This window comes from Acidovorax sp. 22279 (assembly GCF_052045435.1).
GTDB lineage: Bacteria > Pseudomonadota > Gammaproteobacteria > Burkholderiales > Burkholderiaceae_C > Acidovorax > Acidovorax delafieldii.
Map to the genome: position 1 here is coordinate 227,376 of NZ_JBQEOV010000003.1, position 54,703 is coordinate 282,078.

Below are 54,703 nucleotides of genomic sequence, written 5' to 3' on the forward strand. Positions count from 1 at the left end.
TGGATCTTGCAGTGGTCGCCAATCACCACCCGGTTGCCCACAAAAACGTTCTGGCCCAGCGAAACGCCTTTACCGATGCGCGCACCGCCGCAGATGTGCACCCAGTGCCAGATGCGGGAGCCCTCTCCAATGACTGCGCCTTCATCCACGATGGCGCTGGGGTGGATGGTGGTTGCGTTCATTGCGGTGCTCTCATCGGGACAACTTGATCACGAACGGATGCACTTCGCCGGGGCCGCCGACCCGTGGCGTGGAAGTGCGGATGCTGTGCACCGTTTCTATGCAGTGGCGTGCGTCTTTCAGGCCATAGCCATTGCCTGCCAAAATTTCCTGGTAGCTGATCGTGTGCAGATCTGTAAAACCTTCCGAGAATTCCAACGGCTCGCCGCTGACATCAATGTTGCGGTAGGTGGCTTTTTTTCCTTGAACGCTGGCGGGTAGATCGCTTGCGTCGATGGAGAGAAACCAACGCACCCGAGCGCCTTGGTATTCAAGATATCCACCAGCTTTTGTCTCACTGAGGTAGTGCACGCGGTTGTACTGGAGTGGACCGAAAATGAAGTGCAGCATGTCGAAGAAATGCACCCCGATGTTGGTGGCAACCCCGAACGATTTGCGCGGATCACCCTTCCAACTCGTGGCGTACCATTTGCCACGTGAGGTGATGTAGGTTAGGTCCACATCGAACTTGGTGTTTAGTGGGGCTGCAGACACCTTGTTGCGCAGCTGAACAATCGCCTCATGGTGGCGCAGTTGCAGGATGTTGAAAACGCGCTGGCCGGTCTCGCGTTCCACACACGCTAGTTCGTCCACCAGTGCGGGCGTGGGGACCAGTGGCTTTTCGCAAATAACGTCGCAGCCTAGGCGCAAGCCTGCGGCAATGTGAGCGTGGTGTAGATGATTGGGGGAGCACACCACCACATAGTCCAGCGCTTGATGGGGTCGGCGGCGCAACGTCTGTGCGTGCTCGTAAAAGCACTCGAAGTCAGTGAAAAAATCAGCCTCAGGGGCCAGACTGTCGATAATGCCGACCGAGTCGTTGACATCAAAGGCTGCAGTTAAACAGTTGCCTGTGTCTTTGATGGCACGCATGTGGCGCGGGGCGATGTAGCCAGCGGCACCAATTAGTGCAAAGTTTTTCATGGGCTCAAAGTCGGTAGACGGTAAATCCTGCTTGTTTCAGCTCCTCGCGGTCATATAGTGACTTGATGTCAGCAATAACCGGCTTAGGATGGCGGCAGTAAGAGCGAAGCTGCTTGGCGCTCAAGGAGCGGTAGCTATTGTGTCCGACCGCAACGACAAGAGCGTCCACGGGATGGTCTTCGTCCACTATGCCCAGAGTCAGCTGGTATTCATGCTGAACCTCGGCCGCGTCGGCAATAGGGTCCGAAATGACCACCTCCACGCCCCAGGCTTTCAATTCGTTGACTAGGTCTACAACCTTGCTATTGCGAATATCTGGGCAGTTTTCCTTGAATGTGATGCCCATTACGCCAATCTTGCAGCGTGGAGCGTCCATGCTTGCCCGCAGCATTATTTTGATGATGTTGTGCGCCGCATAGCCAGCCATGTTGTCGTTGATGCGGCGGCCCGCCAGAATTATTTGTGGGTGATAACCCACTTGTTCAGCTTTATAGGTCAGATAGTAGGGATCTACACCGATGCAATGCCCGCCAACCAAGCCAGGCCGAAAAGGGACAAAGTTCCATTTGCTGCCCGCAGCTTCGAGCACTTCGAGCGTGTCAACCTCTAGGCGGTCGAACAATATCGAAAGCTCGTTCATCAAAGCGATGTTCAAGTCACGCTGCGTGTTCTCGATGACTTTGGCGGCTTCTGCCACCTTGATGCTGCGCGCTTTGTACGTGCCTGCCGTGATTATGCGACTGTAGAGTTGATCAACAGCCGCTGCGGCTTCGGGCGTGCTGCCACTGGTGATCTTGCGGATGCGCGTGAGTGTGTTGACCTTGTCACCCGGGTTGACGCGCTCCGGGCTGTAGCCACAGAAAAAATCGTGATTGAAGCGCAGTCCAGAAGATTCCTCCAGCACTGGCACACAGATTTCTTCGGTGACACCCGGGTAGACCGTTGACTCAAAAATCACCAAGGCGCCCGGGCGCATGGCGTGCCCTACGGTCTGACTCGCTTTGATCAACATCGACAAGTCGGGGCGCTTGGCATCGTCCACAGGCGTTGGGACTGTCACGATGTAGATATTGCAGCCTTCTAGATCTTTTGGACTTGAGCTGTATTGCAATTGCGTGGCAGCCTGCATTTGCTGCGCGCTTGTTTCTTGCGTTCGGTCGTAATCTGATTGCAGCTCAAGGATGCGTGGTTGGTGGACATCGAAACCTACGACCGGAAAATGCTTGCCAAACTCGACGGCTAGTGGCAAGCCCACGTAACCAAGACCGATGATGGCAATTCGGGGCTTTGTCGCGATAGAGGTCAGCATTGTGTTTTCACTAGATCTGGTTTGTAGCCTCTCACCAGCAAAGAGAGCGAGCGCTTCAGTGCTGCCTCGTCATTCGCATTGGCGGCTTCTTGTAGCGGCTGCAAGGCGGCTTGCAACTCTGACCACGGGCAGAATTCCTCGCGCGCACGCCTGATGCGCGGATGTGTGGTGGCGAGTGGGTTGTCACCGATAAGCAGTTCTTCATACAGTTTTTCACCAGGGCGTAGTCCAGTGAACTCTATGGCTATATCGCCCTGTGGGTGCTCTGCATCGCGCACTGTCAAGCCGGACAGAGCTACCATTCGCTTTGCCACATCAAGGATACGGATGGGTTCTCCCATGTCCAGGAGGAATAGATCACCGCCTTCCGCCATGGCGCCAGCCTGCAGCACAAGCTGCGCTGCCTCGGAAATGGTCATGAAATAGCGTGTCACCTCGGGATGGGTGACAGTCAGTGGGCCACCTGTGGTGATCTGGCGCCTGAAAAGGGGAATCACGCTACCGCTGGACCCCAGCACATTCCCAAAACGCACCATGGAGAGGCGCGTTGGACAGGACCAAGTGACGACTCCTTCCGGCAATACCTTGTCAAACGGCGGCAACTTACTGGCGGTGATGGCTTGCAGCACTTGCTCAGCCACGCGCTTGCTTGCTCCCATTACGTTTGTGGGGCGCACTGCCTTGTCAGTGGAAACAAGCACAAAGTTGCGCGCGCCATATTCAAGGGCTATTCGTACCATGTTGAGCGTTCCAAAGACGTTGTTCAGCACGCCTTCCCCTGCGTTAGCCTCCACCATAGGAACGTGCTTGTAGGCAGCTGCATGGTAAATTGAATCGGGTCGGTGTTTGCGGCAGATGTCAGCAATACGATGCGGGTTGACCACGCTGGCCAGCAGCGGCACCAGTTCGCACGTGTGGGTACCTTGATCGCGCAGCGCCTGCAGCTCGTGATGGACGGCATAAAGCGCGTATTCGCTGTGGTCCACAAGTAACAGCTTCGCAGGACCTTCGTTAACAATTTGGCGGCACAGTTCGCTCCCGATACTGCCTCCGGCCCCCGTGACAAGCACCACCTGACCAGCAAGACCGTTTCCAAGCAGATCGAGTAGGGGGGCTACAGACTCGCGCCCCAGCAGGTCTTCGATGTCCAACTCCTGGAAATCTGTCACGCTCACCCGACCACTGGCTAGATCGGACAGGCCTGGTAGTGTGCGCACGCGCACAGCCGCACTGCCAAGGCTCTGAATGATTTCATGTCTTCGCTGACGTGTGGTGCTGGGAAGCGCCAGTAGCACGTCAGTGACCTTAAGCTGTTGGATCAGCTCAGGCAAATTGTTGGGACTGCTCACGCGCACGCCGTTGATGGTGCTGCCGGCCTTATTGGGGTCATCGTCCAAGAATCCCATCAGCTGATATTGCCGCATGTTCTGCATGGCGGCAGCAGTTTGCGCGCCTGCGCTGCCGGCCCCATAAATCAGCAACCGATGAGACGTATTGCGCGGCTTGCCGGCCAGCCAGAACCAGCCCAGTGCGCGGCTGGAGCCCACCATCAAGAGCAAAATTATCGGTTGTAGTACGCCAACACTACGCGGCACCCCTTCCCATTGAGCTACCATCAAAATACTGAATAGTAAGGCTCCGTAGAGCGCTACGGCTCGTCCTGTGGTGATGAGCGCCGCAATTCCGGTATAGCGAAAGATAGCTCTATACAAGCCAGCGCGAATGAAGACGGGTAGCGCCAATGTCGGCCCCAAGCCATAAACCAACCATTGGAGCCCGGTGGGCCAATGTGGTGAATCTAGTCGCAGACTAAAAGCCAGCCACATGGCAATGAGGCTCGCGCAAAGGTCCAAGCTCACCACAAAAAACCGCTTGGCGGACCGTGGCCAAGAGAGGATGGCGCTTCGCATGGGGGTACTTAATGGCATGGATGATGGCGTTGCTTACGCGTTAGCAAGTGGCGCATGTTCATCGAGACTGCGCGATCCCCGTCCGCTCCAGCACATCCCCCACCAGTTCCAGGCGGACCAGGGGGTTGTCCAGCTCCATCAACCGCTGTTTCAGCTCCAGTGGCACTGGCAGCAGTTCGCACCATCGGTTCGCCACCCAGCCGCAATCGTTCAGTTGTGCTGCAGTGGGGGTGACCAAGTGGGGCATGTCTGGGTCGCGTACCTGCAGCGTGTGCAAGACCTGCGCCAATGCTGTTGACGCCTTTTTGAGATCGTCTGGAACCGGTACTGTCAGATCCTGTTCGACGTGATCGACGTCAGCAATCCAAAGGCCGTGCTGCAGGTGATGGCGTTGAGTGATACGAAAACGCTGGCTACCACGGCATAACAGGGTGACCAGTCCGGGCTGGGGTGTCTCCAATTGCTCGATGATGGCCAGGGTACCGATGTCGTTGAAGCGTTCTTCTAGCGCTCCGGCTTGGCGCACTTCCTGGCCTTGGGTGAGTGCAACCACGCCGAAGGGGGCGCCTGTCCGGTGGCACTTGCGCACCATGTCCAGGTAGCGCACCTCAAACACCCTCAGAGCTAGCACTCCGTCCGGGAACAAGACAGAGCCCAGGGGGAAAAGCGGCAGGGACGACAAGGTGAGGGGTGGGGTCATGGGCGCGTGGATGCCTTCGCCCGCTATCATCCCATGACACCGTCGGCTTTTGCTGCACACCACTGTTTTTGTCTCATCCATGCTCTATCAGATCGCCTCTTTCCTGCTCGATGTTGTTGGCGGCTTGCTGACCGGAGCCTGCCTTTTGCGGCTGTACATGCAGTGGCAGCGGGTGCCGTTCTCCAACCCGGTCGGTGGGTTGGTGTTTGCGTTGACGGACTGGCTGATCATGCCGCTGCGACGGGTGATACCCCCTGCGGGGCGTTGGGATGTGTCCAGTCTGGTGGCTGCGATGCTGGTGCAGCTGGTGCAGTACGCGTTGTTGACCTTGCTGCTCAGTGCGGGATCGGCATGGGCGTGGTTGCCCTGGTTGGCCTTGTTCGGGCTGCTGCGCGTGGCGGTTTCGGGGCTGATCGGCCTGCTGATTGTCTATGCCGTCCTGTCCTGGGTACAGGGTGGTCGTTCACCGCTGGCGGATGTGATCGCGCGCCTGTGTGAACCCGTGTTGCGTCCTTTTCGGCGCGTCATTCCGCTGATGGGCGGCTTCGACCTGTCGCCATTGGTGGCGCTGGTGGTGCTGCAGGTTGTGATGATTGTTCTGGGCCATTTGCAGGCCAGTGTGATGCGTTAAGCATCCCAAAGGCCCGATGCGCTAGCCAAATATGCTCTGTTTGCTATTGAAAATATAGCAATTGCGTGGTGAGGCCTCACTCAGTCCCCTTTTCGGGAACCGGGTATTTACATCACCGCGTCAGCAGGCAGTCGTTGCAGCATAGCCAAACTGCTGGCCACGGTGTTGCGCAGTTCGCGGCGGTCGCAGATGAAGTCCACCGCGCCCTTGGTTTGCAGGAACTCTGCACGCTGGAAGCCCTCGGGCAGGGTCACACGCACGGTGGATTCGATCACGCGCGGGCCAGCGAAGCCGATCAGCGCCTTGGGCTCGGCAATCACGATGTCGCCCACAAAGGCAAAACCTGCGCTCACGCCACCCATGGTGGGGTCGGTCAGCACACTGATGTAGGGCAGGCCCTTCTTGGCCAGGCGGGTCAGCGCTGCGTTGGTCTTGGCCATCTGCATGAGCGACAGCAGGCCTTCCTGCATGCGGGCGCCGCCGGTGGCGGTAAAGCAGATGAAGGGCACCTTTTGCTCGATGGCGGTTTCCACGCCACGCACAAATCGCTCGCCCACCACGGAGCCCATGGAGCCGCCCATGAAGTCGAACTCGAAGCAGGCGGCGACCACGTTGATGCTCTTGACCGCGCCGCCCATCACGATGAGGGCGTCGGTCTCGCCGGTGTTCTCCAGGGCTTCCTTCAGGCGCTCGGGGTACTTGCGGCTGTCCTTGAACTTGAGCGCGTCTACGGGCAGCACTTCCTGGCCGATTTCGTAGCGGCCTTCAGCATCCAGAAATGCGTCCAGTCGGGCGCGCGCGCCGATGCGGTGGTGGTGGCTGCAGTGGGGGCACACATTCTGGTTGTGCTCCAGGTCGGCCTTGTAGAGCACCGTCTCGCAGCTCGGGCACTTGATCCACAGGCCTTCGGGCACCTGACGGCGCTCGGTGGGGTCGGTTTGCTGGATTTTGGCGGGTAGAAGTTTTTCGAGCCAGGACATGGTGTTCTCCTCTTCAGTGGCGCGACCTGCTACAAAGCCCGTAGGCGTTTGCGGGGCAGGCCGGGTGTGAATCTGTCGGCGCACCCCGCAGGATGCGCCGGGCTGCATTATGCGACTAGGCGTCCAGGGCCTTGCGGATGCCGCGCAGGAAGTCGATGGTCAGGGGCACCACCTTGGCGTGCTCCTGGTCTTCAATCAACTGGATGATGCGGCTGCCGATGACCACGGCATCGGCCACCTTGCCGATGGCCTGGGCGGTGGCGGCGTCGCGGATGCCGAAGCCCACACCCACCGGGATGGTCACGTGCTGGCGAATACGGGGCAGCATCTGCTCCACGGCCGCCGTGTCCAGCGCGCCTGAGCCGGTCACGCCCTTGAGCGATACGTAGTACACATAGCCGCTGGCCACACGCGCCACCTGGGCCATGCGTTCATCCGTGCTGGTGGGGGCCAGCAGGAAGATCAGGTCCATGCTGTGCGCGCGCAGGCTGGCGGCAAAGGCTTCGCATTCTTCGGGTGGGTAGTCCACGATGAGCACGCCGTCCACGCCCGCAGCGGCAGAGTCGCGCACAAACGCACCTTCGCCGTGCTTCTGGTCGTAGCGTTCCACAGGGTTGGCATAGCCCATCAACACCACTGGCGTGGTGCTGTTGCGCTTGCGGAACTCACGCACATGGTCGAGCACCTGCACCATGCCAATGCCCAGGCTGAGGGCTTTTTCACCCGCCTTCTGGATCACCGGGCCATCGGCCATGGGGTCGGAAAAGGGCACGCCCAGCTCGATCACGTCGGCACCGGCCTCGACCATGCCGTGCATGAGCGCGGGGGTGATGTCGGCGAACGGGAAACCGGCGGTCACATAAGGAATCAGCGCCTTGCGGCCCTGGGCTTGCAGGGCAGAAAAGGTGGATGCGATACGGCTCATTTATTTCACCAACTTGATGGGTTGCTCGCCGCCCTTGACGGACTGCCCCTGGCAGCTGGGTCGGCAGTAAAAGTCGGCGCCACTGAGATCGGCCACAGTACCAATGTCCTTGTCGCCCCGGCCCGAGAGGTTGACTAGGATCGACTGGTCTGGGCGCATGGTTTTGGCCAGCTTCATGGCGTAGGCCACGGCGTGACTGGATTCGAGTGCGGGGATGATGCCCTCGGTGCGGCACAGGTAGTGGAAGGCGTCCAGCGCTTCCTGGTCGGTGATGCCGACGTATTCGGCGCGGCCGATTTCCTGCAACCAGGCGTGCTCCGGGCCCACGCCGGGGTAGTCCAGGCCTGCGCTGATGCTATGGGTTTCGGTGATCTGGCCGTTGTCATCCTGCAGGATGAAGGTGCGGTTGCCGTGCAGTACACCCGCGCTGCCCTTTTGCAACGATGCCGAGTGTTTGCCCGACTCCAGGCCTTCGCCCGCAGCCTCCACGCCGATGAGGCGCGTTTTCTCGAAAGGGATGTAAGGGTGAAAGATGCCCATGGCATTGCTGCCACCACCCACGCACGCGATAACCGCATCGGGTTGGTCGCCCAGCACCTTTTGCTCGGCCAGCATGCTGGGCATTTGCTCAATGCATTCCTTGCCGATCACGCTCTGGAAGTCGCGCACCATCATGGGGTAGGGGTGCGGGCCCGCCACCGTGCCGATGATGTAGAAGGTGTTGTCCACGTTCGCCACCCAGTCGCGCATGGCGTCGTTCAGGGCGTCCTTCAAGGTCTTGCTGCCAGACTCCACGGGCACCACCGTAGCGCCCAGCAGTTTCATGCGGTACACGTTGGGGCTTTGGCGCTTCACGTCTTCGGCACCCATGTAAACAACGCATTCGAGCCCGTAGCGCGCGCAGATGGTGGCAGTGGCCACGCCGTGCTGGCCTGCACCCGTCTCGGCAATCACGCGGGGCTTGCCCATGCGCTTGGCCAGCATGGCTTGGCCGATCACGTTGTTGATCTTGTGCGCGCCTGTGTGGTTCAGGTCTTCGCGCTTGAGGTAGATCTGTGCGCCACCCATCTCGCGGCTGGTGCGCGCTGCATGGTAGATGGGGGAGGGGCGACCGACGAAGTGCTTGAGTTCGTAATGGAATTCAGCCAGAAATTCAGGGTCGTTCTGGTAGCGCGCGTAAGCCTCGCGCAGTTCCTGGATGGCGTGGGTCAGGGTTTCGCTGACGAAGCTGCCACCATACGGGCCGAAATGGCCGGAAGCATCAGGTTGCTGATAGGAATTCATGGGGGTTCTTTGCAAGTTGTGCATCGGCCGCACGCACGGCGGCAACGAAGCGTTGGATCTTCACGGCGTCCTTGATGCCCTTGACGGGTTTGCCATCAGGACCATCGGCTTCGACGCCGGAACTGACATCAACCGCCAGCGAGAGACCCCGCGGGCGGACTTGCAAAATGCCATCGGTCACGTTTGCAGGCGTGAGTCCACCAGACAAAACGAGGTGAGAGCTGACGCTTGGTGGAAGGAGTGACCAATTGAATGCCTTGCCGCTGCCGCCAAACCCCTCGACATGGGCGTCGAGCAGGATGGCTTGGGCGTGAGAGTAATCGTGGGCGTATTTTACGAGGTCAAACTGCGCCGCTCCATCACCGAGGGGAATTCGGGCTGCGCGCAGGTAGGGGCGTGCCCCCTGGTGGGTGGCCGCCATGCAGTCCTGTGGCGTCTCATCACCATGGAATTGCACTGTAGCGCCAGCAATCATTGCACTGGCTGCTATCACATTAGGAGTGGATTCGTTCACGAACAGCAGCACGGGCGTGACAAACGGCGGCAGGCGCCGTGCCAACTGCGCGGCCCGTGGGGGGGTGACCGACCGTGGGCTGGGGGCGTAGAGCACAAAACCCACCGCATCGGCGCCCGCAGCCACAGCTGCATCCACGTCTTCCTCGCGGGTCAGCCCGCAGATCTTGATGCGGGTGCGTACGTTGGCAGACGCCTGGAAAGGGGCGTGGAGGCGTTGACTGACGGCGGGAGCCGTTGTGGTCGGTGTGGTGGCCTGGTTCATGGAAGCCAATCATACGCAGCCGTGCGCTGGGGTAGCCCCCAGGCGGCGTCGTAGACGGGCCCTTGAAAGTACAACCCGTCTGGTGAGAATGTCGGCGCAGCCACCTTGCGGGACTGGGCTGCCAGCACCTCGGCCATCCATTCGGGAGGCTGCGTGCCCTGGCCGATGGTGATCAGGCAGCCCATGATGTTGCGGATCATGTGGTGCAAGAAGGCGTTGGCTTCGAATTCAAAACGCCAGTAACAGGGGCTCCAGCCCAGTTCGGGGTGCGGTGTGTCCGCCCCCCGTCGCACGATGTCGATGCGTTGCAAGGTCTTGACCGGGGTCTTGGCCTGGCAGGCGGACGCGCGAAACGAGGTGAAATCATGCTCGCCGATCAGGTAGTCGGCCGCCTGCCGCATGGCGTCATGGTCTAACGGGTGAAACACCCAGCCCACCCGCCCGGCATCCACGCTGGGCCGCACTGGCGACTGCAGAAGCACGTAGGCATAGCGCCGGGCCACAGCGCTTGCACGCGCGTGAAAGTGGTCTGGGACGGCCTGAGCCCATTGCACCGCGATGTCGGAGGGCAGGAAGGTGTTGGTACCCCGGACCCAGGACGCGGCGGGCCGGTCCAGCGGGGTGTCAAAGTGCACCACCTGCATCAGGCCGTGCACACCCGCATCGGTACGGCCTGCGCAAAGGGTGCTGACCGGATGCGTAGCAAAGCGGCCCAGGGCCGCTTCGAGTTTGTCCTGCACGGTATTGCCAGAAAGCTGGCTCTGCCAGCCACTGTAGGCCTGGCCGTTATAGCTGACCCCCAGCGCCACCCGGGTCACGGGGCGGCCTGGGGACGTGCAGGGGGTTAAATCAGCGGAGGGGCCGAGCGGCATCAGCCCAGTTCGGCCAGCATGCGCTGGGCGCGGGTCTTGAGGGCGCCGCTGGACTCTGCCACCACCTCTTCAATCAGCGTACGAGCGCCGTCAGTGTCCCCGATGGCGTTGAACTCTTCGGCCAGCGCAAGCTTGGTGGCCAGCGGGTCGTCCTGCGCTGCGGCCGATCCATCGTCTGTGAATTCCGGTGCGGGAGCCGCCGGGGCCTTGGCGACGGGAGCTGCCATGGGCTTGGAGGGGGCGTTCAAGTCCAGCGACAGGTCGCCCAGATCAAACTCCATAGGGCCGGAGTCTTGGGGCTCGCCATGGAGAGGCATGGGGCCGGACGGCGCCATGGTCAGGTCGTCGCTGCTGGGGAAGTCCAGATTGGCCACTGGAGGCGGCGCCATCATGGGACTCGGAGCGGTTTCCTGACTGCTCCACGCGGCGGTGGGCTCGTCGGGGATGCTGGGCAGATCCAACTCGGGGCGCAGCGTCTGCGGTTCGCCGGCTTCACTGCGGTTGTTGGCCGCAGCGGCCGCAGCGGCCGCAGCAAAACCACCGGCTGCAGCAGGGGGGGCGTCCGTCAGCGCGTCATCGGGCAGGTCCAGATCCAGGTCGAGGTCCAAGTCTGGTGGCAGGGCTGCGGCAGGGCTGCCTGCACCAGTGAAGGTGCTGGGGAACCCGCCCGGTGGCACGGAAGGCGACTCATCCTCGGCCATTCCGGGGCGGCCGCCAGGTTGGTACAGGCGGTTTTCGGGCTCCAGGTCACGCCCGAGTTCGGCAATGCGGTTCCAGTCAGGCCCTTCGCCCTGGGTCAGCTTGAACACTTCGCCAGCGACGGCCTCGAGGGCTCTGCGGTCCTGGCGCTTGGCGTAGATTTCACCCAGCTTGACGTGCACTGAGACGCGGCCCGGGTTGTGGCGCACGGCTTCTTTCAGGATTTCTTCGGCCTGGAGATCGCGGCCGTAGGCCAGATAAACGTCGGCTTCGGCCACGGGGTCCACGTCACCGCCGGCGTCCAGTTGGCTGGGTGAATAGGCCATGGACGAGCCGGTGGTCATGTCGCTGTTGGCCGTGTCTACACGCTGGCCGCCGCTGGCACCAAAAAACGAGTCGGGTTGAATGCGACTTTCCAGGAAGGAGCTGTCCACCCCACCGTTCTGTCGACGGCGCTGGACCAGGCGGTAAGCGCCAAATCCGAGCAGACCCGCCACCAGGATGCCGCCGCCAATAGGCAACAGTGGGTCGTCCATAAGGGTGGACAGGAAACCGGGCTCCTCGACCGGGGCCGGAGCAGGTTTGGGTGTGGGCGCTGGTTTGGGGGCCGGTGCGGGTGCAGAGGCCTCCGTGGCGGGTGCCGAGGCAGCCGCTTCTGCTGCCACTGCGGTGTCTGGCGGGGTGCTGGCGGCCGCAGCGGGGGCGGATGCCGGGGCTTCGGGCGCCGGCGGCGCGGTCGGTGTTGCCGGGACGGCTGGGGCCTGCACGGCCACCCCCGCAGGTGCGCTGGCTGCACCCGCTGCGGCGGGCGCAGGGCTGCTTCCGGCGGCTGCAGAGGCTGCGCTCAGCTTGTTGAGGTCGGTGATGTTCTTGGACAACTCTGCCATCCGCGTGGCGGCTTCGCTGGCCTGTTTGTCCTTGGCGACTTGCTCTTCGGCTGCCTTCTGGCCTTTGACGGCCCCCTTGGACAGGGTGAGCTTGTCGGGCGCTGCAGTCGCGGGTTTTTTGTCTTCTACGCGCGTCTGTACGGTGCCAGAGGCGGAGCGCTGGGCAGCTGCCACTTCGGTCGAAGGGGCCGCACCCGCGAGTTTGCGGCGGAAGTCGTTGAAGTCACGGGCCTGTGCGGCCAGAATCTGACGTGCTTCGGGGGCTGAAGTGGATTGCGCTGCGGCCTGGTCGGGCATTTGCAGCACAGCACCTGCCCTCAGGCGGTTGACGTTGCCCTGGATGAATGCGTCCGGGTTGGTACGCATCATGGCGACCAGCATCTGGTCGAGCGAAACGCCTGCAGGCTTGTACGCGTTCGCGATGCGGCCGGCGGTATCGCCGGCCTGTACCGTCACTCCATCTGCGGGGGCGGGGCGTGGGGCTGCCGCACGGGGTGCGGGTGCAGCGGCAGTTGCCTCGCTGGCACGGGCTGTGGCTGCGGGGCGCGTCGCAGGGACCTGGGGCGCCACCGGTGCAGAAATTTGGGGCGCTGCTGTGACGGCAGGCGCTGCGCGGCGCATGCTTGGCGGGTCAAACAGCATGGTGTAGCTGCGAACGATGCGGCCTGAGCCCCAGTTGGCATCCAGCACCAAGTCCAGGAAGGGTTCGTTCACAGGCCGGTCGCTTGACAGGCGCAACACGGCGGTGCCGTCGGCGCGGCGCTGCAGTTGAATCTGCAGGTTGTTCATGGTCTGCGTGTATTCCATGCCCTGGGCACGGAAGACCTCAGGCGTGGCCGTCGTGGCACGCAGCGAGTCCGCTTCGGCAGGAGTGATCTGTGGCAGGTCGATTTCAGCGCGCAGCGGCTCGCCCAGGGCAGACTGCACGGTGATGCGGCCCAGTGCCAGCGCAGACGCGTCGCTGGTGTAGAAACCAGCGCAAGCCACGGCCGCGGCCGCCAGGACAGAAAATTTCCAACGATGCATGTTTGCCAACAACTGATTAGGATTTTTTGCGGCTCGGACGAGCGGTGCTTTTGTTCTCATGGTCTGATCCCCGCCCCGGCGCGTGAAAATATGTAAAAAGCACCATAGCATCAATGTTTTGCACTGACAAGCTGAGGTGGCTCCGAAGCTTTGAGTGGGGTCCCGGCGCCCCAAATTGGGGCGTGCAGATGTTGCCAATTGCCAACGCCGCGTAACCGAGTGTGTCGATGTCTCAGGCGTAAAAAAGCGCGCGCAAGGGGGCTTGCGCGCGCTTTATGAGGTGAGACGATCAGGCGTTGAGCAAGATGCGCAGCATGCGACGCAGTGGCTCGGCGGCGCCCCAGAGGAGCTGGTCGCCGATGGTGAAGGCGCCGACATACTCGGGGCCCATGGCCAGCTTGCGGATGCGGCCCACGGGGATGGTCATGGTGCCCGTCACGGCGACGGGTGTCAGGTCCTTGATGGTGGCTTCGCGGGTGTTGGGTACCACCTTCACCCACTCGTTGTCGGCGGCGATCATGGCTTCGAGGTCGGCCACGGGCACGTCCTTCTTGAGCTTGAAGGTCAGGGCCTGGCTGTGGCAGCGCATGGCGCCCACACGCACGCAGAAGCCGTCTACGGGAATGGCCGCAGAGCTGAAGCCCTCGCCCAACCCGAGGATCTTGTTGGTCTCGGCCATGCCCTTCCACTCTTCTTTGGATTGGCCATTGCCCAGGTCCTTGTCGATCCAGGGGATCAGCGAGCCGCCCAGGGGCACGCCAAAGTTGGCGGTTTCGGCGCCGGTCAGTGCGCGCTGCTTGGCGATGACCTTGCGGTCGATTTCCAGGATGGCGCTCTTGGGGTCGTCAAGCAGGGCCTTCACTTCGGCATTCAGCGTGCCGTATTGGGTGAGCAATTCGCGCATGTGCTGCGCGCCGCCGCCCGAGGCTGCCTGGTAAGTCTGGGTGCTCATCCACTCGACCAGCCCCGCCTTGTACAGTGCGCCCACGCCCATCAGCATGCAGCTCACGGTGCAGTTGCCGCCCACCCAGTTCTTGCCGCCGTTGGCCAGCGCGTCCTTGATGACGGGCATGTTGACGGGGTCCAGGATGATGACCGCGTCTTTTTCCATGCGCAGGGTCGAAGCAGCATCGATCCAATGGCCGTTCCAGCCTGCGGCGCGCAGCTTGGGGAAGACTTCGGTGGTGTAGTCGCCGCCTTGGGCTGTGATGATGATGTCGCAGCGCTTGAGGGCGTCGATGTTGAAGGCGTCTTGCAGTGTGGTTTCGTTCTTGGCCTGCGCAGGGGCCTTGCCGCCGGCATTGGATGTGGAGAAGAACAATGGCTCAATTAGGTCGAAGTCTTTTTCCTCGACCATGCGGTCCATCAACACCGAGCCGACCATGCCGCGCCAGCCGACCAAACCTACCAACTTGCTCATTTCAACGCCCCTTTCAGATTAAGAAACAGTGCCAGACCAGACTGTTTGCCCCGGCTCGTCTGGCCGGGAGAGGGCGCACGACGGTACCGGAGCTGGATCAGCCCTTAATAATGGTCGTGGTTTTGGTGGTGATTGCGCGCACAGCCACGCCTGCCAGGGCGGCAGTTGCGGTGTTCAGGTCGAACGGGCGGGCGGCAAACATGGGCATGATTGTAATGGATCGCGGCTTGCACGGGGCTTGCAGCGTTGCGGGAACGCCATGGTCCGCTCGGCGACGGCGCCCCTGGCGGGCTGGATGGGTGTGCGAGTCGGTCCGCGCCCATAAAAAAGGCGATCACAGAGGATCGCCTTTTGCGGATGCCGCGCGCCGCCGCTGTGGGCAGCTCGGACGGCTGGGGTGATTTACGCCTGCAGCGCCTTCACCACCGCGTCGCCCATCTGCGCCGTGCCGACCTTGGTGGTGCCTTCGCTGTAGATGTCGGGCGTGCGCAGGCCCTGGGCCAGCACCTTCTGCACGGCGGCTTCGATGCGCTGGGCGGCGGCTTCCTGGTTCAGGCTGAAGCGCAGCATCATCGCTGCCGAGAGGATGGTGGCCAGCGGGTTGGCCACGCCCTTGCCGGCGATGTCGGGGGCGCTGCCGTGGCTGGGCTCGTACAAGCCCTGGTTGCTGCTGTTCAGGCTGGCCGAGGGCAGCATGCCGATGGAGCCAGTCAGCATGGAGGCTTCGTCCGACAGGATGTCGCCGAACATGTTGCCGGTCACCACCACGTCAAACGCCTTGGGGGCCTTGACCAGTTGCATGGCCGCGTTGTCCACGTACATGTGCTGGAGTTCCACGTCGGGGTACTGCTGGCCCACCTCGGTCATGACGTCCTTCCAGAACTGGAAGGTTTCCAGCACGTTGGCCTTGTCCACGCTGGTGACCTTCTTGTTGCGCTTGCGGGCGGCCTGGAAGGCGACGTGGGCGATGCGCTCGATCTCGGGGCGGCTATAACGCATGGTGTCGAAGGCTTCTTCGGCACCGGGAAAGTGGCCGTCCACTGCCGTGCGACGGCCGCGGGGCTGGCCGAAGTAGATGTCGCCCGTCAGCTCGCGGATGATGAGGATATCGAGGCCGGCAATCAGCTCGGGCTTGAGGCTCGATGCACCCACCAGTTGCTCGTAGCAGATGGCGGGGCGGAAATTGGCGAACAGGCCCAGGTTCTTGCGCAGGCCCAGGATGGCCTGCTCGGGGCGCAGGGGCCGGTCGAGCTTGTCGTATTTCCAGTCGCCCACGGCGCCGAACAGGATGGCGTCGGCTTCCTTGGCGAGCTTGAGGGTGGATTCGGGCAGCGGGTGGCCGTGGGCCTCGTAGGCGGCGCCGCCGACCAGGGCCGATTCCATCTCGAACTTCAGATCGAGTGCGTTGAGGACCTTGACGGCCTCGGCGACGATTTCGGTACCGATGCCGTCACCCGGCAGAACTGCGATTTTCATTGATTTTGCTTTGTTTTTGATAGCTGCTAGCGCATATGGATGTAGCACTTGCGGCCGATTGGGCTGAATTTTTGAGTTACGACACCATGGTGTGTGCCAGCCAGGGCTTGGTGGCAAGACGCTGGGCTTCAAAGGCCTTGATCTTGTCCGACTGGCGCAGGGTCAGGCCGATGTCGTCAAAACCGTTGAGCAGGCAGTACTTGCGGAAGGCCAGCACGTCGAACGGGATCTCTTCGCCCTGGGGGCGCACGATGACCTGGCGCGCCAGGTCGATGGTGAGCTGGTAGCCGGGGAAGGCCAGCACTTCATCGAACAGCTGGGCCACCGTGGCCTCGGGCAGCACGATGGGCAGCAGGCCGTTCTTGAAGCAGTTGTTGAAGAAGATGTCCGCAAAGCTGGGCGCGATGATGGCGCGGAAGCCGAACTGATCCAAGGCCCACGGCGCGTGCTCGCGGCTGGAACCACACCCGAAATTCTTGCGTGCGATCAGGATGCTGGCGCCTTGGTAACGCGGCTGGTTCAGCACGAAGTCGGGATTGGGCTTGCGACTGGCGGGGTCCTGGCCGGGCTCGCCGTGGTCCAGGTAACGCCATTCGTCAAACAGGTTCACGCCAAAGCCGGTCTTCTTGATCGACTTGAGGAACTGCTTGGGGATGATGGCGTCGGTATCGACGTTCTCGCGATCCATGGGGGCCACAAGGCCCTTGAGCAAGGTGAATTTTTGCATGGCGGTATCAGTTACTTGGCGGCCCGCTCGATGGCGCTGCCGGCTTTGCCAATGTCCTGGCCCACACCCTTGACGGTGTTGCAGCCAGCCAGCACAAAGGCCAGGGACAGGGCGATGAGGGTGGCGGTCTTTTTCATGACAAGGCTCCTTCAGGCGGTTGGGGCAGTAGAGAGGACAACGGGCGGATGATGGGATGAATGATCAGCTCAGGTGAACTGGCGGATGTCCACAAAGTGGCCATGCACGGCAGCGGCTGCGGCCATGGCCGGGCTCACCAGGTGCGTGCGGCCACCAGCGCCCTGGCGGCCTTCAAAGTTGCGGTTGCTGGTGGAGGCGCAGCGCTCGCCAGGCTCCAGCCGGTCGGCGTTCATGGCCAGGCACATGCTGCAACCGGGCTCGCGCCACTCAAAGCCTGCGGCCACAAAAATCTTGTCCAGGCCCTCGCGCTCGGCCTGCTCCTTGACCAGCCCCGAGCCGGGCACCACCATGGCCAGCTTCACATTGCTGGCCACCTTGCGACCCAGGTTCTTCACCACAGCGGCGGCTTCGCGCATGTCTTCGATGCGGCTGTTGGTGCAGCTGCCGATGAACACCTTGTCGATCGTGATGTCATTGATCGGCTTGCCGGGCTGCAGGCCCATGTACGTCAGCGCGCGCTCGATGGCACCACGCTTGTTGACGTCCTTTTCTTTGTCCGGGTCGGGCACGCGAGCGTCCACGCCCAGCACCATCTCGGGGCTGGTGCCCCAGGTGACCTGCGGCACGATGTCGGCCGCATCAAGCTTGACCACGGTGTCGAACTTTGCGTCGGCGTCGGAGTGCAGCGTCCTCCAGTACGCAACGGCCTGGTCCCATTCCACGCCCGTGGGCGACAGGGGGCGGCCCTTGACGTATTCAATGGTTTTGTCGTCCACCGCCACCAGACCCGCGCGAGCACCACCTTCGATGGCCATATTGCACACGGTCATGCGGCCTTCCATGCTCATCGCGCGGAAGACAGAACCTGCAAATTCAATGGTGTAGCCCGTGCCGCCAGCCGTGCCGATCTTGCCGATGATGGCCAGCACCACGTCCTTGGGGGTCACGCCTTTGGCCAGCGTGCCATCGACCTGCACCAGCATGTTCTTGGCCTTTTTGGCCAGCAGGGTCTGCGTGGCCATCACGTGCTCGACCTCAGAGGTGCCGATGCCGTGGGCCAGTGCGCCAAACGCGCCATGGGTGCTGGTGTGGCTGTCGCCGCAGACCACGGTCATGCCGGGCAGGGTGGCACCGTTTTCGGGGCCAATGACGTGCACGATGCCCTGGCGCTTGTGCATGAACGGGAAGAACGCGGCGGGGGTGATCTGCGCGATGTTGTCGTTCAGCGTGGTGATCTGTTCTTTGCTGATCGGATCGGTGATGCCGTCGTAGCCGTTTTCCCAGCCCGTGGTGGGCGTGTTGTGGTCGGCCGTGGCCACGATGGAGCTCATGCGCCAGACCTTGCGGCCCGCTTCGCGCAGACCTTCGAATGCCTGAGGGCTGGTAACTTCATGCACCAGATGGCGGTCGATGTAGAGGATGGAGGTGCCGTCCTCTTCGGTGTGGACGACATGCTCGTCCCAGATCTTGTCGTACAGGGTGCGTCCCATGGCGTGGCTTTCTTTCTGCTTTCAGGTGGGTGATTGGATTTTAGTGTCGGGGGCCGGGTGCGCCGGGGTGGGTTCTGCCCGGGGTGAGAGGTGTTCCACCAGCAAACGCGCCGTGACGGGCAGGGCGTCAAAGTCGCGGGCTACCACCCGCAGTTCGCGGTGGGCCCAGGCATCGGTCAGCGGGATGGCTTGCAGGTTGCCCACGCCGCGCATCAGCGCAAATGCCCGGTCGGGCAGCAGGCCCACGCCCAGGCCGTTGTCGATCATGCGGCACATGGCGTCCAGCCCCGTCACCTGGATGCGCTGGCGCAGGGGGCGCCCGGCGGCGGCAGCGGCTGCGCGCATGGCCAGGCTGATGCTGCTGTTGGCGTGCAGGCCCACAATGTCCCAGTCCAGGACTTCTTCAAAATTGATAGCATCCAGCGCAGATAAATCATGCGCTCGGGGCACAACCAGCACCAAATTGTCGGCGCGGTAGGGGCGGCTCTGCAGCTCTAGGGCTCCGCCGCCGTTCGCCATGCCGATGTTGCAGATGCCCAGGTCGGCGGCTCCCTCTTGCACGGCGTGCAGCACATCGCTGGAGAGGTGCTCCTGCAGGTCGATCTTGATCTGGCTGTGCTCGCGCGCAAAGGCGCCCAGGTCTTCGGGCAGAAACTGGAAGATGGCCGATATGTTGGCGTGCATGCGGACATGGCCGCGAACGCCGTCGGCGTATTCACTCAGTTCGCCCTGCATGCGCTCCAGGCCAAACAGCACGGTGCGCGCATGATGCAGCAGGCTCTCCCCAGCGGGCGTGAGCGTCACACCCCGGCTGTGGCGGTAGAGCAGGGCGGTGTCTACAGCCGTTTCCAGGTCCGACAGGCGCTTGCTGACCGCCGATGCTGCAATGAATTCGCGCTCGGCGGCGCGGCCGATGCTGCCCAGCTCGCACACCGCCACAAACAATTGCAGCGAGGTGAGGTCAATACGGCGCGCAAAACTGCGCTCGGAGCTTTTCATGGGGTTTTGACTTCTCAAAAAGAGAAGGTTTCATATTTTCTCCCCATTGTTGGTGATTTGTCATCGCGATACGCGATGGCTGCGATGCCCTTCTGCGCGAGAGCGGCTCTCCTGGAGTGCAGAAAGAGACCGGGCTCAGGCCGCGCAGGTGCTGCCGTGCTCTGGCACTGAGGCCCGCCAGCGCAATTCGTGTTCTATGCGCTGGCGCAGCAGGTCTGCGGCGCCCATTTCGCCATGCACCACATACACCTGGTCGGGCGCGTGCCCCATGCTGCGCAGCCAGGCGATGAGCTGGTTGCCGTCGGCGTGGGCCGATGCGGAAGACAACTTGACCACTTCGGCGCGCACGGCAACGTCCTGGCCGTGAATGCGGATGGTCCGTTCGCCCTCAGCCAGCCGCGCGCCGCGTGTGCCCGGCGCCTGGTGCCCGGTCAGAATGATCATGTTGCGGTGATCGCCAGCGTGCAGCGCCAGGTGGTGCAGCACGCGTCCTCCGGTAGCCATGCCACTGGCCGACAGGATGACCATGGGACCATGCAGTTTGGCCAGTCCTTTGGATTGCTCGGGGGTCTGGACCATGGTGGCGCCATGCTCTAGCGCCTGCACCTCGCGGCCGCTCAGGCGGTGTTCCTGCATATGGTGCTGGAACAGCCCGGTGGTGCTCACGGCCATGGGGCTGTCGAGGAATACCTTGAGCGATGCAGGCACCACGCCCTGCGCCTTCAGCAGCCCGATGGCGTGCAGCACGGCCTGTGCGCGGCCCACGGCGAAGACGGGCACCACGGCGATGCCCCCGCGTGCGGCCAGGCGCTGCAGTGCGGGGCCCAGTTCGTCGAGCAGACCTTCGGGCGGGTGCTCGCGGTCGCCATAGGTGGATTCGATGAGCACGGTGTCCGCCTGGGCCGGGGCGTCCGGTGGATTCATCAGCAAGTCGTCTGGCCGGCCCAGGTCGCCAGAGAACAGGATTCGCCTGCCTCCGACCTCCAGCAGCACGCAGGCCGCACCCAATATGTGGCCTGCGGGCGAAAACGTCACGCGCCAGCCGGGCAGGGGCTCGAACGCCTTGTGGAAGGCATGGATCTGGAATTGCTTGAGGCAGTGCAGCGCGTCGAGCCGGGTATACAGGGGCAGGGCGGGGCTGTGGCTGCTGAGTTGGTGGCGGTTGAGGAAGGCCGCGTCCTCTTCTTGCAGGTGCCCGCTGTCGGGCAGCAGGATGGTGCACAGGTCACGTGTGCCCGGGGTGCAGTGGATGGCGTGGGCGTAGCCGTCGCGCGCCAGCAGCGGCAGGTAACCGCTGTGGTCCAGGTGGGCATGGGTCAGCACCACGGCGTCGATCTGGTGCGGCGTGATGGGCAGGGGCTGCCAATTGCGCAGGCGCAACTGCTTGTAGCCCTGGAACAGGCCGCAATCGACCAGCAGGCTCTTGCCGTTGTAACGCACCAGGTACTTGGAGCCGGTGACGGTGCCGGAGCCCCCCAGGAAGGTGATGTTGACGTTCATGTGCCCAGACTCCCGGGTGATCATCGATGATGACCATCCTACTGGTCGGATTGCGCCTGCGGACGTTGCCAGGGGGTTTCTTGCCTTGCATCAAGAAAAAACCGCCTGCGGCCTTGGGGCTGCAGGCGGTTTTTGGCGGGAAACCCGCGCGTGGTCAGCTGAAGAAGTTCTTCAGCCGGTCCGTCCAGCTCTCGCCGCTGGGCGAATGGCGTGCGCCGCCCTTCTTGAGGGAGTCTTCCAGCTCGCGCAGCAGCTTGCGCTGGTGTTCGGTGAGCTTGACGGGTGTCTCGACCGCAATGTGGCAGTACAGGTCACCTGGGTAGCTGGCGCGCACACCCTTGATGCCCTTGCCGCGCAGGCGGAACTGCTTGCCGGCCTGGGTGCCTTCGGGGATGTCGATGGCCGCCTTGCCCTGCAGGGTGGGCACCTCGATCTCTCCACCCAGCGCCGCTGTGATGAAGCTCACCGGTACCTGGCAGTGCAGGTCGTCGCCGTCGCGCTCGAAGATGTCGTGTTTCTTCAGGCGGATCTCGATGTACAGGTCGCCTGGTGGGCCGCCGTTGGTACCCGGCTCGCCGTTGCCGGTGGAACGGATGCGCATGCCATCGTCGATGCCGGCAGGAATCTTCACTTCCAGCGTCTTCTGCTTCTTGAGCTTGCCCTGGCCATGGCAGGTGGTGCAAGGCTCAGGAATGATCTTGCCCGTGCCACGGCAGTGGGGGCAGGTCTGTTGCACGCTGAAGAAGCCCTGGCGCATTTGCACGGTGCCCGCGCCTTGGCAGGTGCCGCAGGTCTTGGCGCTGGTGCCGGGTTTGGCGCCGCTGCCATGGCAGGTGTCGCAGGTGTCCCAGGATGGGATACGAATCTGCGCGTCTTTGCCGCGAGCTGCTTCTTCGAGCGTGATCTCCATGGCATAGCTGAGGTCACTGCCACGGTAGACCTGGCGTCCACCGGCGCCGCGCCCGCGCCCGCCTTGTTGGCCGAACATGTCGCCAAAGATGTCGCCGAAGGCTTCCGCAAAACCGCCAAATCCTTCCGCTCCCGCGCCACCAGGGCCGCGCATGTTGGGGTCTACCCCCGCATGGCCATACTGGTCATAGGCCGCACGCTTTTGGGGGTCCGAGAGCATCTCGTAGGCCTCTTTGGCCTCCTTGAACTTCTCCTCGGCAGGCTTGGCTGCGTCCCCCTGATTGCGGTCAGGATGGTGCTTCATCGCCAGCTTGCGATAGGCCTTTTTGATTTCTTCGTCCGAGGCGTTCTTCGGAACGCCCAGGATTTCGTAAAAGTCTCGTTTGGACATAGTGATTCAGAACCCGGTTGGAACAGGAACGCCGCGCAGCCCCTGACGAGCATTGCGCGGCGGCTCGGGTCAACGGGGGCTCGTTCAGCCCTTCTTGACTTCCTTCACCTCGGCATCAACGACGTTGTCGTCGTCTGCGGGCTTGTTGGCTGCACCGGCCGATGCGCCTGCGGCGTCTGCACCACCGGCCGCCTGGGCGGCTTGCGCTGCCTGCGATTCGGCGTACATCTTCTCGCCCAGCTTCTGGCTGGCGGCCATCAGCGCGGTCGTCTTTTCGTCAATCGCGGCCTTGTCTTCACCCTTGAGGGCTTCTTCGAGGGCCTTCACGGCTGCAGCGATCGCGTCCTTTTCACCTGCGTCGAGCTTGTCGCCGTGTTCGGCCAGGCTCTTGTTGACGCTGTGCACAGCGGCTTCACCCTGGTTGCGGGCCTGCACCAGTTCCAGCTTCTTCTTGTCGTCCGCAGCGTTCAGCTCGGCGTCCTTCACCATCTTCTGGATTTCTTCTTCCGACAGGCCCGAGTTGGCCTTGATGGTGATCTTGTTTTCCTTGCCGGTGCCCTTGTCCTTGGCGCCCACGTGCAAGATGCCGTTGGCGTCAATGTCGAACGACACTTCGATCTGCGGAACACCACGGGCTGCGGGTGGAATGCCTTCGAGGTTGAACTCGCCCAGCAGCTTGTTGCCGGTGGCCATTTCGCGCTCGCCCTGATAGACCTTGATGGTCACGGCAGGCTGGTTGTCATCGGCCGTCGAGAAGGTCTGAGCGAACTTCGTCGGGATGGTCGTGTTCTTGGTGATCATCTTGGTCATCACACCGCCCAGGGTTTCGATACCCAGCGACAGGGGGGTCACGTCCAGCAGCAGCACGTCCTTGCGGTCGCCCGACAGCACTTGGCCCTGGATGGCGGCGCCCACGGCCACGGCTTCGTCAGGGTTCACATCCTTGCGGGGGTCCTTGCCGAAGAATTCCTTGACCTTCTCCTGCACCTTGGGCATGCGGGTCATGCCGCCGACCAGAATCACGTCATGGATGTCGGACACCGACACGCCCGCGTCCTTGATCGCCATGCGGCAAGGAGCGATGGTGCGCTCGATCAGCTCTTCCACCAGTTGTTCCAGCTTGGAGCGGGTCAGCTTGATGTTCAGGTGCTTGGGACCCGAGGCGTCGGCCGTGATGTAGGGCAGGTTGATGTCGGTTGCTGCCGAATTCGACAACTCGATCTTGGCCTTTTCGGCGGCTTCCTTCAGGCGTTGCAGGGCCAGGACGTCCTTGGACAGGTCCACGCCTTGTTCCTTCTTGAACTCGCCGATGATGAAGTCGATGATGCGTTGGTCGAAGTCCTCGCCGCCCAGGAAGGTGTCACCATTGGTCGACAGCACTTCGAACTGCTTTTCGCCATCCACGTCGGCGATTTCGATGATGGACACGTCGAACGTGCCGCCACCCAGGTCATACACGGCAATCTTGCGGTCGCCCTTTTCCTGCTTGTCGAGGCCAAAGGCCAAGGCTGCAGCGGTGGGCTCGTTGATGATGCGCTTGACATCAAGGCCAGCGATGCGGCCAGCGTCCTTGGTGGCTTGGCGCTGGGCGTCGTTGAAGTAAGCGGGCACGGTGATGACGGCTTCCGTCACGGGCTCGCCCAGGTAGTCTTCAGCCGTCTTCTTCATCTTGCGCAGGATGTCTGCGGACACCTGCTGGGCCGACAGCTTGTTGCCGCGCACTTCGATCCAGGCGTCGCCGTTGTCGGCAGCCACGATCTTGTAGGGCATCAGGTCGATGTCCTTTTGCACTTCTTTTTCGGTGAACTTGCGGCCGATCAGGCGCTTGACGGCGTACAGCGTGTTCTTGGGGTTGGTCACGGCCTGGCGCTTGGCCGAGGCGCCGACGAGGATCTCGCCGTCTTCCTGGTAGGCCACGATGGAGGGCGTTGTGCGTGCACCTTCGCTGTTTTCAATCACGCGGGTCGTGTTGCCCTCCATGATGGAAACGCAGCTGTTGGTGGTGCCCAGGTCAATGCCGATGATTCTTCCCATGATTTTTCTCCGAATGCTTGAATGGTTTGGATGGCTAGTAACTTGTGGATAACTTGGTTTGCTTCAAGTCTTCCAGGTCGATTTTTTTGAGGCTTACTTGGGCGCAGTCACGGTGACCAAGGCCGGGCGCAACACGCGCTCCGCGATCACGTAGCCCTTTTGCAGCACAGCCACCACCGTGTTGGCTTCTTGCTCCGCGGGCACCACGCTGATGGCCTGGTGCTGGTGGGGGTCGAACTTGGCGCCTGCGGCGGGGTTGATGGCCACCACCTTGTTGCGCTCCAGCGCAGACGTCAACTGGCGCAAGGTGGCGTCGGCGCCTTCGCGCAGCTGCTGGGGCGTGGCCTCCTTGATGGCCAGGGCCGCGTCCAGGCTGTCAGCCACGGGCAGCAGGCTCTCGGCAAAACTCTCGATGCCGAACTTGCGGGCCTTGGACACTTCCTCTTCAGCGCGGCGGCGGGCGTTCTCCGCCTCGGCCTTGGCGCGCAGGAACTGGTCCGCCAGATCGGCACTTTTGGCCTTCAGCTCGGCCAGCTCGCCCTGCAGGCGTGCCAGCTCATCGGAGGCGTGGGCGGCCATGGCGGCTTCGACTTCTTCGGGGGCGGGGGCGCTTGGGGCGGGGTTGGTTTGGCTGTGGTCTGACATGTCAGGATTTGAAGAGGTAAAAAAGCAGTACGCGCGGCATCTGGGGGCTTGCCGGGGAATATCAAGGTCCGCGCCAGGGATTTGTCGTTGTGACGGCCCCGTGTTGGCGCAAGTGGTTGTAGGGCATGTCGGCCCAACCGCCGTTTTTGCAAGGGCCGCACCTTCCATGGCCGGACAAAATGGGGTGTGGACGATGCGGTAGCGGGTGTGCTGAGTGTACAAGCGCAAGCGGTCGGGTTATAATCGCAGGCTTTCCCTTGCCACACCACTTCTAGACGCGGTGGGTGGTCTCACCCAAAAGGAGTCTGCATGCGTCATTACGAAATCATTTTGTTGATCCATCCGGATCAAAGCGAACAAGTTCCAGCCATGCTGGAGCGCTACAAGGGCATGATCACCGCTGGCGGTGGCAAGGTGCACCGCGTGGAAGACTGGGGCCGTCGTCAACTGGCGTACCTGATCAACAAGCTGGCCAAGGCCCACTACCTGTGCGTGAACATCGAAGCCGACCAGGCTGTGATGGCTGAACTGGAGCACGCCTTCAAGTTCAACGACGCCGTGCTGCGCCACCTGACCGTGCAAAAGAAGAAGGCTGAAACCGGTCCTTCCTCCATGATGAAGACCGTCGAGCGCGAAGAAGCCCGCAAGGCCAGCCAAGCTGAATACGCAGCGGCCGGCGAGCGCTGATCCTCTTCTCTCTTTGGAGTGGAGAACCGCGTCGTCTTGACCGCCTGTATCGCAGAGGCTGAGCCCTTGCGATACACGCCCGCCGGACTGCCTGCCCTCACGCTGCGCCTCGAACACGAGTCCCAGCAAACCGAAGCAGGCCATCCCCGCGAAGTCAAGGCCGCCATAAAAGCCACAGCCTTTGGAGCGATGGCTGAGCGACTGGCAAGGCAGAACATCGGAAGTCTCTGGACTTTCCATGGATTTCTGGCCACACCGCGCAATGGCAAGACTGCAGTGCTGCACATCCAGGATATTCAACAAAATTAATTTTCAAGGGGTCCGCAATGGCCACGTTCAAGAAGTTCAACAAAGACAAGCGCCCAAAGCGCAACACCCAGTCCCTGCTGTTCAAGCGCAAGCGCTTTTGCCGCTTCACGGTGACCGGTGTTGAAGAAATCGACTACAAGGATGTCGATACGCTGCGCGATTTCATCGCCGAAAACGGCAAGATCATCCCCGCACGCCTGACCGGCACGCGCGCCATCTTCCAGCGTCAGCTGAACACTGCCATCAAGCGCGCACGCTTCCTGGCCCTGGTGCCTTACAGCGACCAGCACAAGATCTAAGGAGCACAACCCATGCAAATCATCCTGCTCGACAAGGTTGTGAACCTCGGCAACCTCGGTGAAATCGTCAAGGTCAAAGACGGCTACGCCCGTAACTTTCTGATTCCCGCTGGCCGCGCCCGCCGCGCCACCGAAGCTGCCAAGGCAGAGTTCGAAGCCAAGCGCGCTGAACTCGAAAAGGCCGCTGCTGCCAAGCTGGCAGAAGCCCAAGCCCAAGGCGAAAAGCTGGCTGGCACCACCGTCAAGCTGACACAAAAAGCTGGCGTGGATGGCCGTCTGTTTGGTTCCGTGACCAACCATGACATCGCCGAAGAGCTGAACAAGCAAGGCTACAAGGTTGCCAAGTCGCAAATCCGCCTGCCCAACGGCCCGATCAAGGTCGTGAGCGACAGCGCTGTGAGCGTGGCTCTGCACACCGATGTGGTCGTGGAAGTCAACGTGTCGGTCTACGGCGAAACCGCCTGATCGTCCGTCAGGACCTCTCAAAAAAGCCGCCCTTGGGCGGCTTTTGTCTTTGTGTGACCGTAGTTTGTACACGGTTGCCCACGGGTTACCCCCGCCTTATCCACAGACTTGTGCCATGACGACACGCCGCGTGGGCGATAGCATGCCGGGTTAGCTCCAAGGATTCCATGTCTGCCGTTTTCCCACCCCTTGATGATGGATTCACGCCCGTGCCGGACCGTGAAATTGCCCAGTTGCGTGTGCCACCGCACTCCATCGAGGCGGAGTCCAGTGTGCTGGGCGGTCTGCTGCTGGACAACAACGCCTGGGACCGCGTGGGCGACCTGCTGGTAGAAAGCCATTTCTACCGCCACGAGCACCAGATGATCTATACGGCCATTGGCGCGCTGATCAATGCCAGCAAGCCAGCCGACGTGATCACGGTGTTCGAGCATCTGCAGAACCAGGGTAAGGCGCAGGAGATGGGCGGGCTGGCCTATCTGAACAATCTGGCGCAATACGTACCCAGTGCCAGCAATATTCGGCGCTATGCCGAAATCGTTCGCGAACGCGCCATCCTGCGCAAGCTGGTCACGGCCAGCGACGAAATTTCGACCAACGCGTTCAACCCCCAAGGCAAAACGGTGGAACGCATTCTGGACGAAGCCGAGGCCAAGATCTTTGCCATTGGCGAAGAGGGTTCGCGCACCAAGCAGGGCTTCCAGTCGCTCGATACGCTGGTGATTGACCTGCTCGACCGCGTGCAGGAGATGGCTGACAACCCTGTGGACGTCACGGGCGTCCCCACCGGCTTTGCCGACCTGGACCGCATGACCAGCGGCTTGCAGGCGGGCGACATGGTGGTGCTGGCAGCCCGCCCGTCCATGGGCAAAACCTCGTTCGCGGTGAACATTGCTGAGCACGTGGCGCTCAACGAGGGCTTGCCGGTCGCCATCTTCTCGATGGAAATGGGTGCCGCTCAATTGGCGGTGCGTATCGTGGGCTCGATCGGCCGGGTGAACCAGGGCAACCTGCGCACCGGCAAGCTCACCGACGATGAATGGCCACGCCTGACCGAAGCCATCGAAAAGCTGCGCACGGTGTCGCTGCACATTGACGAAACCCCGGGCCTCACGCCGAGCGAGCTGCGTGCCAACGCGCGCCGTCTGGCGCGCCAGTGCGGCAAGCTGGGTCTGATCGTGGTGGACTACTTGCAGCTCATGAGCGGCTCGGGTTCGTCGGGCTCGGACAACCGGGCGACGGAGCTGGGCGAAATTTCCCGGGGCCTCAAGATGCTGGCCAAGGAGTTGCAATGCCCGGTGATCGCGCTGTCTCAGCTCAACCGCTCGGTGGAGCAGCGTACCGACAAGCGCCCCATGATGTCCGACCTGCGCGAATCGGGCGCCATCGAGCAGGACGCGGACATCATCATGTTCATCTACCGCGACGACTACTACAACAAGGACTCCAAAGAGCCCAACGTGGCCGAGGTCATCATTGGCAAACAGCGGAACGGCCCCACCGGAACCGTGAAGCTGTTCTTCCAGAAGAACCAGACGCGCTTTGAGAACCTGGCGATGGGTTCCGGCGACGATTTCTAATAAAAATAGCTGCTAGCGCCGGTTTTATATGCGCTAGCAGCTATTGAATTTATAGCAAACAAGTTCTGGTGCCATGCCGTACAGTGCCCGTGGTTCCAGGCTCCCGGCATGCGCGGTATCGCTATTGCGCTATTGAGTTAGTACCCACACCAGCAAACCTGCGCATGCCACTGCCAGCATGCTCACCGCCACGGTGAGCCATTGTTGGCGTCGGCGCAGCACTTCCACCGCCTGCACCACCTGGGCATGCTGTTCGGCCAGGGACTGAATCAGCATGGCGGACTCCTGCTGCTCCCGCTCCAATTGCGCCACGCGGTCACGCAGATGCTGAAGCTGCAAGGCCACCGGAATGGCGGGCTCGCCGCCGGCACCATCGAGTGCACCCGTCGCCGCTTCGGCATTCCCTTTTTGGGTGGTGCCCAGCAGCTTCTTGGCCGCCTGCAGGATCTGGGGCGTCGCCTCGATGACGTCGCCCCAGGGCACCAGTTTCAGTGCTGCAACCCAGCCCGCTGCCAACTCAAAGCACCTCGCTGGCGAAGTCCGCCAGGCGTGAGCGTTCGCCCCGCGCCAGGGTGATGTGCCCGCTGTGTGGCCAGCCCTTGAAGCGGTCCACCGCATACGTCAGGCCGGAGGAGCCTTCGGTCAGGTACGGTGTATCGATCTGCGCCAGGTTGCCCATGCAGATGATCTTGGTGCCGGGGCCTGCGCGGGTGATCAGTGTCTTCATCTGCTTGGGCGTCAGGTTCTGCGCCTCGTCGATGATCACGTACTTGTTCAGGAAGGTGCGCCCGCGCATGAAGTTCATGCTCTTGATCTTGATGCGGCTGCGGATCAGCTCGTTGGTGGCCGCGCGGCCCCACTCTCCTGCGTTGCCGCCATCACCCTTGGCCAAAAACTCCAGGTTGTCATCCAGTGCGCCCATCCAGGGGCCCATCTTCTCTTCTTCGGTGCCGGGCAGGAAGCCGATGTCCTCGCCCACGCTCACGGTGGCGCGTGTCATGATGATCTCGGTGTAGCGGCGGTCGTCCAGCACCTGGGTGAGGCCCGCGGCCAGGGCCAGCAGGGTCTTGCCGGTGCCTGCAGTGCCGGTCAGGGTCACGAAGTCGATCTCGGGGTCCATGAGCAGATTCATGGCGTAGTTCTGCTCGCGGTTGCGCGTGGTCACGCCCCACACAGCATTCTTGGTGGAGCCATAGTCCTTGAGCGTCTGCAGCACCGCAGTCTTTTCACGGATCTCGCTCACGCGCGCAAACAGGCTGGGCTCGCCGGGGGCCTCGAAGTACACAAACTGGTTGATCATCAGCTGCGGCACGATGGGCCCGCCGATGCGGTAGTAGGTGTGGGCGCCGCTCTGCCAGCTTTCTACGTTCTTGCCGCTCTTGGCCCAGAAGTCGGGGGGCAGGGCCAGCACACCGGCGTACAGCAGGTCGCCGTCTTCCAGCGTCTTGTCATTCTGGTAGTCCTCGGCGTTCAGGCCCAGGGCGCGCGCCTTGACGCGCATGTTGATGTCCTTGGATACCAGCACCACCTCGCGCGGGGCGTGCAGCTTGCGCAGGGCTTCGACCACGCCCAGGATCTGGTTGTCGGCCTTGCCGGGGGGCAGGCTGGTGGGCAGGCTGTAATCCAGCGGTACGGTCTGGAAGAACAGGTGGCCGCCCGCGGCGCGCTGGCCGGTGGAGTCGAGCTTGAGGCCCTTGGCCATGTCGGCGCCCTGGGCTGCAGCCAGCGCATCCAGGGTGCGGCTGGCTTGGCGGCCGTTGCGCGCGACTTCGGTCATGCCCTTCTTGTGGCCGTCCAATTCTTCCAGCACGATCATCGGCAGGAAGATGTCGTGCTCTTCAAAGCGGAACAGGCTGGTCGGGTCATGCAGGAGCACATTGGTGTCCAGCACGAAGAGCTTGGTCGGGCCGTGCGATGCGGACTTGCGGCTGCGTGTGGTGGTTGCGGTGGCTGGCGCGGGGCTGGCGGTGACGGCAGGAGGAGTGGCGGTACCGCGCGCCTTGCGCGTGCCAGTGCTGCGAGCCACGGGAGCGGCAGAGGGGGCAGCTGCACGGGTTCGTGTCTCGATTTGTAGCAGTGGAGCGGTGTCAGGCGCTGCCAGCGACGAGGCCACACTGTCTGCCTTGCGCCCCGCGCGGGCTGGGGCTGCAGCGGCGCGCTGAGGCATGGCAACGGCTTCGTTGGCCGAGGTGGTGGCTACGCGGGGGCGGGCCGTGACTTCAAAGGCTTCTGGCGCGAGGAGTGCAGCGCGCCGGCTGGGGGCGGGGGGCAGGGGCATGGTGGCAGGGCCTCGGTCGGTAAAGGGATAACGGATAGGGTCAGAAAGCAAAAAGCCGCCTGGAGGCCAAGGCGGCTTTTTGGATGGGTGCTAACGGTGCAAGAACCAGGGGCATTGATCCATTATGCCCACTCCATGTGTCTTGCCAGGGCAAAACGGGTGGTGTGTCGCGTGGATGCTCCAGTGCCCTTTGGTGGATTGCAACGGTCGCAGCAGCGCTGATGCGATCAGGTTGTCCGCTCAGGCGGCCTTTTTCAGGGCCTTGAGGGATTTGACGGTCTTGAGGACTTCGTCCACATGGCCTGGTACCTTGAGGCCGCGCCACTCTTGCACCAACAGGCCATCGGGGCCGATCAGGAAGGTGCTGCGCTCGATGCCCTTGACCTTCTTGCCGTACATGATCTTGTTCTTGACCACACCGAACATGTGGCACATCTTTTCTTCGGTGTCGGCAATCAGCTCGAACGGCAGTTCCAGCTTTTCCTTGAAGTCGTCGTGCGACTTCATGTTGTCGCGCGAGACACCGAACACGGCTGCGCCAGCTTTCACGAAATCCTTGTACTTGTCGCGAAACTGCATGGCCTCCGTGGTGCAGCCCGGCGTGTTGTCCTTGGGATAGAAGTAGAGAACCAGAATTTGGCCAAGGTGGGAGGTGTTGGAGACCTTGATACCACCGGTTGCGTTGGCTTCAAATTCAGGGAGGGGTTTGTTGACAACGATCGCCATATCACTTCAATCTCTCAGGATGTAGTCGTTGGTAAGCCGGGGGAGTGGGTGTGTTATTGCTCTTGGTGGTGCCCCCGACCGCAACCGGTGATTTTACCCTGAAATCGGTTCCCGGCCAAATGTAAGACAGTGTGTCCTGCGTGGGGTGGCGGGCACTTTGGCACGGCAGTACATAAGTGGCATTCCCGGTGCGCCCGACTTTGAGGCAGGCCGTGAGCGCGCGTTCAGACTTCCAGAATCAGGGCTGCGACCACGTTGCGTCCTTCGCTCGCCAGGATGTTGTAGGTGCGGCATGCTGCCTGGGTGTCCATGGTCTCCAGCCCAAGTCGCCGCGCTATCAGGGGAGCCAACCATGCGGGCGGGGGAAAACGATTGCGCAGCCCGCTGCCAAAAATGACCAGTTCGGTTTCCAGTCCGGCCAACTGGGCGAAATGCTCCGGGGTCAGGTCCTCAAAGCGGGAGCAGGGCCAGGGCTGGCGCAGGCCTGCCGACCCGATGATGACGCTGTGGGTGATCTTGTCGGCGTCGATGCCGATCCAGCCGGGGCCGTAGCCGCTGATGGTCTGAGCGTTGGAGCGGTCGGGCTGGAATTTCATGGCAGGAAGTGGTGGGCCTCAGGTGCTGCGGGGTGTGGCAGCGGCGCCCGGCGCCAGGGGATGGCAACGGTTCTGTGGTCAAATTATAGGTTTCGCCTGAGGGCGCCGGCTCCGGCGGCCTCCTGACCCCACCGCACTACTGTCAGCGCATGAAAACCGTCCAAAAATCCGCCAAGCTCGCCAATGTTTGCTACGACATCCGGGGCCCGATCATGGACGCGGCCAAGCAGATGGAGGAGGATGGGCACAAGATCATCAAGCTCAACATCGGCAATCTGGCGGTGTTTGGCTTTGATGCCCCCGAAGAAATCCAGCAGGACATGATCCGCAACCTGCCCAACTCGGCGGGCTACTCGGACAGCAAAGGCATCTTCGCCGCCCGCAAGGCCGTGATGCACGAGACCCAGAAGCAGGGCATCAAGGGCGTGGCGCTGGATGACATCTACCTGGGCAACGGCGCCAGCGAACTGATCGTAATGGCCACCAACGCGTTGCTGGACACGGGCGATGAGTTGTTGCTGCCATCGCCGGATTACCCGCTGTGGACTGCTGCGGCCAGCCTGTCGGGCGGCACGCCGGTGCACTACCTGTGCGATGAGGCCAATGGCTGGATGCCCGACCTGGAGGACATCCGCGCCAAGATCACGCCGCGTACCAAAGGCATCGTGGTCATCAACCCCAACAACCCCACGGGTGCGCTGTACTCAGTCGAGTTGCTCAAGGGCATCGTGGCCATCGCCCGCGAACACGGCCTAGTGATCTTTGCGGACGAGGTGTACGACAAGGTGTTGTACGACGGCGCCAAGCACACGGCCATCGGCTCGCTGAGCGAGGATGTGCTTACGCTCACCTTCAACTCGCTGTCCAAAAGCTACCGGTCTTGCGGTTACCGTGCTGGCTGGCTGGTGGTCTCGGGCGACAAGAAGCCCGCCAAGGACTACATCGAGGGCCTGAACATGCTCTCGAACATGCGACTTTGTGCCAACGTTCCTGGCCAGTGGGCCGTGCAGACGGCGCTGGGTGGTTACCAGAGCATCAACGAACTGGTCTGTGAGGGCGGCCGCCTGCGCAAGCAGCGTGATCTGGCCTATGAACTGATCACGGCCATCCCGGGCGTGACCTGTGTGAAACCTCAGGCCGCGCTGTACATGTTCCCGCGCCTAGACCCGGCGGTGTATCCCATCGAGGACGACCAGCAGTTCTTCCTGGAGTTGCTGCAGGAGACGAAGGTCATGCTGGTGCAGGGCACGGGTTTCAACTGGCCTGCTCCGGACCATTTCCGCATCGTGTTCCTGCCCCATGAAGACGACCTGCGCGATGCCATTGGCCGCGTGGCGCGCTTCCTGGAGCAATACCGAAAGCGCAAGCAGACCGCTGCGGCAGCCGTCGCGGCCTGATCCGTCGCGTTGCCCAGAAGACAAGGCGATACGCTCCATGCACAGACCCCCCGTTCTTGACCTGGCCCGGCATGTCGCCGCCTGTGGGCTGGTGGCGGCGGGCTTGCACGGCGCTGCTGTGCAGGCTGCCGACAAGGGCAAAGAGCCCGTGAGCTTCCAGCACAAGGACTGGGCCTTGCAGTGCGACAACACCCGCACTTGCAGGGCCGTGGGTTACCAGTCGGAGAGTGGCGAGTCGGAGCCGGTCTCCATGCGCCTGACCCGCGAGGCAGGACCTGACACGCCGGTGCTGGTGGACCTGCAGGTGTCCACCGAGAAAGCCACTCCAGCGTCGCTGCACCTCAAGGTGGGCACACTGTCTTTGCCAGGGCTCAAGGGCGACACCCCCAGCGTGCCTGCAGCGCAGGTGCCCCGCCTGCTGCAGGAGCTGCTCAAGAACGAAGAGGCCACGGTGGCCGCTGGCAAGGACCGTTGGGTGCTGTCACTGGCGGGTGTCACCGCGGTTCTGCTCAAAATGGACGAGGCCCAGGGCCGGGTGGGCACACCGGGTGCCTTGGTGCGCAAGGGCACGAAGCCAGAGGCTTCTGTGCTGCCGTCTTTGCCTGCTCCGGTCATCAAGGCTGTGTCCCCGATGCCTGCGCGCAAGGGGGATGCCGCACTGGCCAAGCCGCTGGTGGCTGCGCTGGGCCGCGCCAGTACCGAAGGCCAGTGCAACGGCGACGATGCGTTCAACCCCGCAAATGTGCAGGTCTACCGGCTCACGGAGCGCAAGGTGCTGCTGTCCGTGCCCTGTGGCATGGGCGCTTACAACTTCAGCAGCTTGCTGTGGGTGGCCAACGACCGCCCGCCCTACAAGCCAGAGCCCTTGCAGGACGTGGACGGCGATTTCGATCCGGCCTCGGGCACGGTGCATTCGGCGATGAAGGGCCGGGGCATTGGCGACTGCTGGTGGGTGCGTGAGTGGCAGTTCGACGGCCAGGGTTTTGTGCTGCGCAGCGAGTCTGGCGACGGCATGTGCCGTGGCTTTGCGGGTGGCGCCTGGCAGTTGCCGACCTATGTCACGCGTTGAGGGATCTGCTGCTCGACACCGCGCCCTCTACATCCCTCCCGAATCATTGTTTTTCTTTCCCTTCTCATTGCTATGAAACCCATCCAAGTAGGCCTTCTGGGCATCGGCACCGTCGGCAGCGGCGTGTTCAACGTGTTGCAGCGCAACCAGGACGAGATCAGCCGCCGTGCTGGCCGTGGCATCGAGATCACCATGGTGGCGGACCTGGACGTAGCGCGCGCCAAGGCTGTGGTGGGTGACGGCATCCAGGTCGTCAACGACGCCCGTGCCATCATCGCCAACCCCGACATCGATATCGTGATCGAGTTGATCGGCGGCTACGGCATCGCACGCGCACTGGTGCTCGAAGCCATTGCTGCAGGCAAGCATGTGGTCACCGCCAACAAGGCGCTGCTGGCCGTGCATGGCACCGAGATTTTTGCGGCCGCATCGGCCAAGGGTGTGATGGTGGCCTTCGAGGCCGCCGTGGCGGGTGGCATTCCTATCATCAAGGCGCTGCGCGAAGGCCTCACGGCCAACCGCATCCAGTGGATCGCCGGCATCATCAACGGCACCACCAACTTCATCCTGTCCGAGATGCGCAGCAAGGGCCTGGACTTCGACGTGGTGCTCAAAGAAGCGCAACGCCTGGGCTACGCCGAGGCCGACCCCACCTTCGACATTGAAGGCGTGGATGCCGCGCACAAGGCGACATTGATGAGCGCCATCGCTTTCGGCATCCCGGTGCAGTTCGACAAGGCCTATGTGGAAGGCATCACCAAGCTCTCCGCCGCCGACATCAAATACGCAGAACAACTGGGCTACCGCATCAAGCTGCTGGGCATCACCAAGCGCGCCGAAAAGGGCATCGAGCTGCGCGTGCACCCGAGCCTCGTACCCTCCAAGCGCCTGATCGCCAATGTCGAAGGCGCTATGAACGCCGTGGTGGTGCAGGGCGATGCCGTGGGCACTACGCTGTACTACGGCAAGGGCGCAGGCAGTGAGCCCACCGCCAGTGCAGTGATCGCCGACCTGGTAGACATCGCCCGCTTGCACACGGCCGACCCTGAACACCGCGTGCCGCACCTGGCCTTCCAGGCCAACACGCTGCAGGGCGCCATGGACCAGCTGCCCGTGCTGCCGATGAGCGAAGTGGTCACCAGCTACTACCTGCGCTTGCGCGTCGCCGACCAGGCTGGCGTGCTAGCCAAAGTCACCGGCCTGCTGGCCGAGGCAGGCGTGAGCATCGACGCCGTGCTGCAGCGCGAAGCCGATGAGGTGGGTGGCGAAGGATCGACTCAGACCGACCTGATCATCCTGACCCACGACACCCGCGAAGGCACGATGGATGCCGTCATCGCACAAATGCAGGCGCTGCCGACCGTGCTGGCACCCATCACGCGCATTCGCAAGGAAGAACTCAACTGATGATGGGCCACGCCACACCATGATGCTGCCCCGCCATGCCCACTCTGGTTGCCGCCCTCACGCTGTCGGCGCTGCTCAAGATGGCGCATGTCGATTTGCCGCGCTGGCATCTGGCGTTCTGGTTTGGCCTGCTGGTCGCACTGGCCCTGTTCGGGGCCATGTCGCGCACGCAGGCCCTGCTCAACGGGGTGGGCAGCTTTCTGGCCGCGTGGCTGTACTTTGTTCTGCTGGAGCGCACCGACAACCGCCAGGACCGGACACTGCACTGGCTCATCCTGATCGGCGGGTTCTTCCTGCTGATCGCCTCGCGTCTCTACATTGACATCCGTGTGTACGGCATCAGCTTTTAGCCAGTTCACCACGTTCACCGATACCGACGGGAATCCTTCATGAAGTACCTCAGCACCCGCGGCCATGCAGACCGCAAACAGTTCTGCGACATCCTGCTCGAAGGCCTGGCGCCCGATGGTGGCCTGTATCTGCCCGAGCATTACCCGCAGGTGGATGACGCCATGCTCACGCGCCTGCGCAAGGCCTACCACGAGCAAGGCTACGCCGAGCTGGCGTTCCAGATCCTGTCGCTCTACATCGACGACATTCCTGCCGCCGATTTGAAGGCCATCTGCGCCAAGACCTACACCGCCGAAGTGTTTGGCACAGGCGAGATCGTGCCCCTGCGCCACCTCGAAAACAGTCTGTGGCTCGAAGCCCTGTCCAACGGTCCTACGCTGGCCTTCAAGGACATGGCCATGCAGCTGCTGGGCAACCTGTTCGAGTACGAGCTCAAGCGCCGCGGCGAGCAGCTCAACATCCTGGGCGCGACCAGTGGCGACACCGGCAGCGCCGCCGAATACGCGATGCGCGGCAAAGAGGGCGTGCGTGTCTTCATGACCAGCCCGCACGGCCGCATGAGCGCGTTCCAGCAGGCGCAGATGTTCAGCCTGCAGGACGAGAACATCCACAACATCGCCATCGAGGGCGTGTTCGACGACTGCCAGGACATCGTCAAGGCCGTCTCCAACGACCACGCCTTCAAGGCCAAGTACAAGATTGGCACGGTCAACTCCATCAATTGGGCGCGCCTGCTGGCACAGGTGGTGTACTACTTTGCGGGCTACATCCAGGCCACCGAGACCAACAACCAGAAGGTGAGTTTCACGGTGCCATCGGGCAACTTTGGCAACGTGTGCGCGGGCCATGTGGCGCGCATGATGGGCCTGCCCATTGCCAAGCTGGTGGTGGCCACCAATGAAAACGACGTGCTCGACGAGTTCTTCCGCACCGGCGTGTACCGCGTGCGCAGCAGTGCAGACACGCACGAGACGTCCAGCCCTTCGATGGATATCAGCAAGGCCAGCAACTTCGAGCGTTTCATTTTCGACCTGCTGGGCCGCAACGGCCAACGTACCAAGGCCTTGTTCGGCGCTGCATTGCAAACCTACGGCCGCTTTGACTTGAGCGCGGAGCCGCTGTTTGCCGATGCCGCCACCAAATACGGTTTTGAAAGTGGCAAGAGCACCCACGCCGACCGCCTGGCCACCATCCGCGACAACTATCAGCGCCATGGCGTGACCATCGACACCCACACCGCCGACGGGGTGAAGGTGGCCCTGGAGCATCACCAAGACCCCAACGTACCGATGATCGTGCTGGAAACGGCGCTGCCCATCAAGTTTGCCGAAACCATCGTCGAAGCGCTGGGCCATGCGCCCGAGCGGCCTGCCAAGTTTGCAGGCATCGAAGACCTGCCCAAGCGTGTACAGGTGATGCCCGCCGACGTGGACCTGGTCAAGGCCTACATCGAACGCCATTGCTCCCCTGCCGCGCTGGGGTGAACGGTCGGTACCTGCCTGTCCGCGTGAGCGGCCGGCAGATGCCGGGCGGGCCAGGACAGGGTCGTTTGTGGTCAATATTGCCCCGGGCGCTAGTCTGGTATGCACTTAAAGCTATAAATAACATAGCTAATCAAGGAGCAGTGGATGAAGGTTGTCGGTTTTGCCGGGTTTTCCGGCAGTGGCAAGACCACGCTGGTCGAGCAGTTGATCCCCGCGCTGCGGCTGCGGGGCCTGCGAGTGTCGGTGGTCAAGCATGCCCACCACAGTTTTGATGTGGACCACCCGGGCAAGGACACCTACCGCCACCGCGAGGCGGGGGCTTTCGAGGTGGTGGCGGCATCGGACAAGCGCCTGATGATGGTGCGCGAGTTCGAGCAGCCCGCCACCCTCAGCGTGCACCACCTGCTGGCGGAGCTGTACCAGGGTGTGGACTGGGTGCTGGTGGAGGGTTTCAAGGACAGCGACCTGCTCAAGATCGAAGTCTGGCGAGCCCCCGAGCCAGGGCAAGTGGCCAAGCCCGTGCGTTACCCCGAAGACGACTTTGTGGTGGCTGTGGCCACTGATGCCCCCGAGAGCCTGCCTGTCGCCACGCAATTGCCCTTGCTGGACCTGAACGCACCCGACCAAGTGGTGGACTGGCTCATCCAGTACGAACACCGCTTTGAATACAACTGGGAATTGCACGGAGGGCTGCTGCCATGCGCCCCGCAATGAAGCCGCTCAAGCCGCTGGACGAGGCGCTGGCGGACCTGCTGGCGCACGCCCAGCTGCTGCCAGGCTCCGATACCGTCACCACCTTTGACGCCGACGGCCGCGTGCTGGCGCAAAGCTGTGTGTCGGCTCTGCAGGTGCCTCCCCAGGACAACAGCTCGATGGATGGTTACGCCTTGCGCTGCGCCGATGTGGCGGCGGCAGGGGTGGTGTTGCCGGTGTCCCAGCGCATTCCTGCCGGCAGTGCGGGCGACCCACTGCAGCCCGGCACGGCAGCGCGCATCTTCACCGGCGCTCCAGTGCCTGCAGGCGCCGATGCCATCCTGATGCAGGAAGACTGTGAAGCCCTTGCGGCGGCCGATGGCCTGGGCTCGGTGCGTATCAACGCCGTTCCGCAAGCCGGGCAGTGGATCCGCAGCGCGGGCGAAGACATCACCCGGGGTGCGGTGGTGCTGTCGGCTGGCACGCGTCTCACTCCGGCCGAACTGGGCCTGGCGGCCAGCATCGGTCAGCACCAGCTGCAGGTCGCGCGGCGCCCGCGCGTGGCGCTGTTTTCCACGGGCGATGAACTGGTCATGCCCGGCGAAGTCCCGCCCGAGCAGATGCGACTCGGTGCCATCTACAACAGCAACCGCTTTTTCCTGCGTGCGATGCTGCTACGCCTGGGCTGCGAGGTGACCGACTTGGGCATCGTGCCCGACCGGCGCGAGGCCACCATCGACGCCCTGCGCCAGGCCAGCAGCGCGCACGACCTGATCCTGACCAGCGGGGGCGTGAGCGTGGGTGAGGAAGACCACATCAAGCCTGCTGTGGAGACTCTGGGCACGCTGGACCTGTGGCAGATCGCGATGAAGCCCGGCAAGCCGTTTGCCTATGGCCAGATCCCGCGTGAAGGCGGTGCTGCCCACTTCATGGGCCTGCCCGGCAACCCGGTGTCGAGCTTTCTGACCTTTGCGTTGCTGGTGCGGCCCTTTGTGCTGCGGCTGCAGGGCGTGCAGGACGTGACTCCGCAGGCCGTGGCGGTGCGTGCCGATTTCACCTGGCCCAAAGCCGATAAACGCCGCGAATTTCTGCGCGTGCAGCACAACGCGGCGGGCGGACTGGACCTGTTCAACAACCAGAGTTCGGGCGTGCTCACTTCGGCCGCCTGGGGTGATGGCGTGGTGGACAACCCGGCGGGCCAGACGATTGCGCCAGGCGATATGGTGCGGTTTATCGCGTTTTCGGAGTTGCTGGGATGAAGGTCTCTGTGCGCTACTTTGCCTCGATCCGTGAGGCCATTGGGCACGGCAGCGAGGCGGTCGAAACCGCTGCCACCACGCTGGGCGCCTTGCGCGACGAGCTCATCGCACGCGGTGGTGCCCATGCCAGCAGCCTCGCGCGGGGCCGGGCCGTGCGCATGGCACTCAACCAGACCTTGAGCGACGAGTCCGCCACCCTGGCCGATGGGGCCGAGGTGGCTTTCTTCCCCCCGGTGACGGGCGGCTAGCCAGGGCGCTCCCGCGCTCGCCAGCACGTCACCTTAAAGCGCCTTCAAACGATCTTGCAGCGCCTTTGAGGCCGGCATCATCGGCGCGCGCAGTTCACTGTGCATCCACCCTGCATGCGCCAGCATGGCCTTGAGCGGGGCAGGGTTGGGCTCTGCAAAACACGCTTCCACCCAGGGTTGCAAGGCCTGCCACAAATGGCGGGCTGCGGGCAGGTCGCCCTGACGCAGCAATGCCATCAACTCCACAAAAAGCGGCGTCTGCCAGTGTGCACAGGCAGAGATGGCGCCTGCGCCGCCGAGGGTCAGCGTATGGAAGATCTGCGCGTCTTCGCCCGTCAGCACCTGCAGCCGGCCATCGGCGATCAGGGCCTGCGTCTTGGCCGTGTTGCCGCCACAGTCCTTGATGGCCTCTATGCGCGGATGTGCCGCCAGCGCCAGCAGCGTTTCGGTGGTGAGCGTGGCGCCTGTGCGGTACGGGATGTCGTAGATCAGCAGGGGCACCGCGCTGGCGTCGGCCAGAGTGCGGAACCAGTGCAGCAGGCCCTCCTGCGAGGGGCGGATGTAGTGCGGGGCGGACACCAGCAGGCCAGCCACCGGGTGGTGTGCAAGGGCCTGCACCTGTTCCAGCACCTGGCCCTGGTGGTAACCCGACACGCCCATCACCACGGGCAAACCCTGGGCGGCGCTGAGCACGGTCTCCAGCACCTGCAGTTGCTCGGCCTTGTCGAGGGCCGCAGCCTCACCGGTCGAGCCGCAGGCAACGAAGCCCGCAACGCCGTCGGCACGCAGCCGGGTGGTGAGGGCGGCAAGGGCCGGGTGGTCCACGGCGCCGTCCTTGAACGGTGTGACCAAGGCGATCCAGAGCCCGCTGAACAGCGGCTGGAGGGAGGTGGCGGTATCGGTGGCAGACATGCGAAGCATCCTTTCAGGGTTCGACCAGGGGAAGAACCGTCCGGAGGGGGCGCGCGCGGAATGCCGGGGAGTGAAAAGAGAAAAGGAAATTTCTCTACCAGGTGGTTCCGTCGCTCATCCGGACGGAACCACAGCTCCGGTCAGATGAGCTCTGGTTTTTTGGTTTTGCCCACGCACTGCAACGCCACCGCAGGTGCGGCGGTCGTGGCAAAGGTGGTGCGCGTGGACATGGGCCGCAGTATAGCCAAGTGCCCACCGTGTTCCAAGGTTGGTCAGCCTGCCTGCGGTGGCTGGGCAGCGTTGGCTGCAGATTCGGGCTGCGGCGGCACCAGCACGGGGCATTGCCACACCAGCAGCTCGGCCAGCCGGGTGACGATCCATGTCGCTTCTGCCACCGCCACGCCAGATTCGGCCGTGCACAGCCCCGCGTGGATGCGCTGCAGGATCTCGGTCTCGGAAGGCGCCTGCACGTGGTACAGCGTCTGCGCGTGCTCCACCAGATGGCCTGCCAGGTCTTCGCACAGTTCGTAGCGGGCGCGCACACCGTTCGCCTTTTCCGTCAGGCGCCCTCGGGTGTCGGTGTAAACCGCCATGAAGGAGGGCGGCACGTGGATCTGGTTGTCGTCATCCATGGGGGGGTTAGTCGGGGGTGAACAGCCGTTCGAACTTGGCCTGATCGGAGGCCAGCTCGAAAGTCACCACCTGGCCCATTTTCATGTCCGACAGGCGGCAGGCACCAAACAGCGTCGTTTTGCCCGCCAGCTCCATCACATCCAAGTCAATGATGGCGTAGGGGTGGGGCACGAAGACCTGGTGCTCGAACACATCGCGGACCGTATTGCGCGGGGATGGGTAGAGCTTGTAGAGATCGGTCTGAATCGTTTGTGTGGCCATGGGTGGAAAGAGCTTGGAAGATCACGTACCGGATCGCATGCGGGTACAGTGCGGGCGAATCGTACAGACAAACGTTATTACCAATCTATGGCACGCAATAAAAGTGAATGGCCCGCCAAGGTGCTGGCGTTGGTTCGGGGCGGCAACCTGCCCGCTGCCATTGCTCAGATCAAGGTGGCACCGACCGTGGGCGACGTCACGCGGCTGCAGGCATTGCTGGCGCAGTTGCCCCCATCGCCCGCACTGGCGCAGTTGAACAAGGTGGTGGAGGAAGAACGCGCCCTGCTGGCCGCACCACGGCTGCATCGTTCGCCCTGACGCGACTTCCTGTCTGAACTCCACACCCCTGCTGAGAGCCTTTTGTCATGACTTTGCCCCGCGTTTCTATTCAGACCGAGGACTTTGACCTGTCCACCGAAATCGCTACCTTGCGTCGTGAGAACAAGGGTGTGGGCGCTGTCTGCAGCTTCGTGGGCACCGTCCGTGATCGCAACGAGGGGGATCAGGTGTCCTCCATGGATTTGGAGCACTACCCCGGCATGACCGAAAAATCTATCGAGGCCATGGTGGAAGAGGCCTTTCGGCGCTTCGATATTTTTGGCGCCCGCGTGATTCACCGCGTAGGTCTGCTGCAGCCCCTGGACCAGATCGTGCTGGTGGCGGTGACCAGTGCCCACCGGGGTCAGAGTTTTCAGGCCTGCGAGTTTTTGATGGACTACCTCAAGACCCAGGCGCCGTTCTGGAAAAAGGAGCAAACCTCACATGGCGCTCGGTGGGTGGATGCACGGGTGAGTGACGATGCAGCGCTCGCGCGCTGGGGGATCACGGCGGCCAACGCCTGAAAGAGCAACGGCCTTTTCGCAGCGCCGGCGCCACGCCCCCGGGGTGTCTCTGAGGGATGCGGATGACTTGAGGCTTGGCAGCGTGGTGTGTGGGGTCACGGTTTGTGGGTGTATCCGAGGCAGGCGCCCGCATTGGCGCGCCCCTTGCACTCCCGATACAGCCGGCGGTCGCGTTCCGAGCGGCTTTCCTCGGATGAGCTTCGCTCCTGTTTCACCTTGGTGGATTTCTTTTTCTTGCTCACTTCGCTATGGCCGCTTTGGGTCGCATTTTGGGTGGTGGCGTGGCTTGCCCCGGTATGCAGCCCGAGGCCAAGGGCCAGCATCCACAAAAGCAGGGGAGCGATAACCTTGCGCAGTGCCACGTTGGTCGAGGGGTGGAGGGCCGGGGGGAATGGCATGTTGAGTGGTCCGGGGTAGTGAATGTTGGGATGCCGGGGCGCCGGGTGATCTTAAAGTGGGCTTGGGCTGCAATGCGTCGAGGCGGGCTCACGCCGATGAGGCCTGTGCTGCGGCGTATCCTCTACGCTACACCGGCGGCGAAGGGCGGCAGCAAGCCCCCGTGTTCTGGTCCGGCGAGATCGGGCTGGCAAGGTGCCTGTGGGCTGGTCAGAGGCGAATTGAGGGCCTCGGGTTATAATCCACGAGTTTTGCATGGTGCAAGACGCACGCCTGCGGCCGTTCCAGCTGCTGGCGCAAGTAAAAACCATGGTCTTCCGCCTGCGGCAGGCCACATTCAAGGAAAAACATGATCGCATCCTCCATCAAGGCCGAAGTCGTCAAGGCGAACGCCCGTGCTGCCAATGACACTGGTAGCCCAGAAGTGCAAGTGGCCCTGCTGACCGCTCGCATCAACGAACTGACTCCCCACTTCAAGACGCACGCCAAGGACCACCATGGTCGCCGTGGCCTGCTGCGCATGGTGAGCCGTCGTCGTAAGCTGCTGGACTACCTGAAGGCCAAGGACGCTGACCGTTACACCGCGCTGATCGCCAAGTTGGGTCTGCGCAAGTAATCTTCATTGCATGCCAAAACGCCTGGGTTAGTCCGCTAGCTCAGGCGTTTTTTACTTCGGAGCCGCAAAACAGAGCGAAGCTGTGTCATTCCAATGAAGTTGTTGTTACTGCCTGGCGCAGAACTTCCCTGGAATGGCATCGTGTTCTGAATTGCTCTCCAAGACAATCTGGTAGGGCACTACCAGCTATTAAAACAGGAGCTGAACATGAGCATTTTCAACAAAGTCACCAAGACCTTCCAATGGGGTGACAAGACCGTCATTATGGAAACCGGCGAAATCGCCCGCCAGGCCTCTGGCGCCGTGCTGGTGAATATTGACGACACCGTGGTGCTGGCCACTGTGGTCGCCTCCAAGTCCGCCAAGCCCGGCCAGGACTTCTTTCCCCTGACGGTGGACTACATCGAGAAGACGTATGCTGCCGGCAAGATCCCTGGCAGCTTCTTCAAGCGCGAAGCCAAGCCCAGCGAGCACGAAACCCTGACCAGCCGCCTGATCGACCGCCCGATCCGTCCGCTGTTCCCCGAAGGTTTCTTCAACGAAGTGCACGTGGTGATCCACACGGTGTCGCTGAATCCTGAAGTGGATGCCGACATCGCTGCGTTGATCGCTACCAGTGCTGCCCTGGCCATCTCTGGCATTCCGTTCAACGGCCCCATTGGTGCCGCACGCGTGGGTTATATCAACGGCGAGTACGTGCTCAACCCTGGCCAGACTGCGCGCAAGAACTCGCAGATGGATCTGGTGGTGGCGGGCACCGAAGCCGCCGTGCTGATGGTCGAATCCGAAGCCCAGCAGCTGTCTGAAGAAATCATGCTGGGTGCCGTGGTGTTCGGTCACGAGCAAGGCAATGTGGCCATCAACGCCATTCACGAACTGGTGCGCGACGCGGGCAAGCCCGTGTGGCAATGGGAAGCGCCTGCCAAGGACGAAGCACTGATCGCCAAGGTGGTGGCACTGGCCGACGACAAGCTGCGCGCTGCCTACCAGATCCGCAACAAGCAAGCCCGCACCCAGGCCTGCCGCGAAGCCTATGCAGCCGTGATGGCGGCGTTGAAGGCCGATGGTGTTGAGTTCGACGCCGTCAAGGTTGAAGGCATGCTGTTCGACATCGAAGCGGGCATCGTGCGCAGCCAGATCCTGGCTGGCGAGCCTCGCATCGACGGCCGCGATACGCGCACCGTCCGCCCCATCGAGATCCGCAACAGCGTGCTGCCCCGCGCCCACGGCTCGGCCCTGTTCACGCGTGGCGAAACCCAGGCGCTGGTCGTGACCACGCTGGGCACCGAGCGTGATGCACAGCGCATCGATGCGCTGGCTGGCGAGTACGAAGACCGCTTCATGATGCACTACAACATGCCTCCCTTCGCCACCGGCGAAGTGGGTCGCATGGGCTCGACCAAGCGCCGTGAAATCGGCCACGGCCGTCTGGCCAAGCGTGCTCTGGTGGCTGTTCTGCCGACCAAGGAAGAATTCCCCTACACCATGCGTGTCGTGTCGGAAATCACTGAGTCCAACGGTTCCTCGTCGATGGCTTCGGTTTGCGGCGGCTGCCTGTCGCTGATGGATGCCGGCGTACCCATGAAGGCCCACGTGGCCGGTATTGCGATGGGGCTGATCAAGGACGCCAACCGTTTCGCCGTGCTGACCGACATCCTGGGCGATGAAGATCACCTGGGTGATATGGACTTCAAGGTGGCGGGTACCACGGGCGGTATCACGGCCCTGCAGATGGACATCAAGATCCAGGGCATCACCAAGGAAATCATGCAAGTGGCACTGGCCCAGGCCAAGGAAGCGCGCATGCACATCCTGGGCAAGATGCAGGAGGCCATGGGTGAAGCCAAGACCGAAGTGTCAAACTTCGCGCCCAAGCTGTACACCATGAAGATCAACCCCGAGAAGATCCGTGACGTGATCGGCAAGGGCGGCGCTGTGATCCGTGCGCTGACCGAAGAAACTGGCTGCCAGATCAACATCGAGGAAGACGGCACCATCACCATCGCCGCTACCGACGCTGCGAAGGCCGACGAAGCCAAGAAGCGCATCGAGCAGATCACGGCAGAAGTCGAGATCGGCAAGATCTACGAAGGCCCTGTGACCAAGATCCTCGACTTTGGCGCGCTGATCAATCTGCTGCCTGGCAAGGATGGTCTGCTGCACATCAGCCAGATCGCTCACGAGCGCGTCGAAAAAGTGTCCGACTACCTGACCGAAGGCCAGATCGTGAAGGTCAAGGTCATGGAAACCGACGAAAAGGGCCGCATCAAGCTGTCCATGAAGGTGTTGGCAGATCGTCCCGCCGGTGGCAGCGACCGTCCAGCGCCTGCAGAACGGGGCGATCGCGAACCCCGCCGTGATCACGGTCGTGATGGCGGCCGTCATCCCGCAGAGCAGCAACAGCAGCAGGCCCTGCCTGCAGATGGTGCGTCTGTTCAGGTGAATGGCTAAATTGTTGATCTGCTATTGATTTGGTAGCTGCTGGTGCATATAAATCATGCGCTAGCGGCCTAAATCATCTGAATCCATATTCGGTAAACCCCGTTATGCATGCTGTTGAGATCACATCGTTTGGTGGGCCTGAGGTGCTGCGTCTGGGTGAGCTCCCCGCTCCTGTAGCGGGTGCGGGTGAGCTGCTGATCCGCGTTGCGGCCAGTGGCATCAATCGCCCTGACGTATTGCAGCGAATGGGCCACTATGCGCCGCCCCCTGGCACCTCGGATCTTCCGGGGCTGGAGGTCGCGGGGGTGGTTGAGTCGGGCGATGCTTTGGCGATGGCAGAGGCGGGCATTCGTGTGGGGGACCGTGTTTGCGCCTTGGTGGTGGGTGGTGGTTATGCCCAGTGGTGTGTGGCGCCGGTGGTGCAATGCCTGCCGGTGCCTGACGGCTTCAGTGACGTAGAGGCTGCATCACTTCCGGAGACGTTCTTCACGGTGTGGAGCAATGTCTTTGACCGTGCGCGTTTGCAAGCCGGTGAAACCTTCCTGGTGCAAGGCGGTACGAGTGGCATTGGCGTGACGGCTATTCAGCTGGCACGTGCCTTCGGTGCTACCGTGATTGCCACCGCTGGGAGCGATGACAAGTGTGCAGCTTGCCTGGCGCTGGGCGCTCACCACGCCGTCAACTACAAGTCTCAGGACTTTGTGGCCGAGGCGAAACGAATCACCGAGGCGCGTGGTGTTGATGTGGTGCTCGATATGGTGGCAGGTGACTATGTCGCCCGCGAGGTCGAATGCCTGGCCGAGGACGGCCGGATCGTCATCATTGCCGTGCAAGGGGGTGTGCAGAGTGGTTTCAATGCCGGGTTGGTGCTGCGCAAGCGGCTCACCATCACAGGGTCCACGTTGCGTCCGCGTCCCGTGGCTTTCAAGGGGGCGATTGCACGGGCGCTGCGTGAGCATGTCTGGCCCTTGCTGGCAGCGGGCAAGGTCCGTCCGGTCATCCACAGCACGTTTGCTGCTGCGGATGCGGCGCAAGCCCATGCGCTGATGGAGTCCAACCAGCACGTTGGCAAGATTGTTTTGACGTGGTAATCATGAACAACAAGAAAAAACTCATCGCAGGCAACTGGAAGATGAATGGCAGCCTCGCTGCCAACGAAGCTTTGTTGAAGGCCTTGATTGCGGGCGCTGCAGATGTGGCTTGTGATGTGGCCGTCGCAGTGCCAGCGCCCTATCTGGCGCAGGTGCAGGCGTTGACGGCTGGCACTGTCATTGCGTTGGCAGCACAGGATGTGTCTTCGCACGAGGCGGGTGCCTACACTGGTGAGGTATCGGTGGCCATGCTGAAGGATTTTGGTGTGCGCTATGCGCTGGTGGGGCACTCTGAGCGCCGCCAGTACCATGGTGAAACGGACGCGATCGTGGCGGAGAAGGCCCAGCGCGCGCTGGCGGCCGGTGTGACGCCGGTGGTCTGTGTGGGGGAAACACTGCAGGAGCGTGAAGCGGGACTGACCGAGGCGGTGGTCAAGCGGCAACTCGCAGCGGTAATTCACCTCAACGGTCATTGCATCAGCGAGATCGTGGTGGCTTACGAGCCAGTGTGGGCCATTGGCACGGGTCGCACTGCGTCGCCGGAGCAGGCGCAAGCCGTGCATGCCGTGCTGCGCACCCAGCTGGCAGCTGCGAGCGAGCATGCGGACCGCATCCGGTTGCTGTACGGCGGCAGCATGAATGCGGCCAATGCAGCCCAGTTGCTGGCGCAGCCCGATATCGACGGTGGTCTGGTCGGTGGTGCTTCGCTGAAGGCGCCCGACTTTCTACAAATCATTGCGGCCGCTCGTTGAGGCGGCTGCGAGTCAAACAATTCAATCAGGAGTGAACAGAGAATGAACGTGATCGTGAATGTGATTTTGGCGGTGCAGATGTTGGCGGCCCTGGCCATGATCGGCCTGATCTTGATTCAGCATGGCAAGGGAGCCGACATGGGGGCGGCTTTCGGTAGCGGCAGTTCGGGCAGCCTCTTTGGCGCCAGCGGCAGCGCCAACTTCCTGTCTCGTACCACGGCCGTGCTGGCTGCGGTGTTCTTTGTTTCTACGCTCGCGTTGGCCTACTTTGGCAACGCTCGTCCCGCCAGTTCGGGCAGCGTTCTGGAAGCGCCTGCCGCTGCCGTGCCTGCCGGCGCACCTGCTTCTGAGGTGCCTGCAGCGCCTGCCGCTCCCGCTTCGGGCGCCGCGCAGATCCCGACCAAATAATTGAACTGAATTTCGGCCCGCAGGGCCGAAGCAGGGTTTTTCCGGAGTAGAATTCTGGATTGTCTGGAAAGCCAAAAGCCGCAAGGTTCCTCATGCCATCCAGATGCAAAAATCAGCCGTCGTGGTGAAATTGGTAGACACGCTATCTTGAGGGGGTAGTGGCGAAAGCTGTGCGAGTTCGAGTCTCGCCGACGGCACCAAAACAAAGGCCTGCCTGCATGACCCGGCTTGGGTCCTGACGGGCAAGGCCACAGCGGTGAGCACATCCTCAAGATGAACCTCGATCAGTACCTCCCCGTCCTTTTGTTCATCTTGGTCGGCATCGCCGTAGGCGTTGTCCCCCTTGTACTCGGCTACATACTGGGCCCCAACCGCCCGGATGCCGCAAAGAACTCCCCCTACGAATGTGGCTTTGAAGCCTTCGAGGATGCGCGCATGAAGTTTGATGTGCGCTACTACCTCGTGGCCATTCTCTTCATTCTGTTCGACCTGGAAATCGCATTCCTTTTCCCGTGGGCGGTCACGCTGCACGAGGTGGGCGTGGCCGGTTTTGTGGCGGTCGTGATTTTCCTGGCCATTCTGGTCGTGGGTTTTGCCTACGAATGGAAAAAGGGTGCCCTGGATTGGGAATGAGCGGACTTCAACAAGGACAATGCAATGATTGAAGGCGTGATGAAGGAAGGCTTCATCACCACGAGTTACGACTCCGTGGTGAACTGGGCCAAGACCGGTTCTCTGTGGCCGATGACGTTTGGTCTGGCTTGCTGTGCTGTGGAAATGATGCACGCTGCGGCGGCCCGGTATGACATCGGTCGTTTTGGCGCGGAAGTGTTCCGTGCCAGCCCTCGTCAGTCCGACCTGATGATCGTGGCAGGCACGCTGTGCAACAAGATGGCCCCCGCACTGCGCAAGGTGTACGACCAGATGTCCGAGCCGCGCTGGGTCCTGTCGATGGGTTCGTGTGCCAATGGTGGTGGTTACTACCACTACAGCTATTCGGTGGTGCGCGGTTGTGACCGCATCGTGCCGGTGGATGTTTATGTGCCAGGTTGCCCTCCGACGGCAGAAGCTCTGATCTACGGGATCATCCAGCTGCAGCAGAAGATCCGCCGCACCAACACCATTGCTCGTGTCTGAAGGGTTGATGATGACAGCTGTTGCCATTCGGCCTGAGAAGCTTAAAGAGAATATCTCTGCGGCGCTGGGTGCCAAAGTGCGCCAGATTTCGGTCGCTCTCGATGAGGTCACCCTGGTGGTCGCTGCTGCGGACTATCTGGATGCGATGCGCTTGCTGCGCGATTCGGAAGGTTGCCGTTTCGAGCAGCTGATCGATTTGTGCGGTGTGGACTATTCTGCATATGGCGATGCAGTCCATGAGGGTGCACGCTACTGTGTGGTGTCGCACCTGTTGTCGGTCAGCCTCAACCAGCGAGTGCGCGTGAAGGTGTTCTGCCAAGACGATGATTTCCCGGTTGTTGCTTCGGTAGCTGAGTTGTGGAATGCAGCCAACTGGTACGAACGCGAAGCCTTTGATCTGTTTGGCATCGTGTTTGATGGCCATAACGACCTGCGCCGCATTCTCACGGACTACGGATTTATCGGGCACCCCTTCCGCAAGGATTTCCCCCTGTCTGGACATGTCGAAATGCGTTACGACGCCGAGCAGCGCCGTGTCGTGTATGAACCTGTGTCCATCGAGCCGCGGGAAATCACGCCCCGCATCATCCGCGAAGACAAGTACGGAGGCCTGCACTGAGCCGCCTCGCGTCTCATGTGATCCATCATGGCTGAAATCAAGAACTACTCCCTGAACTTTGGTCCGCAGCACCCTGCGGCGCACGGTGTGTTGCGCCTGGTGCTGGAGTTGGACGGCGAGGTTGTGCAACGCGCTGACCCGCATATCGGTCTGCTCCATCGCGCCACCGAGAAGCTGGCCGAGCACAAGACCTACATCCAGTCACTGCCCTACATGGATCGGCTGGACTACGTGTCGATGATGTGCAACGAGCACGCCTACTGCCTTGCCATCGAGAAGCTGCTGGGCCTGGAAGTGCCCGTGCGCGCGCAGTACATCCGCGTGATGTTCTCCGAGATCACGCGCTTGCTGAACCACCTCATGTGGTTGGGCTCGCACGGCAACGACTGCGGCAGCTCCACCATCCTGATCTACACCTTCCGCGAGCGGGAAGATCTGTTTGACATGTACGAGGCGGTTTCTGGCGCGCGCATGCATGCGGCCTATTTCCGCCCGGGCGGCGTCTACCGCGACCTGCCCGACAGCATGCCGCAGTACAAGGTCAGCAAGATCAAGAATGCCAAGGCGCTGGAGGCGTTGAACCAGAATCGTCAAGGGTCTCTGCTGGACTTCATCGACGATTTCACCCAGCGTTTCCCAGGCTGTGTGGACGAATACGAAACACTGCTCACCGACAACCGCATCTGGAAGCAGCGCACGGTAGGCATCGGCGTGGTGCCCCCCGAGCGAGCCCTGAATCTGGGTATGACCGGCCCCATGCTCCGTGGCTCCGGTATCGCCTGGGACCTGCGCAAGACCCAGCCATACGACGTATACGACCGTGTGGATTTCGATGTGCCAGTGGGCAAGACCGGTGACTGCTACGACCGCTACTTGGTGCGTGTGCAGGAAATGCGCGAGTCCAATCGCATCATCAAGCAATGCGTGGACTGGCTCAAGGCCAACCCCGGTCCTGTGATCACGGACAACCACAAGGTGGCTGCGCCCGCGCGTGAATCCATGAAGTCGAACATGGAAGAGCTGATCCACCATTTCAAGCTCTTCACGGAAGGTTTCCACGTGCCGGAAGGGGAGGCCTATGCGGCGGTGGAGCATCCCAAGGGCGAATTCGGTATTTATCTGGTGAGTGATGGTGCCAACAAGCCTTACCGACTCAAGATCCGGGCGCCGGGTTTTGCGCATCTGGCGACGCTCGACGAAATGGCGCGTGGCCACATGATCGCGGACGCTGTCGCCATCATTGGCACCATGGATATCGTGTTCGGAGAGATTGACCGATGATTACCGAAGCGACCAAGGCGCGGTTTGCGCGCGAAGTGGCCAAGTACCCCGCAGACCAGAAGCAGTCTGCGGTGATGGCGTGCTTGTCCATTGTTCAGCAGGAGCAAGGCTACGTCAGCGCCGAGAGCGAGGCAGTGATCGCCGACTATCTGGGCATGGCTCAGATCGCTGTGCACGAAGTCACGACCTTCTACAACATGTACAACCAGCAACCGGTGGGCAAGTACAAGCTCAACGTGTGCACCAATCTGCCCTGCCAGCTGCGCGACGGGCAAAAGGCGCTGCATCACCTGGAAAAGAAGCTGGGTGTTTCGATGGGTGAGACCACACCTGACGGCCTTTTCACTCTGCAGCAATGCGAATGTCTGGGTGCTTGCGCTGATGCGCCTGTGATGCTGGTGAATGATCGCACGATGTGCAGCTTCATGGACAACGACAAGCTCGACCAGCTCGTTGACGGCCTGCGGGCCGCGGAGGGCAAGTGATGACCACGGCAGCACAAATACTCTCCCAGTTCCAGGCTACGGGTGTTCAGACTTGTTTCCACGACCGCCATATCAACCCCCAAATCTATGTGGGCCTGAATGGCAACAACTGGGGCATCAAGGACTACGAAGCACGTGGTGGCTATCAGGCGCTGCGTCGTATCCTGGGCAAGGATGGTGAAGAAGGCCTGACGCAGGATCAGGTCATTGCCACTGTCAAGGAGTCTGGCTTGCGTGGCCGGGGTGGTGCAGGCTTTCCTACGGGTCTCAAGTGGAGCTTCATGCCCCGCTCGTTCCCAGGCCAAAAATATCTGGTGTGCAATTCCGATGAAGGTGAGCCTGGTACTTGCAAGGACCGTGACATTCTGCAGTTCAACCCGCACATCGTCATCGAAGGCATGATCATCGCAGCTTATGCGATGGGCATCTCGGTGGGCTACAACTACATCCATGGTGAGATCTTCCAGACCTACGAACGGTTTGAAGCCGCTCTGGAAGAAGCGCGGGCAGCAGGTTATCTGGGCGACAACATCCTGGGCAGCAGTTTCAGTTTTCAGCTGCACGCAGCCCACGGTTTTGGTGCCTACATTTGCGGTGAAGAAACTGCATTGCTCGAATCGCTGGAAGGTAAAAAGGGGCAACCCCGTTTCAAGCCACCGTTTCCGGCCAGCTTTGGCTTGTATGGCAAGCCCACCACCATCAACAACACGGAAACCTTTGCGGCTGTGCCTTGGATCATCCGCAATGGCGGTGCGGCTTATCTGGAGTGCGGCAAGCCTAACAACGGCGGCACCAAGATTTTCTCGGTGTCTGGTGACGTCGAAAAGCCAGGCAACTATGAGGTGCCGTTGGGTACCCCATTTGCCAAGCTGCTGGAACTGGCCGGTGGCGTGCGCAAAGGTCGTCAACTCAAGGCGGTGATTCCTGGTGGTTCATCGGCCCCTGTCCTGCCTGCATCCGTCATCATGGAATGCACGATGGACTACGACTCCATCGCCAAGGCTGGCTCCATGCTGGGCTCTGGTGCCGTGATCGTCATGGACGATTCCCGGAGCATGGTCGAAAGTCTGCTGCGCCTGTCGTATTTCTATTCGCATGAATCCTGCGGCCAGTGCACGCCCTGCCGTGAAGGCACGGGATGGATGTGGCGCGTGATCGATCGCATCCAGCATGGACAGGGTCGTGAGGGTGACCTGGATCTGCTCAATTCGGTGGCGGACAACATCCAGGGCCGCACCATCTGTGCGCTGGGTGATGCTGCCGCCATGCCTGTGCGCGCCATGATCAAACACTTCCGTCCCGAGTTTGAGGCACTGATCCGGAACAAGGCTCCACAAGCCGCGACTTCCGTCTGATCGCGAGAAAACATATGGTTGAAATTGAACTGGACGGTCAGAAAGTGGAAGTCGCCGAGGGCTGCATGGTGATGCATGCGGCTGAAAAGGCTGGCACTTACATTCCGCATTTCTGCTACCACAAGAAGCTTTCGATCGCCGCCAACTGCCGCATGTGCCTGGTGGACGTGGAGAAGGCTCCCAAGCCCATGCCAGCCTGCGCCACGCCGGTCACGCAGGGCATGATCGTGCGTACCAAGAGCGACAAAGCCATCAAGGCGCAGCAGTCGGTCATGGAGTTTCTGCTCATCAACCACCCTCTGGACTGCCCCATCTGCGACCAGGGCGGCGAGTGCCAGTTGCAGGATCTGGCCGTGGGCTACGGTGGCTCCTCCTCGCGGTACGAGGAAGAAAAGCGCGTGGTGTTCCACAAGGACGTGGGCCCTCTGATCTCCATGGAGGAGATGAGCCGCTGCATCCACTGCACCCGTTGCGTGCGCTTCGGCCAGGAAGTGGCGGGCGTGATGGAACTCGGCATGATCCATCGTGGCGAGCATTCGGAAATCACCACGGTCGCCGGCGACACGGTGGACTCCGAACTGTCGGGCAACATGATCGACATCTGCCCCGTGGGTGCATTGACCAGCAAGCCTTTCCGTTACAGCGCCCGCACCTGGGAACTGTCGCGCCGCCGCTCGGTGAGTCCACATGACTCCACCGGCGCCAACCTGATTGTTCAGGTCAAGAACCACAAGGTCATGCGCGTTGTCCCGTTTGAAAACGAGGCTGTCAACGAATGCTGGATTGCCGACCGCGACCGTTTCTCCTATGAAGCGCTCAACGGTGACGACCGCCTGACCCAGCCCATGCTCAAGCAGGGTGGGGTGTGGAAGGAAGTGGACTGGCAGACTGCGTTGGAATACGTGGCCAATGGCCTCAAGAACATCAAGAACGACCACGGCGCGGCCAGCATTGGTGCGCTGGTGAGTCCTCACAGTACGTTGGAAGAGCTGTATCTGGCCAGCGCCCTGGTGCGCGGTCTTGGTAGCGACAACATCGACTATCGTCTGCGCAACGCCGAGTTCGCTGCTCCCGAAGGTATTCGCTGGCTCGGTACGTCCATCGCTTCGTTGTCCACGCTCCAGCGCGTGCTGGTCGTGGGTTCCAACCTGCGCAAGGACCATCCGTTGTTTGCGCAGCGCGTCCGTCAGGCGGTCCGCCATGGCTGCCAGGTCAGTGCCATCGCTTCGGTATCCCATGACTGGGCCATGCCGGTGCAGACATTTGTGGCACAAGGTGCCGGCCAGTGGGTCGAGATGCTCGGAGGCATTGCTTCCGCCATCGCCCATGAAAAGGGCATTCCCGCTCCGCAAGGTGCCAGCGCGGCCAACGAGGCTGCCCAGGCCATCGCCCGCTCGCTGCTGGGCGGGGAGCGCAAGGCGGTGTTGCTGGGCAATGCGGCGGCGCACCACGCGCAAGCTACGCAGTTGCTGGCATGGGCCAACTGGATTGCAGAGAACACTGGTGCAACGGTGGGCTACCTGACAGAGGCCGCCAATACGGTGGGCGCGCAGTTTGCGGGCGCTCACCCTGTCAACGGCGGACTGAATGCGGCTCAAATGCTCTCCGGTGGTTTGAAGGCGGCGGTGCTGCTGAACACCGAGCCCGTCCATGATTCTGCGACGGGTGCTCAAGCTGCAACTGCTCTTGCTGGTGCAGAAATGGTGGTCACGTTGAGCCCCTTCAAGGCCAACATGGAGTTCAGTGACGTTT

At 62.1% G+C, this 54,703-nt stretch carries 57 protein-coding genes and 1 tRNA gene (2 of these 58 only partly in view); 29 read left to right on the plus strand and 29 right to left on the minus strand.

Annotated features, from left to right (window positions below; genetic code table 11):
* The 5 genes in view from ACTJKQ_RS05530 to ACTJKQ_RS05550 are tightly spaced (at most 58 nt apart) and all read right to left on the minus strand, a layout consistent with a single transcriptional unit that may run on beyond the window.
* Positions 1 to 182: the 5' portion of an acyltransferase gene (locus tag ACTJKQ_RS05530; RefSeq protein ID WP_056061427.1), read on the minus strand. It extends 403 nt beyond the left edge of the window; 182 of the gene's 585 nt are visible here — the first part of the coding sequence; the start codon lies at positions 180 to 182; its stop codon lies off the left edge, out of view.
* 10 nt (positions 183 to 192) lie between these two features.
* Entirely contained in the window at positions 193 to 1,143 is a 951-nt protein-coding gene (locus ACTJKQ_RS05535) for a Gfo/Idh/MocA family oxidoreductase (protein ID WP_440596267.1), read from the minus strand.
* A 4-nt stretch (positions 1,144 to 1,147) separates the two neighbouring features.
* Complete coding sequence (locus ACTJKQ_RS05540) at positions 1,148 to 2,452, minus strand: nucleotide sugar dehydrogenase (protein ID WP_056061434.1); 1,305 nt, start codon at positions 2,450 to 2,452, stop codon at positions 1,148 to 1,150.
* Entirely contained in the window at positions 2,446 to 4,362 is a 1,917-nt protein-coding gene (locus tag ACTJKQ_RS05545; protein WP_440596268.1) for a polysaccharide biosynthesis protein, read from the minus strand. Before ACTJKQ_RS05545 ends, ACTJKQ_RS05540 begins: the two co-directional genes overlap by 7 nt.
* Before the next feature lie 58 nt (positions 4,363 to 4,420).
* Positions 4,421 to 5,062: an LON peptidase substrate-binding domain-containing protein gene (locus ACTJKQ_RS05550; protein ID WP_440596269.1), complete on the minus strand. Its 642-nt coding sequence runs from the start codon at positions 5,060 to 5,062 to the stop codon at positions 4,421 to 4,423.
* A 79-nt stretch (positions 5,063 to 5,141) separates the two neighbouring features.
* On the opposite strand from ACTJKQ_RS05550, the gene ACTJKQ_RS05555 reads away from it, so the two are divergent.
* Positions 5,142 to 5,693 carry a YggT family protein gene (locus tag ACTJKQ_RS05555; protein ID WP_121944107.1) on the plus strand — a complete coding sequence of 184 codons (552 nt, stop codon included), beginning with the start codon at positions 5,142 to 5,144 and terminating at the stop codon, positions 5,691 to 5,693.
* Positions 5,694 to 5,800: 107 nt separating this feature from the next.
* On the opposite strand, the gene accD is transcribed toward ACTJKQ_RS05555, so the two are convergent.
* The 16 genes from accD to grpE all read right to left on the minus strand — a co-directional run bounded on the left by accD (position 5,801) and on the right by grpE (position 24,873).
* A complete protein-coding gene (gene accD / locus ACTJKQ_RS05560) occupies positions 5,801 to 6,673 on the minus strand; it encodes an acetyl-CoA carboxylase, carboxyltransferase subunit beta (protein ID WP_015013229.1) in 873 nt (290 codons plus the stop codon).
* 115 nt (positions 6,674 to 6,788) lie between these two features.
* Positions 6,789 to 7,598 carry a tryptophan synthase subunit alpha gene (trpA, locus tag ACTJKQ_RS05565; RefSeq protein WP_056061439.1) on the minus strand — a complete coding sequence of 270 codons (810 nt, stop codon included), beginning with the start codon at positions 7,596 to 7,598 and terminating at the stop codon, positions 6,789 to 6,791.
* Positions 7,599 to 8,882 carry a tryptophan synthase subunit beta gene (gene trpB / locus ACTJKQ_RS05570; protein WP_056061441.1) on the minus strand — a complete coding sequence of 428 codons (1,284 nt, stop codon included), beginning with the start codon at positions 8,880 to 8,882 and terminating at the stop codon, positions 7,599 to 7,601.
* Positions 8,860 to 9,660 carry a phosphoribosylanthranilate isomerase gene (locus ACTJKQ_RS05575; RefSeq protein WP_440596270.1) on the minus strand — a complete coding sequence of 267 codons (801 nt, stop codon included), beginning with the start codon at positions 9,658 to 9,660 and terminating at the stop codon, positions 8,860 to 8,862. Before ACTJKQ_RS05575 ends, trpB begins: the two co-directional genes overlap by 23 nt.
* Positions 9,657 to 10,532: a tRNA pseudouridine(38-40) synthase TruA gene (gene truA, locus ACTJKQ_RS05580; RefSeq protein ID WP_440596271.1), complete on the minus strand. Its 876-nt coding sequence runs from the start codon at positions 10,530 to 10,532 to the stop codon at positions 9,657 to 9,659. The genes ACTJKQ_RS05575 and truA overlap by 4 nt, the downstream gene beginning before the upstream one ends.
* Positions 10,532 to 13,144 carry a FimV/HubP family polar landmark protein gene (locus ACTJKQ_RS05585; protein ID WP_440596272.1) on the minus strand — a complete coding sequence of 871 codons (2,613 nt, stop codon included), beginning with the start codon at positions 13,142 to 13,144 and terminating at the stop codon, positions 10,532 to 10,534. The genes truA and ACTJKQ_RS05585 overlap by 1 nt, the downstream gene beginning before the upstream one ends.
* Before the next feature lie 289 nt (positions 13,145 to 13,433).
* Positions 13,434 to 14,564 carry an aspartate-semialdehyde dehydrogenase gene (gene asd, locus ACTJKQ_RS05590; RefSeq protein ID WP_440596273.1) on the minus strand — a complete coding sequence of 377 codons (1,131 nt, stop codon included), beginning with the start codon at positions 14,562 to 14,564 and terminating at the stop codon, positions 13,434 to 13,436.
* A 402-nt stretch (positions 14,565 to 14,966) separates the two neighbouring features.
* Complete coding sequence (leuB, locus tag ACTJKQ_RS05595) at positions 14,967 to 16,040, minus strand: 3-isopropylmalate dehydrogenase (RefSeq protein ID WP_116749328.1); 1,074 nt, start codon at positions 16,038 to 16,040, stop codon at positions 14,967 to 14,969.
* 76 nt (positions 16,041 to 16,116) lie between these two features.
* Entirely contained in the window at positions 16,117 to 16,767 is a 651-nt protein-coding gene (gene leuD, locus ACTJKQ_RS05600) for a 3-isopropylmalate dehydratase small subunit (protein WP_440596274.1), read from the minus strand.
* An 11-nt stretch (positions 16,768 to 16,778) separates the two neighbouring features.
* A complete protein-coding gene (locus ACTJKQ_RS05605; RefSeq protein ID WP_005795904.1) occupies positions 16,779 to 16,904 on the minus strand; it encodes an entericidin A/B family lipoprotein in 126 nt (41 codons plus the stop codon).
* A gap of 69 nt (positions 16,905 to 16,973) precedes the next feature.
* Positions 16,974 to 18,395 (minus strand): 3-isopropylmalate dehydratase large subunit, encoded by a 1,422-nt coding sequence (gene leuC, locus ACTJKQ_RS05610; protein WP_108499829.1) that lies wholly within the window; start codon positions 18,393 to 18,395, stop codon positions 16,974 to 16,976.
* 21 nt (positions 18,396 to 18,416) lie between these two features.
* The gene (locus tag ACTJKQ_RS05615) at positions 18,417 to 19,394 is read right to left on the minus strand and encodes a LysR family transcriptional regulator (protein ID WP_440596275.1); all 978 of its coding nucleotides are present in this window, start codon (positions 19,392 to 19,394) and stop codon (positions 18,417 to 18,419) included.
* Between the two features lie 135 nt (positions 19,395 to 19,529).
* A complete protein-coding gene (locus ACTJKQ_RS05620; RefSeq protein WP_056061466.1) occupies positions 19,530 to 20,894 on the minus strand; it encodes an MBL fold metallo-hydrolase in 1,365 nt (454 codons plus the stop codon).
* Between the two features lie 154 nt (positions 20,895 to 21,048).
* A complete protein-coding gene (gene dnaJ, locus ACTJKQ_RS05625) occupies positions 21,049 to 22,194 on the minus strand; it encodes a molecular chaperone DnaJ (RefSeq protein WP_056061470.1) in 1,146 nt (381 codons plus the stop codon).
* 84 nt (positions 22,195 to 22,278) lie between these two features.
* Positions 22,279 to 24,228 carry a molecular chaperone DnaK gene (dnaK, locus tag ACTJKQ_RS05630; RefSeq protein WP_056061472.1) on the minus strand — a complete coding sequence of 650 codons (1,950 nt, stop codon included), beginning with the start codon at positions 24,226 to 24,228 and terminating at the stop codon, positions 22,279 to 22,281.
* Between the two features lie 93 nt (positions 24,229 to 24,321).
* Positions 24,322 to 24,873, minus strand: a complete 552-nt coding sequence (gene grpE / locus ACTJKQ_RS05635) for a nucleotide exchange factor GrpE (protein WP_056061476.1) — start codon at positions 24,871 to 24,873, stop codon at positions 24,322 to 24,324.
* 309 nt (positions 24,874 to 25,182) lie between these two features.
* Between grpE and rpsF the strand changes: the two genes are divergently transcribed.
* From rpsF to dnaB, 5 genes are all read left to right on the plus strand, one after another.
* Complete coding sequence (rpsF, locus tag ACTJKQ_RS05640; protein WP_015013245.1) at positions 25,183 to 25,560, plus strand: 30S ribosomal protein S6; 378 nt, start codon at positions 25,183 to 25,185, stop codon at positions 25,558 to 25,560.
* 18 nt (positions 25,561 to 25,578) lie between these two features.
* Positions 25,579 to 25,869 (plus strand): primosomal replication protein N, encoded by a 291-nt coding sequence (gene priB / locus ACTJKQ_RS05645; RefSeq protein WP_099729722.1) that lies wholly within the window; start codon positions 25,579 to 25,581, stop codon positions 25,867 to 25,869.
* A 17-nt stretch (positions 25,870 to 25,886) separates the two neighbouring features.
* Entirely contained in the window at positions 25,887 to 26,168 is a 282-nt protein-coding gene (rpsR, locus tag ACTJKQ_RS05650) for a 30S ribosomal protein S18 (RefSeq protein WP_005795932.1), read from the plus strand.
* A gap of 12 nt (positions 26,169 to 26,180) precedes the next feature.
* Entirely contained in the window at positions 26,181 to 26,633 is a 453-nt protein-coding gene (rplI, locus tag ACTJKQ_RS05655) for a 50S ribosomal protein L9 (protein ID WP_015013247.1), read from the plus strand.
* Positions 26,634 to 26,800: 167 nt separating this feature from the next.
* Positions 26,801 to 28,213: a replicative DNA helicase gene (gene dnaB, locus ACTJKQ_RS05660; RefSeq protein ID WP_056061481.1), complete on the plus strand. Its 1,413-nt coding sequence runs from the start codon at positions 26,801 to 26,803 to the stop codon at positions 28,211 to 28,213.
* Between the two features lie 129 nt (positions 28,214 to 28,342).
* Here the strand turns inward: dnaB and ACTJKQ_RS05665 are convergent, their stop codons facing one another.
* From ACTJKQ_RS05665 to ACTJKQ_RS05680, 4 genes are all read right to left on the minus strand, one after another.
* The gene (locus ACTJKQ_RS05665) at positions 28,343 to 28,729 is read right to left on the minus strand and encodes a hypothetical protein (RefSeq protein ID WP_440596276.1); all 387 of its coding nucleotides are present in this window, start codon (positions 28,727 to 28,729) and stop codon (positions 28,343 to 28,345) included.
* Between the two features lies 1 nt (position 28,730).
* Positions 28,731 to 30,491, minus strand: a complete 1,761-nt coding sequence (locus tag ACTJKQ_RS05670; protein WP_440596277.1) for a PhoH family protein — start codon at positions 30,489 to 30,491, stop codon at positions 28,731 to 28,733.
* A gap of 240 nt (positions 30,492 to 30,731) precedes the next feature.
* Positions 30,732 to 31,217, minus strand: coding sequence for a peroxiredoxin (locus tag ACTJKQ_RS05675; protein ID WP_015013251.1), 486 nt, complete (start codon positions 31,215 to 31,217; stop codon positions 30,732 to 30,734).
* A gap of 224 nt (positions 31,218 to 31,441) precedes the next feature.
* On the minus strand, positions 31,442 to 31,813 hold the full coding sequence (locus ACTJKQ_RS05680) for an Mth938-like domain-containing protein (RefSeq protein WP_056061493.1): 372 nt from the start codon (positions 31,811 to 31,813) through the stop codon (positions 31,442 to 31,444).
* 149 nt (positions 31,814 to 31,962) lie between these two features.
* On the opposite strand from ACTJKQ_RS05680, the gene ACTJKQ_RS05685 reads away from it, so the two are divergent.
* The 8 genes from ACTJKQ_RS05685 to moaD all read left to right on the plus strand — a co-directional run bounded on the left by ACTJKQ_RS05685 (position 31,963) and on the right by moaD (position 39,721).
* Positions 31,963 to 33,210, plus strand: a complete 1,248-nt coding sequence (locus ACTJKQ_RS05685) for a pyridoxal phosphate-dependent aminotransferase (RefSeq protein WP_056061495.1) — start codon at positions 31,963 to 31,965, stop codon at positions 33,208 to 33,210.
* 37 nt (positions 33,211 to 33,247) lie between these two features.
* A complete protein-coding gene (locus ACTJKQ_RS05690) occupies positions 33,248 to 34,279 on the plus strand; it encodes a DUF1176 domain-containing protein (protein ID WP_440596278.1) in 1,032 nt (343 codons plus the stop codon).
* A 72-nt stretch (positions 34,280 to 34,351) separates the two neighbouring features.
* Positions 34,352 to 35,686, plus strand: a complete 1,335-nt coding sequence (locus ACTJKQ_RS05695) for a homoserine dehydrogenase (protein ID WP_056061503.1) — start codon at positions 34,352 to 34,354, stop codon at positions 35,684 to 35,686.
* Between the two features lie 35 nt (positions 35,687 to 35,721).
* Positions 35,722 to 36,036 carry a response regulator gene (locus ACTJKQ_RS05700; protein ID WP_440596279.1) on the plus strand — a complete coding sequence of 105 codons (315 nt, stop codon included), beginning with the start codon at positions 35,722 to 35,724 and terminating at the stop codon, positions 36,034 to 36,036.
* 39 nt (positions 36,037 to 36,075) lie between these two features.
* Positions 36,076 to 37,521 (plus strand): threonine synthase, encoded by a 1,446-nt coding sequence (gene thrC / locus ACTJKQ_RS05705; RefSeq protein WP_440596280.1) that lies wholly within the window; start codon positions 36,076 to 36,078, stop codon positions 37,519 to 37,521.
* A 144-nt stretch (positions 37,522 to 37,665) separates the two neighbouring features.
* Entirely contained in the window at positions 37,666 to 38,235 is a 570-nt protein-coding gene (gene mobB, locus ACTJKQ_RS05710) for a molybdopterin-guanine dinucleotide biosynthesis protein B (protein ID WP_440596281.1), read from the plus strand.
* On the plus strand, positions 38,220 to 39,473 hold the full coding sequence (locus ACTJKQ_RS05715; RefSeq protein WP_436075547.1) for a molybdopterin molybdotransferase MoeA: 1,254 nt from the start codon (positions 38,220 to 38,222) through the stop codon (positions 39,471 to 39,473). Before mobB ends, ACTJKQ_RS05715 begins: the two co-directional genes overlap by 16 nt.
* Complete coding sequence (gene moaD / locus ACTJKQ_RS05720; protein WP_056061518.1) at positions 39,470 to 39,721, plus strand: molybdopterin converting factor subunit 1; 252 nt, start codon at positions 39,470 to 39,472, stop codon at positions 39,719 to 39,721. The genes ACTJKQ_RS05715 and moaD overlap by 4 nt, the downstream gene beginning before the upstream one ends.
* 33 nt (positions 39,722 to 39,754) lie before the next feature.
* On the opposite strand, the gene dapA is transcribed toward moaD, so the two are convergent.
* The 3 genes from dapA to ACTJKQ_RS05735 all read right to left on the minus strand — a co-directional run bounded on the left by dapA (position 39,755) and on the right by ACTJKQ_RS05735 (position 41,527).
* Complete coding sequence (gene dapA / locus ACTJKQ_RS05725; RefSeq protein WP_440596282.1) at positions 39,755 to 40,633, minus strand: 4-hydroxy-tetrahydrodipicolinate synthase; 879 nt, start codon at positions 40,631 to 40,633, stop codon at positions 39,755 to 39,757.
* A gap of 272 nt (positions 40,634 to 40,905) precedes the next feature.
* Entirely contained in the window at positions 40,906 to 41,265 is a 360-nt protein-coding gene (locus ACTJKQ_RS05730; RefSeq protein ID WP_108497203.1) for a hypothetical protein, read from the minus strand.
* A 7-nt stretch (positions 41,266 to 41,272) separates the two neighbouring features.
* The gene (locus ACTJKQ_RS05735; protein WP_056061527.1) at positions 41,273 to 41,527 is read right to left on the minus strand and encodes a hypothetical protein; all 255 of its coding nucleotides are present in this window, start codon (positions 41,525 to 41,527) and stop codon (positions 41,273 to 41,275) included.
* Between the two features lie 87 nt (positions 41,528 to 41,614).
* Here ACTJKQ_RS05735 and ACTJKQ_RS05740 point away from each other — a divergent pair, with 87 nt between their 5' ends.
* Complete coding sequence (locus tag ACTJKQ_RS05740; RefSeq protein ID WP_056061531.1) at positions 41,615 to 41,845, plus strand: hypothetical protein; 231 nt, start codon at positions 41,615 to 41,617, stop codon at positions 41,843 to 41,845.
* Between the two features lie 47 nt (positions 41,846 to 41,892).
* Positions 41,893 to 42,369 (plus strand): molybdenum cofactor biosynthesis protein MoaE, encoded by a 477-nt coding sequence (locus ACTJKQ_RS05745; RefSeq protein ID WP_440596283.1) that lies wholly within the window; start codon positions 41,893 to 41,895, stop codon positions 42,367 to 42,369.
* 95 nt (positions 42,370 to 42,464) lie between these two features.
* On the opposite strand, the gene ACTJKQ_RS05750 is transcribed toward ACTJKQ_RS05745, so the two are convergent.
* On the minus strand, positions 42,465 to 42,731 hold the full coding sequence (locus ACTJKQ_RS05750) for a hypothetical protein (RefSeq protein ID WP_395455632.1): 267 nt from the start codon (positions 42,729 to 42,731) through the stop codon (positions 42,465 to 42,467).
* A gap of 383 nt (positions 42,732 to 43,114) precedes the next feature.
* On the opposite strand from ACTJKQ_RS05750, the gene rpsO reads away from it, so the two are divergent.
* The 13 genes from rpsO to nuoG form a co-directional block, all read left to right on the plus strand.
* Positions 43,115 to 43,381: a 30S ribosomal protein S15 gene (gene rpsO / locus ACTJKQ_RS05755; protein ID WP_005793232.1), complete on the plus strand. Its 267-nt coding sequence runs from the start codon at positions 43,115 to 43,117 to the stop codon at positions 43,379 to 43,381.
* 207 nt (positions 43,382 to 43,588) lie between these two features.
* Positions 43,589 to 45,832, plus strand: coding sequence for a polyribonucleotide nucleotidyltransferase (gene pnp / locus ACTJKQ_RS05760; protein WP_056061536.1), 2,244 nt, complete (start codon positions 43,589 to 43,591; stop codon positions 45,830 to 45,832).
* A 95-nt stretch (positions 45,833 to 45,927) separates the two neighbouring features.
* A complete protein-coding gene (locus ACTJKQ_RS05765; protein WP_440596284.1) occupies positions 45,928 to 46,914 on the plus strand; it encodes an NAD(P)H-quinone oxidoreductase in 987 nt (328 codons plus the stop codon).
* 2 nt (positions 46,915 to 46,916) lie between these two features.
* The gene (tpiA, locus tag ACTJKQ_RS05770; RefSeq protein ID WP_440596285.1) at positions 46,917 to 47,666 is read left to right on the plus strand and encodes a triose-phosphate isomerase; all 750 of its coding nucleotides are present in this window, start codon (positions 46,917 to 46,919) and stop codon (positions 47,664 to 47,666) included.
* 42 nt (positions 47,667 to 47,708) lie between these two features.
* Complete coding sequence (gene secG, locus ACTJKQ_RS05775; RefSeq protein ID WP_440596286.1) at positions 47,709 to 48,074, plus strand: preprotein translocase subunit SecG; 366 nt, start codon at positions 47,709 to 47,711, stop codon at positions 48,072 to 48,074.
* Positions 48,075 to 48,189: 115 nt separating this feature from the next.
* A tRNA-Leu gene (locus ACTJKQ_RS05780) sits at positions 48,190 to 48,274 on the plus strand.
* A 73-nt stretch (positions 48,275 to 48,347) separates the two neighbouring features.
* Positions 48,348 to 48,707, plus strand: coding sequence for an NADH-quinone oxidoreductase subunit A (locus tag ACTJKQ_RS05785; protein ID WP_056061547.1), 360 nt, complete (start codon positions 48,348 to 48,350; stop codon positions 48,705 to 48,707).
* A gap of 24 nt (positions 48,708 to 48,731) precedes the next feature.
* Entirely contained in the window at positions 48,732 to 49,211 is a 480-nt protein-coding gene (locus tag ACTJKQ_RS05790) for a NuoB/complex I 20 kDa subunit family protein (RefSeq protein WP_007849129.1), read from the plus strand.
* Positions 49,212 to 49,221: 10 nt separating this feature from the next.
* On the plus strand, positions 49,222 to 49,830 hold the full coding sequence (locus ACTJKQ_RS05795; protein WP_056062144.1) for an NADH-quinone oxidoreductase subunit C: 609 nt from the start codon (positions 49,222 to 49,224) through the stop codon (positions 49,828 to 49,830).
* Between the two features lie 27 nt (positions 49,831 to 49,857).
* Complete coding sequence (locus ACTJKQ_RS05800; RefSeq protein WP_056061550.1) at positions 49,858 to 51,111, plus strand: NADH-quinone oxidoreductase subunit D; 1,254 nt, start codon at positions 49,858 to 49,860, stop codon at positions 51,109 to 51,111.
* Positions 51,108 to 51,596, plus strand: a complete 489-nt coding sequence (gene nuoE, locus ACTJKQ_RS05805; protein ID WP_440596287.1) for an NADH-quinone oxidoreductase subunit NuoE — start codon at positions 51,108 to 51,110, stop codon at positions 51,594 to 51,596. Before ACTJKQ_RS05800 ends, nuoE begins: the two co-directional genes overlap by 4 nt.
* Positions 51,596 to 52,951, plus strand: a complete 1,356-nt coding sequence (gene nuoF / locus ACTJKQ_RS05810; RefSeq protein WP_440596288.1) for an NADH-quinone oxidoreductase subunit NuoF — start codon at positions 51,596 to 51,598, stop codon at positions 52,949 to 52,951. Before nuoE ends, nuoF begins: the two co-directional genes overlap by 1 nt.
* 14 nt (positions 52,952 to 52,965) lie before the next feature.
* Positions 52,966 to 54,703: the 5' portion of an NADH-quinone oxidoreductase subunit NuoG gene (nuoG, locus tag ACTJKQ_RS05815; RefSeq protein WP_440596289.1), read on the plus strand. 395 nt of this gene lie beyond the right edge of the window; 1,738 of the gene's 2,133 nt are visible here — the first part of the coding sequence; its start codon is at positions 52,966 to 52,968; the stop codon falls past the right edge of the window.

Excerpts from the sequence above, each read along its gene's own strand:
- ACTJKQ_RS05535 (WP_440596267.1), bottom strand. The coding sequence starts at position 1,143 with ATGAAAAACTTTGCACTAATTGGTGCCGCTGGCTACATCGCCCCGCGC.
- ACTJKQ_RS05540 (WP_056061434.1), bottom strand. The coding sequence starts at position 2,452 with ATGCTGACCTCTATCGCGACAAAGCCCCGAATTGCCATCATCGGTCTT.
- ACTJKQ_RS05545 (WP_440596268.1), bottom strand. The coding sequence starts at position 4,362 with ATGCGAAGCGCCATCCTCTCTTGGCCACGGTCCGCCAAGCGGTTTTTT.
- ACTJKQ_RS05550 (WP_440596269.1), bottom strand. The coding sequence starts at position 5,062 with ATGACCCCACCCCTCACCTTGTCGTCCCTGCCGCTTTTCCCCCTGGGC.
- ACTJKQ_RS05555 (WP_121944107.1), top strand. The coding sequence starts at position 5,142 with ATGCTCTATCAGATCGCCTCTTTCCTGCTCGATGTTGTTGGCGGCTTG.
- accD (WP_015013229.1), bottom strand. The coding sequence starts at position 6,673 with ATGTCCTGGCTCGAAAAACTTCTACCCGCCAAAATCCAGCAAACCGAC.
- trpA (WP_056061439.1), bottom strand. The coding sequence starts at position 7,598 with ATGAGCCGTATCGCATCCACCTTTTCTGCCCTGCAAGCCCAGGGCCGC.
- trpB (WP_056061441.1), bottom strand. The coding sequence starts at position 8,882 with ATGAATTCCTATCAGCAACCTGATGCTTCCGGCCATTTCGGCCCGTAT.
- ACTJKQ_RS05575 (WP_440596270.1), bottom strand. The coding sequence starts at position 9,660 with ATGAACCAGGCCACCACACCGACCACAACGGCTCCCGCCGTCAGTCAA.
- truA (WP_440596271.1), bottom strand. The coding sequence starts at position 10,532 with ATGCCGCTCGGCCCCTCCGCTGATTTAACCCCCTGCACGTCCCCAGGC.
- ACTJKQ_RS05585 (WP_440596272.1), bottom strand. The coding sequence starts at position 13,144 with ATGCATCGTTGGAAATTTTCTGTCCTGGCGGCCGCGGCCGTGGCTTGC.
- asd (WP_440596273.1), bottom strand. The coding sequence starts at position 14,564 with ATGAGCAAGTTGGTAGGTTTGGTCGGCTGGCGCGGCATGGTCGGCTCG.
- leuB (WP_116749328.1), bottom strand. The coding sequence starts at position 16,040 with ATGAAAATCGCAGTTCTGCCGGGTGACGGCATCGGTACCGAAATCGTC.
- leuD (WP_440596274.1), bottom strand. The coding sequence starts at position 16,767 with ATGCAAAAATTCACCTTGCTCAAGGGCCTTGTGGCCCCCATGGATCGC.
- ACTJKQ_RS05605 (WP_005795904.1), bottom strand. The coding sequence starts at position 16,904 with ATGAAAAAGACCGCCACCCTCATCGCCCTGTCCCTGGCCTTTGTGCTG.
- leuC (WP_108499829.1), bottom strand. The coding sequence starts at position 18,395 with ATGGGACGCACCCTGTACGACAAGATCTGGGACGAGCATGTCGTCCAC.
- ACTJKQ_RS05615 (WP_440596275.1), bottom strand. The coding sequence starts at position 19,394 with ATGAAAAGCTCCGAGCGCAGTTTTGCGCGCCGTATTGACCTCACCTCG.
- ACTJKQ_RS05620 (WP_056061466.1), bottom strand. The coding sequence starts at position 20,894 with ATGAACGTCAACATCACCTTCCTGGGGGGCTCCGGCACCGTCACCGGC.
- dnaJ (WP_056061470.1), bottom strand. The coding sequence starts at position 22,194 with ATGTCCAAACGAGACTTTTACGAAATCCTGGGCGTTCCGAAGAACGCC.
- dnaK (WP_056061472.1), bottom strand. The coding sequence starts at position 24,228 with ATGGGAAGAATCATCGGCATTGACCTGGGCACCACCAACAGCTGCGTT.
- grpE (WP_056061476.1), bottom strand. The coding sequence starts at position 24,873 with ATGTCAGACCACAGCCAAACCAACCCCGCCCCAAGCGCCCCCGCCCCC.
- rpsF (WP_015013245.1), top strand. The coding sequence starts at position 25,183 with ATGCGTCATTACGAAATCATTTTGTTGATCCATCCGGATCAAAGCGAA.
- rpsR (WP_005795932.1), top strand. The coding sequence starts at position 25,887 with ATGGCCACGTTCAAGAAGTTCAACAAAGACAAGCGCCCAAAGCGCAAC.
- rplI (WP_015013247.1), top strand. The coding sequence starts at position 26,181 with ATGCAAATCATCCTGCTCGACAAGGTTGTGAACCTCGGCAACCTCGGT.
- dnaB (WP_056061481.1), top strand. The coding sequence starts at position 26,801 with ATGTCTGCCGTTTTCCCACCCCTTGATGATGGATTCACGCCCGTGCCG.
- ACTJKQ_RS05670 (WP_440596277.1), bottom strand. The coding sequence starts at position 30,491 with ATGCCCCTGCCCCCCGCCCCCAGCCGGCGCGCTGCACTCCTCGCGCCA.
- ACTJKQ_RS05675 (WP_015013251.1), bottom strand. The coding sequence starts at position 31,217 with ATGGCGATCGTTGTCAACAAACCCCTCCCTGAATTTGAAGCCAACGCA.
- ACTJKQ_RS05680 (WP_056061493.1), bottom strand. The coding sequence starts at position 31,813 with ATGAAATTCCAGCCCGACCGCTCCAACGCTCAGACCATCAGCGGCTAC.
- ACTJKQ_RS05685 (WP_056061495.1), top strand. The coding sequence starts at position 31,963 with ATGAAAACCGTCCAAAAATCCGCCAAGCTCGCCAATGTTTGCTACGAC.
- ACTJKQ_RS05690 (WP_440596278.1), top strand. The coding sequence starts at position 33,248 with ATGCACAGACCCCCCGTTCTTGACCTGGCCCGGCATGTCGCCGCCTGT.
- ACTJKQ_RS05695 (WP_056061503.1), top strand. The coding sequence starts at position 34,352 with ATGAAACCCATCCAAGTAGGCCTTCTGGGCATCGGCACCGTCGGCAGC.
- ACTJKQ_RS05700 (WP_440596279.1), top strand. The coding sequence starts at position 35,722 with ATGCCCACTCTGGTTGCCGCCCTCACGCTGTCGGCGCTGCTCAAGATG.
- thrC (WP_440596280.1), top strand. The coding sequence starts at position 36,076 with ATGAAGTACCTCAGCACCCGCGGCCATGCAGACCGCAAACAGTTCTGC.
- mobB (WP_440596281.1), top strand. The coding sequence starts at position 37,666 with ATGAAGGTTGTCGGTTTTGCCGGGTTTTCCGGCAGTGGCAAGACCACG.
- ACTJKQ_RS05715 (WP_436075547.1), top strand. The coding sequence starts at position 38,220 with ATGCGCCCCGCAATGAAGCCGCTCAAGCCGCTGGACGAGGCGCTGGCG.
- moaD (WP_056061518.1), top strand. The coding sequence starts at position 39,470 with ATGAAGGTCTCTGTGCGCTACTTTGCCTCGATCCGTGAGGCCATTGGG.
- dapA (WP_440596282.1), bottom strand. The coding sequence starts at position 40,633 with ATGTCTGCCACCGATACCGCCACCTCCCTCCAGCCGCTGTTCAGCGGG.
- ACTJKQ_RS05730 (WP_108497203.1), bottom strand. The coding sequence starts at position 41,265 with ATGGATGACGACAACCAGATCCACGTGCCGCCCTCCTTCATGGCGGTT.
- ACTJKQ_RS05735 (WP_056061527.1), bottom strand. The coding sequence starts at position 41,527 with ATGGCCACACAAACGATTCAGACCGATCTCTACAAGCTCTACCCATCC.
- ACTJKQ_RS05740 (WP_056061531.1), top strand. The coding sequence starts at position 41,615 with ATGGCACGCAATAAAAGTGAATGGCCCGCCAAGGTGCTGGCGTTGGTT.
- ACTJKQ_RS05745 (WP_440596283.1), top strand. The coding sequence starts at position 41,893 with ATGACTTTGCCCCGCGTTTCTATTCAGACCGAGGACTTTGACCTGTCC.
- rpsO (WP_005793232.1), top strand. The coding sequence starts at position 43,115 with ATGATCGCATCCTCCATCAAGGCCGAAGTCGTCAAGGCGAACGCCCGT.
- pnp (WP_056061536.1), top strand. The coding sequence starts at position 43,589 with ATGAGCATTTTCAACAAAGTCACCAAGACCTTCCAATGGGGTGACAAG.
- ACTJKQ_RS05765 (WP_440596284.1), top strand. The coding sequence starts at position 45,928 with ATGCATGCTGTTGAGATCACATCGTTTGGTGGGCCTGAGGTGCTGCGT.
- tpiA (WP_440596285.1), top strand. The coding sequence starts at position 46,917 with ATGAACAACAAGAAAAAACTCATCGCAGGCAACTGGAAGATGAATGGC.
- secG (WP_440596286.1), top strand. The coding sequence starts at position 47,709 with ATGAACGTGATCGTGAATGTGATTTTGGCGGTGCAGATGTTGGCGGCC.
- ACTJKQ_RS05785 (WP_056061547.1), top strand. The coding sequence starts at position 48,348 with ATGAACCTCGATCAGTACCTCCCCGTCCTTTTGTTCATCTTGGTCGGC.
- ACTJKQ_RS05790 (WP_007849129.1), top strand. The coding sequence starts at position 48,732 with ATGATTGAAGGCGTGATGAAGGAAGGCTTCATCACCACGAGTTACGAC.
- ACTJKQ_RS05795 (WP_056062144.1), top strand. The coding sequence starts at position 49,222 with ATGACAGCTGTTGCCATTCGGCCTGAGAAGCTTAAAGAGAATATCTCT.
- ACTJKQ_RS05800 (WP_056061550.1), top strand. The coding sequence starts at position 49,858 with ATGGCTGAAATCAAGAACTACTCCCTGAACTTTGGTCCGCAGCACCCT.
- nuoE (WP_440596287.1), top strand. The coding sequence starts at position 51,108 with ATGATTACCGAAGCGACCAAGGCGCGGTTTGCGCGCGAAGTGGCCAAG.
- nuoF (WP_440596288.1), top strand. The coding sequence starts at position 51,596 with ATGACCACGGCAGCACAAATACTCTCCCAGTTCCAGGCTACGGGTGTT.